Origin of the sequence: uncultured Ellagibacter sp. (assembly GCF_934617235.1) — a bacterium.
In the GTDB taxonomy this organism is placed as follows: domain Bacteria; phylum Actinomycetota; class Coriobacteriia; order Coriobacteriales; family Eggerthellaceae; genus Ellagibacter.
This window is the reverse complement of sequence record NZ_CAKTTZ010000004.1, coordinates 1-57,671: the sequence shown is the minus strand read 5'-3', so window position 1 is coordinate 57,671 and position 57,671 is coordinate 1. Positions and strand designations below refer to the sequence as shown.

Genomic DNA, 57,671 nt, shown 5'->3' with positions numbered 1-57,671 from the left:
CTCGCCCGAGGAGTACGGCTACAGCTTCACCGACGTTCCGCCCGATGAGTTCTTCACGGTGCCGCTGAGCTGGGCGAGCAAGACGGGAATCGTTCAGGGCTACGGTGACGGCACGTTCCGCCCGTACCAAAGCGTCACGCGCGAAGAGCTCTGCAAGATGCTCGCGAATTTCGCCAGGATCCATGCGGGCATTTCCACGACGACTCACGGCTACCTGTTTGCGCAGATGCCCGACAATTACGAAGTGAGCGAATGGGCGCGAAACGAGGTCGCATGGTGCCTGAACAACCAGATCATCACCGGTGTGGAGATGTATTGGGGCGGTTCGGTTGTGCGTCTCATCAAGCCGCAGGACACTGCCGATCGCTCGATGTTCGCGAAGATGGTCTCCGTGCTTGATCGCGACGTGCTCAACGAGATGGCGGTTCCGCGCTTCGGGCAGGGTGCCTATATCGCTGGCGTGAATATTCCCACCGGCTGGTTTGCCCTTGATAGCGCTGACGGTTACTATCCCGGCTACATCGAGGTGTACCACGCGGGCGCGGACGTGGACGACGCACCGCTTTACGCCGCGTATTTCGGCTATCGCGGGTATATGAAGCTTGAGCCGGGTATGAAGGTTGGTATCACTGGTGCCGTTGCCGTGCCTTATCACCGCAGCTCGCCGGCGAGTGAGATCAGTGGTTGGGGCATGTACGATGTCGGCTACGATCTTGCCTCAGGAACGTATGACATCATCCCGATGGCCGATGCGACCTCGGGTCCGGCGAAATACGGAGTGGCGACCCTTCCGAGCGAGCTTCTCGCGCCCGAGAGCACGGCCGTGAAAACGTTCACTCAGAAGGTAACGGTTACCCTGAATTACGGGCAGTTGATTTATCTGGAGAACGCTCTGCTGGTCGCCAAACCTTAGGCGATGTGGCGAATGAGGGCGGGGCATGTCGTATAATACGGGGCATGTCACATTGCTTTCGAAAACTGCTTATCATCGCGAACCCCGTTGCCCAAAACGGTGAAGGCAAGGCGTGCGCTTATCGGGCGCGCGCCTTGTTTGCGTCAGCGTTAGGGGAAGACGCCTTCGCGCTTGAGTTCACCGAGCGTCCTGGTCAGGCGAGCGATATCGCCGCCCGTGCCGCGTTGCGCGGGTTCGACTGCGTTTGCGCGCTCGGCGGTGACGGTATCGCGAACGAGGTCGCCTGCGGGCTCATGGAGATTCCGGCAAGCGAGCGGCCCGCATTCGCGCTTCTGCCCGTCGGCTCGGGCAACGACTATGCGCGCACGCTCGGTATGTCCACCGATCTTTCCATGGCGGTCCTGCAGTTGTGCGACGGCGAACTGCGCGCGCATGACGTGGGGAAATGCAACGATCGGTGGTTCCTGGAGACGCTATCGTTCGGCTTGGATGCGGCGATTGCGCTCGATACCGTCGAGCGTCGTGCACGAACGGGCAAGACCGGCACGATGCTTTATCTGCAATCGGGCATCGATCAGCTGCTCCATCATATGGATCTGCGTCGTTATACCGCTTCGTTCGACGGTGGCGAACCTGTCTGCGGCGAGTCGTATCTTTTCGCGGTCCAAATCGGGCCGACTTACGGCGGCGGATTCCGCATCTGCCCCGACGCCGCCCCCGACGACGGTCTGTTCGACATCTGCATCGCACACCCGCCGCTGACGAGGCTTTCCGGCACCTTCATCTTCCTTATGGCGAAAGATGCCCATCATACGCGCTTCAAGCAGATCGAGTTCCAGCGCGCATCCTCGATCGACCTTCGCTTCGACGCGCCGCTTCCCGTGCAGATCGATGGGGAGGCGCTTGTGGCCGATTCGTACCATATCTCGATTGTCCCTCGCGCTCTGCGCGTTGTCGTCCCTGCTCAGGCTAGGAACGTGCGCTCATGACGAATCGCTCGGCGAACCGCGGGAACGCTGCGCGGGCGAAGGGTCATGGGTCGCCGCGCGCGAAGGGGCAAGCGCAGCCGCGTCCGAAGGGGCGGGAGCGTGCGAACGAGGATGCGAAGAAGCGTGCGGAGGGTCGTGCGCGTGCGGCTGAAGATGCGAAGGAGCAGGCGAAGGAGCAGGCGCACGCCTATCGTGCACGGTTTCTTCCCGTAAGTCGCGATGACATGCGCGAGCGCGGTTGGGACGAGTGCGACTTCGTGTACGTGTCGGGCGATGCGTACGTTGACCACTCGTCGTTCGGCGCGGCTATCATCTGCCGCCTTCTCGAGGCGAACCACTACAAAGTCGGCATCATCGCCCAGCCCGATTGGCGCGATCCGGAAAGCATCGCTGCGCTCGGGCGCCCGCGACTGGGGTTCCTCGTGAGCTCGGGGAACATGGACTCCATGGTGAATCACTATACGGTCGCCAAAAAGCGCCGCCATTCGGATGCCTTTTCCCCAGGGGGTGAGGGCGGGCTGCGTCCCGACCACGCGGTTGTGGTGTACTCGAACCTGATCAGACGCGTGTTCAAGGACGTTCCCATCATCATCGGAGGCATCGAGGCGAGCCTGCGCCGCTTTGCCCACTACGATTACTGGTCCGATTCCCTGAAGCGGTCGATTCTGCTCGATTCGAACGCCGATCTCGTGTCGTATGGGATGGGGGAGCACTCCATCGTGGAGATTGCCGACGCGTTGAATTCGGGGCTTTCGGTAAGCGACCTAACCTTTATCGACGGCACGGTGTTTCGCACGCGCTCGCTTGAGCATGTCTACGACTACGAGCTGCTTCCCGCTTACAGCGCGATGCGCGCCAACCCGCGCGCCTATGCGGAAAGCTTCGCCGTGCAGTATGCCAACAGCGACCACGTGACGGGAAAACGCCTGGTCGAACCTTATGGCGAGCATGAGTTCGTCGTACAGAACCCGCCAGCCGCCCCGCTTTCGACCGCCGAGCTCGATGCGGTCTACCGCCTGCCGTTCGTCCGCGCCGCGCATCCCGACTACGATGCCGCGGGCGGGGTTCCCGCTATCAAGGAAGTGAAGTTCTCGCTTGCGAGCAACCGCGGGTGCTTCGGCGAATGCGCCTTCTGCGCGCTCACGTTCCATCAGGGGCGCGTCGTGCAGGTGCGCAGCCGTGCCTCGCTTGTCGCGGAGGCCGAGGAGATGACGCGCGACGCCGACTTCAAAGGCTATATCCACGATGTTGGCGGTCCGACGGCGAACTTTCGCGCGCCCGCTTGCCGCAAGCAGATGGACCATGGCGCTTGCCAGGGGAGGCGCTGCTTAGCTCCCGAACCATGTCGGAAGCTCATTGCCGACCATTCCGACTACATTCGCCTCTTGCGCGAGCTGCGCGAGGTTCCCGGCGTAAAGAAGGTGTTCGTTCGCTCGGGCATCCGCTTCGACTACGTGATGCTCGACGAGAAGCATGGGCGGGAATTCGTGCGCGAGCTGGCCGAACATCACGTGAGCGGACAGCTTCGCGTTGCGCCCGAGCATGTCTCTCGCGGCGTCCTGTCGTGCATGGGCAAGCCCTCCCACGAGATATACGAGCGCTTCGTTTCGCTGTTCGAAGAGGAGAACGCCCGCGCGGGCAAGAAACAGTTCATCGTTCCCTACCTTATGTCCTCGCATCCGGGATCGACCATGAAAGAGGCCGTTGAACTGGCCGAATTCGTGCGGGACATGGGCTTTAACCCCGAGCAGGTGTCGGATTTCTACCCGACGCCCGGAAGCCTTGCCACGGTGATGTACTTCACGGGGCTCGACCCGCGCACGATGGAACCGGTCTACGTACCGAAGAATCCGCACGAGAAGGCATTGCAGCGCGCGCTCATCCAATACCGCGACCCGAAGAATCGCGACCTGGTGCGCGAGGCCTTGCGCCGCGCTGGCCGGGAGGACCTCATCGGCTTCGACGCGAAATGCCTCGTGCGTCCGGAGGGATCCCGCGGTGTGCCATCGAAGGGGAAGAGTGCGTCAATGGGGAAAGGCACGCCGAAGGGGAACCCCCACGCAGAGGGCACTTCGGGCAACGTGTTTGGTCGCAAGGGGAAGTCGTCTCGCTCGAACAGCGGGAAGGACAGGCCAGCCCGCCCGACTGGCGGTAAGGATGAGGCCCGCCGCTCGCCTCGTGGCACGAGCGGGAATTCCCATCCAGGCGGTGGCAAGAGCGAGGTTCCCCATTCGCCCACCGACAGGGGTAATCGGAAGGAATCCCCTGGTAGGAGGCAACGTGGCAGAGGGTCGAAGAGGAAAGAGTAGGTTCGCATATGCAGGAAGAGAAGGCGCGCTCCTTTGACGTCGTGGTCGTCGGCGCCGGTGTGGCGGGCTGCACGGCGGCTCGCGAGCTCGCGCGCTATGACCTGTCCGTCTGCGTGTTGGAGGCAGGAAACGACGTCGCCTGCGGTGCGACCCGCGCGAATTCCGCTATCGTGCATGCGGGCTTCGATCCCGTGCCCGGTACGCTCAAGGCGCACTTCAACGCTTCGGGTTCGAAGGCATACCCGCAGTGGTGCGACGAGCTCGGCGTGCAATTCCGCCGCAACGGCTCGATGGTGCTCGCTTTTGATGACGAGGGTCGATTAAAGCTCGAGGAGCTTGTCCGTCGTGCCGATGCGAATGGCATCGAGGGCGTGCATATCGTGTCGGGGAATCAGGCGCGCGAGATGGAGCCGAACGTGTCGCCCGAGGTCACTTGCGCGCTTGTGGCGCCGACGGGCGGCATCGTCGATCCGTACGGCTTCGCCTTTGCGGCGGCTGAGAACGCGTGCGACAACGGCGTCGCCTTCCTTTTCAATCATCGCGTGGAGCGCATCGCACGCGTGGACGGCGGCTTCAGCCTCGAGGCCGCGGGGGAGCGTTTCTTCGCGCGCGCAGTCGTGAACGCGGCGGGGCTTTTCGCCGACGAGCTGAACAACATGATTTCGGGGAATCGCTTTTCCATCACGCCGCGTCGGGGCGAGTACTATCTCTACGACACGGAATACGCTGGCACGTTCGAGCACACGATGTTCCAGGTGCCGGGGCCGCTCGGCAAAGGGGTGCTCGTCACGCCGACAATCCACGGCAACATGCTTATCGGCCCGAACTCGGTTTCCCAGGACTCCAAGACCGACCTCTCGACGACGCAGGCAGGGCTTGCCGATATCGTCGAGCGTGCCCGCCGCACTTGGCCTGCGGCTTCTCCGCGTGGCGCCATCACGAACTTTGCGGGTTTGCGCGCAGCGGGCGAGTCGGGCGATTTCGTCATCGGCGAGGTAGTGGATGCCCTCGGCTTCTTCAACATCGCTTGCTTTGAGTCGCCTGGTTTGACCTCGGCTCCTGCGGTGGCATCTTATGTCGCTTCAGAGGTCGCGGCTCGCCTGGGTGCGGGTGGCAATCCGTCGTTCAATCCGCGTCGTGCGCCGCAGCTTCCCTTCACGGCGATGACCGATGAGCAGCGCGAATGTGCCATCGCGAGCGATCCAGCGTTCGGGCATGTGGTCTGCCGTTGCTGCGAGGTGACCGAGGCGGAAGTAGTTCGCGCGCTGCACGGTCCCCTTCCCGCGCTCTCGCTCGATGCGATCAAGTGGCGCACGGGGGCTACGATGGGGCGCTGCCACGGTGGCTTTTGCTCGCCGGAGCTTGTGCGCATCATGTCGCGTGAGCTGGGCTGTCCGCCCGAGAAGATCGACAAGCGGCTTGCGGGGTCGAAGATGATAGCGTCCGCACGTGCCGATTACGTCGAGCTTGCGCGTGAGGGCGAGAGCCCCGCCAAAGGTGAGGCTCCTGAGGAAGCTTGTGCGCGGCATGCGATATCGAGCGGCTCCTCGGCGGCAACAGGCGTGAAGCGAGAGGAGACGAACGCGCTTCATGGGGAAGCGGGCGCCTGGCATGCGGCGTCGGGCGCGCGGCGGAGCGAGCCGGGCGCACCCACCCGTATCGAAGGCAGCTTCGACGTGGTCGTCATCGGTGGTGGTGCTGCGGGTATGGCGGCTGCCGTGAGCGCGCGGCGTGCGGGTGCGGCTCGCGTGGCCATGGTCGATCGCGAGGAGCGCCCGGGCGGCGTGCTCAAGCAGTGCGTGCACAACGGGTTCGGCTTGCATCGCATGAAGGCCGAGCTCACCGGCCCTGAATATGCCGCAATGGAGGAGCAATCTGTCACAGATGCAGGTGTGACCTGCGAATACGGTGTGTCGGTGCTGCGTATTGACGACGATGGCGCAGGAAAACTCGTCGTTGGCACACGCTTTGGTGCCGAACTATTTTTCCATGCGAAGGCTGTGATCTTGGCGACGGGAAGCCGTGAGCGGGGGCTGGGCGCACTCGGTATTGCGGGCGCGCGTCCTTCGGGGGTCTATACGGCAGGCTGCGCGCAGAATTTCATGAATCTGCAGGGGCTTGTCCCTGGGTCGACTGCGGTGGTGCTTGGCTCGGGCGACATCGGGCTCATCATGGCGCGCCGCATGACCCTGTCGGGCATCAACGTGCTCGGCGTGTACGAGATCATGCCGTTCTCCTCGGGGCTGCGCCGCAACATCGTGCAATGTCTCGACGATTTCGGCATTCCGCTGCACCTGTCGCGCACGGTGGTTCGGCTTGAAGGCGAGACGCGCCTGAATGCTGTTGTTGTGGCGGACGTCGATCCTGCGACGCGTCGTCCCATCGAGGGGACCGAGGAGCGCATTCCCTGCGACACGCTGGTGCTTTCGTGCGGACTCATCCCCGAAAACGAGGTTGCGAAAACGGCGGGGGTGGTACTTTCCCCGATGACGGGAGGCGCTGTTGTCGACGAGCGCTTGGCGACGAGCGTGCCCGGCATCTTCGCCTGCGGAAATGCCCTCCACGTGCACGATTTGGCGGACTTCGCATCCGAAGAAGGCGAGCGGGCAGGAGCCTCTGCGGCCGCCTTCGCGATGGCTGCTGCGAGAGCGGTGTGCGCGGCGGACGCTGCGGCGGGCGAGAGCGAGCCGCCCATCGAAGTGGTTGCCGGGGAAGGCGTGCGCTATGTCGTGCCGCAGGTGATTTCCCGCGATGCGCAAGGGCTCGTGACGCTCTCCTTTCGTGTGTCCGAGGTCATCGAGGGCGTGCGGTTCGAGGTCCGCTCGCGCGATGACGCGGGTGCGTGCGAGGTGATTGCGCGAGCGCGTGATATGGTGGCAGTTCCTGCCGAGATGCGGCGCATGAAGGTCGATGCCGAGAGTCTTGTCGGGTGCTCGCGCATCGAGGTTACGGCAGTAAGCGGACTTGCCGCACGCCAGGCTCTCGTTGCGGAAGGGGGCGCGCGATGAGCAGGAGGATTGTCTGCATCCAGTGCCCGATGGGGTGCGTCATGAACGTCGGGTTCGCCGAGAACGGCGAGGTCACAAGTGTCGAGGGCAACTCGTGCGGCCGCGGGAAGAAGTATGCCCAGGCCGAGGCGAACAACCCGGTCCGAACGGTGTGCGGCACCGTATGCGCTGCGGGATGCCTGGAACCGGTGAGTTATCGGACGAGTGCGCCGGTGCCCAAGGCGCTCGTGTGCGATGTTGCCCGCGAGGCGGCGGGGCTTTCCCTTCGAGCCCCTATCGCTATGGGGGATGTCATCTGCGAGAACGTCTGCGGCACGGGGATTTCTCTCGTCGCGACGAAAACGGTGGGGTAGGGCTGTCGTGCCGTCCTCGTTCCACCACCGTTCCACCACCGTTCCGACATGAGCGACGCGTTGTGGGCATTTCCCATCCGTGCAGTGTTTCTGCAAAACGGGCGGGCCTTCGGCTCAATCGTATACAATCAGTAGGTTGTATATCAGCGGCCGCGGCGCCGTTAAACCCGAGCGAGGGCACGCATGGATTTGCACATAGCGAAGCGCACTGCGCCTCTGTTGATTATGGATATCATTGCCACGTACGTGGCCTATTGGCTGGCATCGCTTCTGACCAACGTGTACGACGAAGTGTTCACCAGCAACGAGATTTTCTTCATCTTGGGAATCCTCGCCGTGGTGAACATCGCGATCATGGGCGCGTTTCGCCTGTACAACAACTTATGGGAGTATGCAAGCGTCGACGAGGCGCTGCAGATTGTGCTTTCCGTAGTGATATCGACCCTGGTGGGCGCTGTGTTTTTGTGGGTCATCAACGTTCGGCTTCCCATTCGCGTGTTCATCGGTGCGTCGATTCTGCTCGTGTTCCTTATGGGCGGTTACCGTCTGCTGTGGCGCATCAAAAGGCGCAAGAAGCGTGCGTTTTCCGGCGATAACGTCGATCGTCCGCGGACGCTCGTCGTCGGCGCGGGGGAAACTGGTTCGCTCACTATCAACCGCATGTCTACGAAGGACCCGAACATGCCGGGCATTCCTATCGTCGCGACCGACGACGACCCGGCCAAGCGGGGCATGCGCATCCACGGCGTGAAAGTGGAGGGTTCGACCGACGACATCGAGGAGCTCGTGAGGAAATACGACATCCAGCAGATCGTCGTTGCCATCCCCTCGTCGACCCCTGCCGAGCGCAAGCGCATCTATAAGGTGTGCACGAAGACCGAATGCGTGCTCAAGACGCTGCCCAACATCCGCGATTTGCGCATCGACGAGCTGGGCGATGTGGCCCTGCGCGACGTCGACGTGACCGACCTGTTGGGCCGCGAGGAAATCCAGCTCGATATGCGCATCGCGTACGCGTATGTGGCGGGCGAGACGGTGCTCGTCACGGGTGGCGGCGGATCGATTGGCAGCGAGCTCTGCCGTCAGCTGGCGAAAGTCGCTCCGCACCGCATTGTCATCTTCGACATTTGCGAGAACGACGCCTACATGCTTCGCCAGGAGCTGCTGCGTTCTTACGACGACATCGACGTCGACATCGAGATCGGCAGCATCTGCAACGACGCGCGCGTGAACGAGGTGTTCGAGAAGTACCATCCGGCCGTGGTGTTCCATGCGGCTGCCCACAAGCACGTGCCGCTCATGGAGGTGTGCCCGCGCGAGGCTATCGAGAACAACGTCTTCGGCACCTTGAACGTGGTGCGCGCGGCAGACGCCTTCGGCGTGGAGCATTTCACGTTCATCTCGACCGATAAGGCCGTGAACCCCACTTCGGTCATGGGTGCCACCAAGCGCATGGGTGAGATGATCATGCAGTACTACGCCCGCACGTCGAAGACCGTGTTCGCGGCGGTGCGCTTTGGCAACGTGCTCGGGAGCAACGGTAGCGTGATTCCCCTGTTCAAGAAGCAGATTGCGGAAGGCGGCCCCGTGACGGTGACGCATCCTGATATCGAGCGCTTCTTCATGACCATTCCCGAGGCGGTGCAGCTTGTCATCCAGGCGGGCGGCATGGCGAAGGGCGGCGAAATCTTCGTGCTCGACATGGGCGAGCCAGTGAAGATTGCGGACTTGGCGAAGAATCTCATCCGCCTTTCGGGCGCGCACGTCGGCATCGTCTACACCGGTCTGCGCGACGGCGAGAAGATGTACGAAGAGCTGCTGATGGACGAGGAGAACACGCTTCCCACGTCCAACCATTCGATTATGATCTCGCAGGGCCAGGAAATCAGCCACGAGCAAGTGGCCCAGAAGCTTGGGGAACTTCGCGAGGCGATTCGCGACACCGACGAGCACGCGATCAAGATTCTCGAAGAGGCTGTGCCGACCTATCATTTCACGAAGAATCGCTAGCGCACGACTTCGGTTATGTCGGGCCGCCGATTTTGGCACCTTAACCCCTGGTTGATACCCAGGGGCTTCGCATCGTGATGCCGATATGACGAATGTGGGCTTGCCGCCTACTCGTTTGCTTCGCGGGCGCGGTGCTTCTTGAAGTAGTTGGTGGTTGCGAAGAACGTGTTCGCGACGCCCGTGTTCTTTAGGTTGTAGAATCCCTGCCCCATAAGCCCGCGCACATAGGCGAGCTTGTCGATGTGCGGGCATTCCAGGCCGCGGAGGTCGGCGAACAGGCGCTTGCAGCCAGGGGATATCTCGGGGTCGGAAAACACCAGTTCAGCATCCATGCGCTCGAACATGTGGGTCGCCGCCTCGCGCACGCCCTCGCCGTCGAGCCCGACGACTTCCAGGATGCCCGAGAGGTACGTGAAGCCGCGGCTGTTGTGCGCGCGCAGGATGCGCTCGTCGGTCACGCCGAGCTTCTCGAGGATGTCCATCATGTCATTCCAGCGCTCGAGCGGCAGAAGCGTGCTGCGCTTTGCGAACGCTTCGGACTTCTCCGGCGTCTCCTCGCGATAACAGTAGTATTCCTTATCGGTGTAGAGGATGCGGTCGGTCTGGCAAAGCGTCTCGATGAGGAACGGGTTGTCTGCCCAGCCCGCGCCGGGAATCTCGCGGAAGCGAATGCCCTTGTCAACCAGGTATTGCTTGCGATAGATCGCCGACCAGATGGATGGGTGGTGGCACAGCAGATGCGCCGCGTCCTTGATGGCGAACGGCTGGGCGGGCGGGTTGATGCGCCCGTGGTAGCTGCAGTTCATCTTGCGCTGCTTGGGCGTGTCGGGCATCCAGATGCGCCAGTAGCCCGACTTCACGATGTCGATCGGCTCGGGGTACATGCGCGCGAGCGCGAGCAGGTCGGAATACATGCCGCTCTCGATCCAGTCGTCGGGTTCGAGGATGGAAATCCACTCACCGTGCGACTCGTCGAGCCCGCGGTTGCAGGTGGCGCCGTAGCCTTGGTTGTGCTTGTCGATCACCACGATGCGTTCGTCGCGCGCGGCATGGGCGCGCATGATGTCAAGCGAGTTGTCGGTGGAGCCGTCATTCAGACAGATAATTTCCAGGTTCTTGTACGTTTGCCCCTCGACGCTCTCGAGCGCCTGATCGAGGTAGGGTCCTGCGTTGTAGATGGGGATGATGACGGAAACCAGCGGTGCGAACTGCGAAGATGACATGATGCTCCTATTCGTTTTCCTGCGTATCCGCGGACGCAGCGTCGGCGGATGTGGCGTCCGCGCGCTCAGTCTTGGTTGGCTGCGCGTCCTCGGCACTCGTATTCGCAAGCCCTGCGTCCACGAGCGCTTCCTGCACAGCCTTCCCAAGCATCTCCTTGTCGAGGCGCCCAAACTGCGAGGAATCGCCCAAGAAGGTGAGGTGCTTCACGCTGCCGCCCTTCTTCTTGATGTAGCTTATGGCGTGCGCGACGCTGTCGAGGTTTTGCGGGTCTTCCAGAAGGAAGGCGGAATCGGTCTTGGCGGCCCAGGCGCCGGCGGCGAACGCGTCGGCAGGGTTCCACACCGAGCTCACGATAAGGTTGCCGATCGTAAGCCGCGCGCCTTCGACCTGGCCCGAAGTGATGAGGTCGTTGATCTTCTCGTTGGCGTCGTAGGGGTTCTTGCCGATGAGGCGCTCGCTTTTCACGCCGTGCTCGGCGCAGGTGGCGAGGAACGTGTCGGGGATATGCTTGTCGACGCCCAGCACAATCAGGTCGGTGAAGTCGCCGCCCTGGATCGACGCTGCCGTGGCGTCGTCGATCACGCCGAGCTCGCGAATGTAGAATACGGGGATATGCTGGTTGAACAGCAGCGGCGAAAGCGTGATCAGGTCACCCAAGCAGTCGTGGTGCGCGATGATTGTGAGCTTGCTCCAGCCGGGCACGCCGTCTTCCTCCGCCACGCGCTTCCCGAAGTCGAAGATGAGGCGCGCAAGCTCGACCGACTCGTTGCAGTCGATTCGGCAGATTGCACACCCGTCGCCCGCAGCGTCGGCCGCCTGCTCGGCCACTTCGGAAGAGAGCACGTCCTCGCCGCCCAAGACGACGATGCGGCGCGGCGCGAGGCTCGCGATTTCCTGCGCGACCACGTCGGGCAGCGACTCGTTCTTCGAGAGCAGCACCGGCGCATCGAGCATGCCGGAGAGCCCTTGCGCGGACATGCACGGCAGGCTGAAGTCTCCCGAGGCCAGGATGATGCTGCCACCCTGCGCGAACTTGCACTTCTCCGCGATTTTCACGGCGGTGCCGTAGCGGTTCTCGCCGGCGACGGAGCTCACGAGCTCCTCGGGCACGCGGGTGGGGGAGTTCAGCATGCTGAACACGGCGGCCTCCGATTCGGCCGAGCCCACATGTCCGCCGAGCACGCGGTAGGTGCGGCACACGTCGGCGGCCGAGCCCATCATGCGGGTGTGGCCCTTCTCGATCCAGATGGCCTTGTTGCACAAACGCTCGATCTGGTCGTTGTTGTGCGACACGATGAGCACGGTGACGTCGTGCTCCTTGATGAGCTGCGTGATACGGCGCTCGCATTTCTGCTGGAACATGAAGTCGCCGACCGAGAGCACCTCGTCGACGATGAGGATTTCGGGCACGATGACCGTGGCGATGGCGAACGCGATGCGCGCGACCATGCCCGACGAGTAGTTCTTCATCGGCATGTCGAGGAACTTCTCGACCTCCGCGAAGTCGACGATCTCGTCGAAATGCTGCTGGATGAACTTCTTCGAATAGCCCAGAAGCGCGCCGTTCAAGAAGATGTTCTCTCGCGCGGTGAGCTCCATGTCGAAGCCGGCGCCGAGCTCGATCAAAGGCGCGATGCTGCCGTTGATGGTGCAGGTGCCCTCGGTGGGCTCGAGCACGCCGGCGATGATCTTGAGCATGGTGGACTTGCCCGAGCCGTTCGTGCCCAGGATGCCGAACACGTCGCCCTTGCGAACGGTGAACGACACGCCGTCGAGCGCTCGGAACTCCTTGAACATAAGCTCGCGCTTTGCAAGGGCGATGGCGTATTCCTTCAAGCTGTTGAGCTGCTGGGATGCCATGTTGAAGACCATGGACACGCGGTCCACGTCGACCATGGCGGGCCGGTCGTCGACTGCGGCGGCAAGCTCGCGCTCGATGTCGCCGAGCGGGGTTGTGTTGATGTTCTCGGGCATAGGTTCCGCCTAAACGTAGAGGATGAACTTCTTCTCGGTCGCCTTGAACACGGCGAAGCCGATGGCGAAGGTGATCGCGGCCATGCCGAGGCAGATGAGGTTCTCGGTGAGGCCGGGCACCGTGTTGTACATCGCGATGTCGCGGAAATAGCACACGTAGTGGTACATCGGGTTGAACGCCTCGGCAGCCTGCATCCAGTCGGGCAGAAGGCCTACCGGGTAGAACAACGGCGTGGCGTAGGTCCATGCGGTGATGACGACGCCCCACAGGTGGCACACGTCGCGGAAGAACACGGCGAGCGAGGAGAGCAGCATGCCGAGCCCCGCGCAGAAGAGCAGCATGAACACGAGCAGGATGGGCATCGCGAGCAGGTTCACCGTCGGCGGGATGCGGAAGAAGAGCATGACGATGACGACCGCGATGAGCGAGATGGCGAAGTTCACGAGCGTGAAGAGCACCTTCTCCAGTGGGAAGATCATCTTCGACACGCGTACCTTCTTGATGAGCGGCGCCGATTCGAGGATGGAGCCCATGGCGGACGACGTCGAGTCGGCCATGAGCGAGAAGAGCACGTTGCCCAGGATGAGGTACATGGGGAAGTTCTGCACGTCGTCGCCGAACTTGAGCACGTTCGTGAACACGGCGGCGAGCACGCACATCATGAGCAGGGGGTTTAGGACCGACCAGAGAACGCCCAGGACGCTTCGGCGGTATTTGAGCTTGAAGTCCTTCGACACAAGCGATGTGATGGTGAACCAATTCCGCTTGAGCGTGGCCTTGGTCGATGCGGTTTGAGCCATAGGGTCCTCAACGGTCGGGTGCATTGCGCGCGCCGAGGGTCGGGCCCTTGGCGCAACTCATCATTTTATAGCGCTTTGGACGGGGTCTTCCGCATGCGCATGAAAAGCCCAGATTGCCCGCGCGAGCGGTCGCGCGAAAGCTTGCGGCGGCGGGGCGGGGCTGCAGGCGAGATGCCGCGCGCGGGGCCGTGCGGGCGCAGGGGCGTGCGAGCGGTCGCGGGCCCTCCGTTGTGCCGATGCCGTGTGCGATGTGTCCGCAGCGCGCGTGCTCGCGTATACTCAAGGAGAAGGTGAGCGAAATGCCGCCTTCCCTTACGATACGCACAAGATTCGGAGTATAAACATGGCTATCTTGCGACATCGGAGTATCTGCGCCTTGAGCGCCCTTATCCTCGCGGCAGTTTGCGCGCTATGCGTTGTTTCGCCTGGTTGCGCGCTTGCGGCTGAGGTTGACGCACAGACAGACGACGCCAACAGCTGGCGTTTCACGGACGGGCAGCTTTTGACGGTGCCCGGCTTGGACGACATCTCGCTTCTCTCGAGCGAAAGCTACGCCGAGTTCGACGCGAGGCTTACCCCTAACGGCTATGCCACAGTGAACCGCCAGACCGGCTCGCAGCGCCTCATCCCCGGCGCCCTCGCCAAGGGCATCGACGTGAGCGAGTGGAACCGCACGATTGATTGGGAAGCTGCGAAAAACGACGGCGTGAAATTCGCCATCATCCGTGTGGGCTACGGCAACGACCTTACCAACCAGGACGATAAGTACTGGCTGCGCAACGTCTCCGAGTGCGAGCGGCTGGGCATTCCGTACGGCGTCTACATCTACTCCTACGCCAAGAACGCCGACATGGCAAGAAGCGAGGCCGACCACGTCCTTCGCCTGATTGCGGGGCATGACCTAAGCTATCCGGTGTACTTCGACATGGAAGACAACTCCCAGCTCAATGCCACGGGCGGCGACCCGACCGAGCTGGCGAAGATCGCGAGTGCGTTCAGCGAGAAGATTGAGGCTGCAGGCTACGACGTGGGAATCTACGCGAACCGGAACTGGTTCACGAACTATCTGACCGATCCCGTGTTCGACAACTGGGTTCGCTGGGTTGCGGAATACGGCGTCTCGCAATGCCAGTACGGCGGCGAGTACGGCATGTGGCAGCTTTCGAGCGGTGGCCGCGTGAAAGGCATCGACTATCCCGCCGATGACGAGGGCGGACGCGTCGACGTGAACCTCATGTACCGTGTGGGCTACTCCAGCGACGTGGCTGCCGACGATTGGTTTGTCGAAAGCGGCGCCTTCGACTACGTGGTCATCCGCGAAATCATGGGGAATTATTCGGGCACGAACCTTTTTGGCCCCTACGATACGATCACGCGAGCCCAGGTGGCGACCATTCTGTGGCGTCTGGCGGGAAGCCCCGCTTCGAGCATCTCGCAGCCTTTCAGCGATGCGGACCCGAGCGAGTACTACTATAAGGCGCTTTGCTGGGCGAAGGAGATCGGCGTCTCGACGGGCTACAGCGGCACCGATTTCTTCGGCCCGAACGACCCGGTGACGCGGGAGCAGCTGGCAACGCTGTTCGCCCGCTATGCGAGCGTGGTTGACGGGCGCGATACGTCGAGCGATTGCACGGCCATGAACTCGAAGAACGGCGCGGACGAGGTGAGCGACTATGCGCGCGAAGCAATGGGATGGGCGGTGGACACGGGTCTCATCACCGGCGTGAACGGCACCGACCTTGAGCCCGGCGGCACCGCATGGCGCGCCTCGATGGCCGAGATGGTGAAGCGCTACTCGAGCCTCTAATTTGCCCGCCGCGATCTTTTTGCAGGCGTGCGTTTTCTCCGAGGAGCGCGCTCTCTCGCGGCGTACCGCGTTGTCGGGCTCGTCTTGATACGTTGATTGTGCATGGGAGGCGTCGCGTCGTGCGGCGCCTTTCCCGAAGGAAGGTGCTTCGGATATGGAAAAAACCTACTGCAAAATCGCGCTCGTCGCCCGCATGGGAGCGGGCGTTGCAACCCCCGCGTTTTGCGCGAAGAGGGCGTTTGAAAAGCAGGGGCACACGGTGTTCCTCTTCACGCCGAACATGTGGCCCGAGGTTTTCGACGAGGCCGGCACTTTCGATGCTGCGATGCTTTCCCGCTTTTTCGAGGTGCAGCGTCCCGATTGCCTGATGCTCGCCGAGGGCATGGGTGCGCGCGGGCTCGACGCTGCCGCTTCGCGCGGCGTCGCCGTGGGCATGCTTGCCGCTGCGCGATCCGAGGCCGAGGCGAGCGTGGCGAAGTCGAGCGGCGCGCCTTTCGACTTCGCGATAACGATTTCCGGGCGCTCGCTGCGTCTGGAGGAGCTCGACGGGTTCGACGGCGTCGTGGGGGCGTGCGCTCCCGCTGTCGATGCCGCCTACGCCTCGACGCCGATTGCGAACCTGGTTGCCTTCGGACCTGGCATTATGTGCTTGCAGGATGCGACATCCGCTCGCGTCGCCTTCTTCGATGAGCTAGTCGCAGACGAGCGCTTTAAGGGAGCCGTCCGCTGCTTCGGCGCCGGGTGGCCTGAGCGCTTCGCGTCCGACCCGACGTTTACCCACATCGCCTACTCCGCGCGTTCGAGTGCGGCGTGCGTGGTGTTCGGGGACCTGGGTGCGGGCTCGCAGAATGCGAACGCCCCAGCCGACGCCCGGGACGTGAAGTCCCCGGCGGATGCGCTGCTGACGGACGAGGCGCTTGTGCTCGTCCATGCCGATGGGGTGAAGCTTGCGTGCGTGGGCGAGGGCCTTTCCCCATGGCGCGCGGAGCGGATGGACATTTGCGAGAAGGATGTTACCGCGGCGCGCGAGGCGCTCATCGCGGCGGTTGCGGAGCAGCATTCGGGCGATGTCGCGTTCGAGAGCCGTCGCCTTCCCGTCGATTCGCAAGGCCCCTTCCTTGATGGGTCGCTGCTTGCCGCCCTCGAGAGCGTGCGCGAGCAGCTTGCCGAGCGGGGGCTTATGGCCGGTCTTCCCGCGCCGCGCACGATCGTCTCGGTCCTCGGCTACGTGGGCATGGGCAACTTTGGCGACGAGTACATCCTGGCAACGGTCGATAGGCGCCTGCGGGAGCTGGTCTGCGGTTGCTCCATCGTTGCTGTCGGGGAAAACCCGCTGCATACCCTGCGCGAGCGCGGCATCTACTCCATCACGCTTCAGGACAAGCGCGTCCTCGACCGGGTGCTCGCCGCGTCCTCGGCGGCTCTCGTGATCGCAGGTCTCCTCTTCGACCAGGGAATTCGCTGGTCAATCGGGAAGGCGGAGCTTGCCTCGTCAATGCCGCACACCGACATCGCTGGTATCGCCGCTTACGTGGAGCTTGCCTACATGAACGATGCGCGCCCGGTGCTCTACGGCATCGGCGCGGGACCGCTCGACGTGGCGGACGGCCGCTCGCTTGTGCGCCTCATGGGACGTCTGGGCGCGCTGTTCCTCACGCGCGATGCGGCGACCGCCGAGCTCATCCGCTCGTGCCGGGTGCGCAACGAGCAGGTGATAGCGCTTGCCGATTGCGCGTTTTTGGGAAGCGCTTCCGACACTTCGTTCGTCGACGAATGGTTCGCATCCGAAGGAATCGACCCCGTATCGCGCAGGGTCGTGGCGGTTTCGCTGCGCGAGTACGAGAACGCGCCCGCCGATTTTGCCGAACGGGTGGCCGCCGCGATTGCGAGGGTTCAGGCGGCTCATCGCGACGTGGTCTTTGCAGCGTGCATTCTCGACTCGAGCGACCGCGCGCTCGCCGAGCGCATCGGGGCGCTTCTTCCCGCTCAGGCGGCGCTCCGCATCTTCGATGCGGGGGAGCGCATAGAGCCGGTGGCGGACTTCCTCTCGCGCTGTTCGGCCGGCCTCTCGATGCGCTACCATGCGTCCCTTCTGCTTGGATCGTTCTGCAAACCCTGCGTTGGCCTGGGATATCTTCCCAAGGTGGTGTCGCTTTACGAGGATTTGGGGCAGGCGGACACGCTGCTTTCCATGAACGCGGATACCTCAGATATCATCGCGGCTTTGGAATCCGTCCTCGCTTTCGACGCCCAGCGCGCGTTCGCGCTGACGAATCGCGTGTCCGAGCTGCGCAAGAAGAGCGGCGAATCGGAGAGCATCCTGCTCGATGCCATCGCCTCGATCGCGCCGGCAAAGCGCGGGGAGATTCCCGAGGAACTCTTCTTGAATCGTGTGGCGAACGATATCGCCGAGAAGGATCGCCTCCGGGCGCAAATCGCGCAGGAGCGGAGAAGCGTCGAGGAGGCACGTGCCCGCTGCGCTGAGATGGAACGCGAGCGCGATGCGGCGCGCGGCGAGGTGGAGGAGTATGAGCACTCGTATTCCTACCGCGTGGGATCGACGCTGCTCACCCTGCCTCGCAAACTTCGCGAGGCGCTGTCGAAGGGCGCGAAAGGGCCGAAGGAGTCGTAGCCGCGCGTCCGTCGACGCGCGCAGGCTGGGAAAGCTGGGCGCGAAGGTTGAGCCGCCCCGCGGGCTTGCGTTCGGGAAGAGGCGATATCGGGCGGACGCTGAATAGCTTTCTCAGCAAAGGAACGCCGCTAAAGATTGCAAAACTCCTCCAGGACGCGAAGGCGCGGGACGATGTCTTCCTGCAGATCGTCTGCCAAATAGGGGAGAAACTCCTGCGAAGGACCAAGCGACTCGCTGCCTGCTTCGCGAATTGCGGCTTCGGCATTATCGACAATCGGCGCGACGATTGACCTCAAGTAGCTTGAAGTGATGCCTAAGCTGCTCGCAAGGAGATCGAAGCTGCTCGGCTTCACGTCTCTAATGTCTCGTGCGCCGCCGACAGCCATAGCCAACTCTTTGCTGAATCTATCGAAGAACGATGTACTGACCAGGTCGTAAGCTGGAGATAGGCGACGTATTGGCCCCCTTTTCCCAACCTGGTACATAATCGAAATGTTTTTCAGGTGCGCGTCGCAGTTCCCGATAAGGTAGTTAAAGCATACAGCTTTTGCAAACTGAGAAAGATCCTCGGTTGGCTTTGCGTCATAAGAGCGAATCCATTGCGCTATCGAAGCGATAGAGCCATTCGGGAGCTCGACATATTTCGAAGCTGACGTCATTCCGAATGCCTGCGCGAAGTCCTCTTGATGGATTCGCTCAACGCGGAGTCCCTCTTCGTCAATCGTTACCACCCTATCGAATCGCTCGACAGCCAGTACGGGCTTACCGAAGTCAAGCAGCGTAACCTCCGGAACCTTAATGCCGCATTTTTTCGCCGCCCGCATGCAGAGAAATTCGAGGCTGACAAGCTTTTCGATGGAGCCTGTTTTGAGGATATGGGTGCTCGCTGCGAGTCCTCGCGGTTTAAGCCATCCCTGCGACATGGGGCTGTCGGGCATATGCGCCAGCCCTATCTTGCTTTGCGCACCGGCCAGAGAAAGCCGCGACCCGACATTTTCTCTTGACATATCTGGAATAGAGCGGAAAAAACGGAATAGCTGTTCGTTGCTCACTTCTTCGTAGCTGTTCTTGGCGCTTGCGATTTGAGGGATGGAATCGCCGTCGTCTTCTATGATCACGTCGCCGATGCAGTCGCGGCCGCATTGCGCGAGGATTGCGAGGTAATCTGTTTCCCGAACGTGCAGCTCTGCCGCAAGTGCCTCTCGTGCATTTCCTTCGGCGAGCAATCCCTCGAAATAGGGGCGGAATTGGTCTTCGCTGTAAACATCGGTCGAAAGAGGGAGCGATTGAGATAGGGGAATCGCTGCGTTATCGTCAGCATATTTATTAAGGTACCTGAAAATAGACCCGTCGGTATTATTCCTCTCTATTGTGCCTACGCGAACCACAGTCCCTTTGCGATAAAGTGAAACTCGAAGGTTACTCATCGTCTCTTCTTTCTGCGAGAAGGTCTAATCCGAGCGTTGCAAGAACGTTGAGGGTTTTGCCAAGCTCCGCGGTCTGTTTCCCGTTTTCGAGGTTCGAGAGAAATGTTATGCCTACGCCGCTCAATCCTGCTAGTTGGGTTTGGGTGAGCCCCTGGGCTTTTCTTTCATGCATGATGAGCTTCCCGAGTTCTTTTGCGCTGCCGATATTGATCACGATATCACTCCCTTTACGCGAACGCATAAATAATAGCACATTGTTCTTCTATTTACGCGTTCGCGTAAATTACAGGGCATCTGCTCACAACTTATGCGAACGCATAAATGCACCAACATTTGAAGAATCTGTGAGTGCGGAATGTTGCAACGCATTGCGTGGTTGGTTGGTGCGAGATTCGTATTCTGGTAAGTCAATCATTCGCATTTTGGTATGCAAATCATTCACCTTTTCGGTAATTCAGCTGTGGATCTAGCTATCCCATTCGCGCATTGGTCGCTTAGCTCCCTTGGAGTCTCGCCTTGCTTCGCCCGCGCGAGTGGAATAGTCGAACAGGCGTTTGTCCCGGCTCGCCCCCTAAGCGGCCGACTCGCGCTCGGGAAGGGGCGATATCGGGCGGACGCTGAATAGCTTTTTCAACAAAGGAACGCGCAAGGAGACGAATACGCCAAGGAGCGGCCACAATACGTTGAGCACGAGGATGAGAATGCTCACGGCGGTATGGGGAAAGCCGAAGGGCTCGAGCCAGCTGTAAAGCATGAGATTCGGGAAGCAGAAATCAGAAATCGCGTGGAAGCACATGACGATGAGGGTTGTTTGCCCAAAGAAATTCAAGAACCGAGACACGGTGCGAAGCCGTTGCTCGGCGACCTTGCAGGCGAGGACGACGAGATAAGACGCCGCAATCGAGGTGGCGATGCTCAGAAGCCCGTGAGAGAGGAAGCAGACGACGATATTGATAGAAACCCCAAAGTAGACGGACGCTATCCAGAGCAGAATTAAGGCGACAATCAAAGCGAGAGGCGGTTTCTTGTCAAGGATTCCGTGCTTTCGCGCAAGGAATCCAAGGTACATGAAAAATGAGGCCATCGCGTCCGGCTGGATGGAAAAGGGAAGCCAAGTCGCTTTTGCGCTCGCCCATCCTGCGGCTGCTATGAGGCATACGGTGAGCAGCGGATACTTGGTTTTGAGTGCGAGGCGGGTAAAACCCGTCGAGAAGAAGAGAGCCCAGAGAAACCACAGCAGGCCGATTTGGCGAATCGCGAAAGGATCGCTATGGGGCGCCCCCGAGCCATACAATAAGGCACCGAGCATGCTCTTCGCATTATTCAGGGCATCGATTTCCGGCCAGACAAAGTGATTGACGACGGTGGCGACTATAAGGAGAACGACTCCTGTGACGTAATAGGGCACGAGCAGCTGTCGGGCTTTCTGTTTCATGAAAGGGAGAAAGCTCACTTTGGTGGAGAGGAAATACCCGCTTAAGAGGAAGAAAAGCGGGACGTGGAAGGTGAACACGAAGCGCTCTGCGCTTGCGATTCCGAAGTGCCCTGCAATGATGCAGAGCATGGCGAATCCCTTGGCGATATCGATATAGCAGATACGTTGTTTTGTGGGTTTGCTCTGGCCTTCGGCGGGCGAAGGAGAACTCGACGCGGTTGCCCCAGACAATGTCGCATTCCTTTCGTAGCGTTCGAATCCTTACTATGATATCGAAACGAGAGATGCATTGCCATGAGGAGGAGGCTATCGAATCTTCTTCCCGCGGCGAAACGGCGAAATGGCGATCGAGGGTCGTATCTATAACGCGAATCAGCCGAGATGCGCCCATTGCGTGGTACCCTTATGCAGTTATTGCATTGCGAAAGGACGAAGTATGTCGGAGATCTCGGCGGGGAGCGCTCCCGCGGTTTCGGTTATCATCCCCGTGTATAATTGCGCGGCCTATTTACCCGAATGCCTCGACAGCGTCATCGCTCAGACGGAATCGTCGTGGGAGATTATCTGCGTCGACGATGGGTCGACCGATGATTCGGTCTCGGTCCTGCGCGAGTACGAGCGACGCCTTGCTGGTAAGATGCGCGTTGTCGAGCAAGAGAATGCGGGCTGCGCGCGCGCTCGCAACCGCGCGATTCCCTTGGCGCGGGGAAGCTATCTCATGTTCTTGGATGCCGACGACTTCTTGGCACCGCGCTGCTTCGAGCTGACGCTCGATGCGGCCCGCCGCACGAATGCTCAGATCGTGGTGTGGGACCTCTGGTTTTACAACAACCAGCGCAAACGCCGGCAGCATCCGCCGCTCGGCATTCTCCATTTCGCTCCGTTCGACTTCGACGGCCAGGCGTTTTCGTGGAAACGCAGTCCCGACGACTTCCTCATGAGCTTTCAGACGTGGGCCTGGAACAAGCTGTTTCTCGCCTCGTTCGTGCGCGAGGGGGGCTATCGCTTCGCGGAAGACATCCAGCGATCGGAGGACATCGCGTTCGTGTACCCCGCGCTTGTGGACGCCGAGCGCATCGCGACGGTGGGCGAGCGGCTCATCAACTATCGCGTGATGCGCGCTGACTCCGCCATGGCCACGAAGGATCGCCATGCGTTCGATTTCGTGCGCGCCATCCATTCCTTCCGAAGCTACCTGCTAGAAACGGGGCGCCTCGAGGCGCTCTCGCGCAGCTATGCCACCTGGGCGATGTCGAGTATTTTGTACAACTTGAACACGCTCGCGTCCTATCCCGCCTTTTGCGAGGTGTACCGCTATCTGGCCGACCGCGGCTTTTCCGACTTGAGTCTTGCCGACCTGGGCGAACACGACTTCCTCGACCCGATATACTTTGCCCGCATGCGCGAGATTTCAGAATGCAATCCAGCAGCGTACCTGTTCGGCCGAGCGCGCTCGCTCGATGCGGCTCGGGAAGATGCGCTTGCCGTCCTCGACGAGGTGAGCGCCGCGCGTGACGAGGCCCTCGCCGAGCGCGATGCTGCGTGCGCACGCGAAGCGGTCGTGCGCGCCGACCTCGATCGGGTCGTATCCGAGTTCGACGCGGTCATGGGCGCGGCAGAGCAACGCGTCGGCCAGGCGATATGCCGCCTTCCCCGCGCGATTCAGCGCAAGGTGGGCGCGTCGAAGCGCTAGGACACCGTGTGCTTCTTTCGAAGGCTGCCCCGCATCGTCGCTGCGATACAGTATCATTCAGAGCAAAACGCTGCGGGCGTGTGCCTGCATCCGAGAAGCTAACCGAAGGCGCTACATGGATAATCCAAAGGTTTCTATCATTGTCCCCGTCTACAACGTCGAAAGCTACCTCGCGCAATGCCTGGATAGCCTGATTGAGCAGACGCTTTCCAATATCGAGATTCTCTGTTTGGACGACGGCTCGACCGACAGCTCGCCGGAGCTTCTCGACGCCTACGCTGCGAAAGACGCTCGCATCCGCGCGCTCCATCGCGAGAACTGCGGCGTTGCCGAGACGCGCAACGTGGGCGTCGGGCTTGCGCGCGGCGAGTACATCCTGTTCGTCGACTCCGACGACTACATCGCGCAAAGGTCCTGCGAGGTCCTCGTCGCCACCGCCGAGCGGGAAGGCGCCGACATCGTCGTCTTCGGCGGCAAGACGTTCCCCACGCTCCCGTGGGCGGATGATTCCTTCGCGTGGCGCGACAACGTGTATCATTCCGGGGTCGATGCCCTGCTCTATGAGCGCGGAAGCATCCCCCTCATGTGCAACAAGATGTACCGCACCGACTTCTTACGCGGCAACGGGCTTCTTCTCAACCCCGACCTCTCGCTTGGGGAAGATCACGCCTTCCAGTTCATCACCTTCCCGCTTGCGAAAACGGTCGCCTTCAGCAAGGAGATGCTCTACTTCTACCGCGTGCGTCGCGATTCGGCGGTGGGCGCGACCTGCTCAGATGGCGCCAAGCAGCTCTTCCTCCACTTTGACGTGGTGAAATACGCGCTCACCACATGGAAGGAGCGCGGGACGTTGGTGGAGTTCGGGCGCGAGGGCATCTCGTGGGCCGTGTCGTTTTTGTTCACGTCGGCGAAGATGACCTACTACAACGACCGCGTCCGCTTTGCCGAGCTTTTCTCGGCATTCCTCGACGAGGTGCTCGAAGGCCGCCCGCTCGATTCGCTCGGGCTTGACGATGGCGTGCGCGGACGTTTGGCCTACCTCGTGTCGCCCCAGGTGGAAACTGATGCTCCTTCGATAAGCATCCTTATAGAATGCGCCGACGAGGCCGACGACGCCAAAGCCGCGCTCGATGCGATCGAGTTCCAGGACGAGCAGTCCTTCGAGGTACTGTTCTTTCCGCCCGCCGATGCGAACAGCCGCTATGCCCAGCTCGTGGCCGACTTCACGGAGAACGATTGCCGCGCGCGCGTTCTTCCCTCCCGCGACGTCGCTTCTGCGCTCGCGAGCGCGCGGGGCACCTACCTCGTCCGCTCCTATGCGAACGTCGTCTACGACCCGCAAGCCTTCGACCAGCTGCTTCAGCTTGCAGGGGAACGCGAGGGGCGCACGGTCGTCGGCGAGCGTGAGCCTTATGACATTGCGGTGTTCACTGATTCCGCCGGCATGCTCGGCGTGCGCGACCTGTTCGACTTCTACGAGCCCAGCACCACCGAGGCAATCGTGCCCGAAGGGGTGCATCCCGCTTCCGATTTTTCCTCTCAGCTGTTCTCGTTTTCGAGCATCGCGTCGGCAAACAAGGCATTCAACAGGGAATTCTTGTTGCAATGCGCGAAAGAGGCGAAGTGCTTTACCTGGTTGGGCCTCCAATGCGCGGCCTTCTCGCAAGCGACCAAGATTGTCGTGACCAAGCGCCCCCTCGCAACGCTTTGCTGCCTGCCTTTCGCGTCGACGGGGCTTGTCGGCGCGCGCGCCATGCTCGACGATGTGTTCTCCGGCTTCGAAGAGGCGCGGACGAACTTCGCGGGCGATGACGAGGCAACGTGCGGGCTCGATGCCGCGGCGGCGCGCCATCTGATCCTCATGGTCGACCTTATCCGCAACCCGATTGCTCGTCGCTACTGTTTCGAGGATGCCCGCGAGCGCGGAGGCGAGGCTATAGCGCGCGCCCTTGCTGGGTCGCAGCTCACTGAAACCGAGCGCGCCGCCTGCAAAGCGCTGCTCGGAGAAACCTACGACGCGTACACCGGATGCCGCGACACGCTCGTCTTGAATGACGTTATCATGAAAAATGAGGAAAACCTGCTTGCGGTAGGAGGCCAGGCTCAGCACATCAACCAGCTCAACTCCGATATCGAGAAGTTCTACCACTCGATAAGCTACCGAACGGGTCGCGCGGTCACTGCGCCTGCCCGTGCGGCGGCGAACCTCGCAAAGCGCGTTCTCCACGCGGCACGCCGCGGATAGTTTGGAAAGGAAATCATGTTCAGCAACAAAACCTCCGATACGCCCAAGGTCTCGATCGTCGTTCCCGTCTACAACGTCGAGAAGTACCTGCGCGAATGCCTCGACAGCCTGCTCGCGCAGAAGCTGAAGGACATCGAGATCATCGTCGTGAACGACGGCTCAACCGACTCGTCGGCAGACATCGCCGCAGAATATGCCGCCCGCGATTCCCGCGTGCGCCTCATCTCGAAGGAAAACGAGGGCTACGGCAAGACGATGAACCGCGGCTTCTCCGAGGCGCGCGGTGAGTACGTGGGCATCGTGGAATCCGACGACTTCGCCGACCCCCGCATGTTCAAGGACATGTACAAGTTCGCGAAGAAACACGACCTCGACCTGGTGAAGGCGAACTACTACGAGCACAGCGATGCGGGCGACGTCTTCCAGGAACCGTTCGCCGGGTTTGCGTACAAGACCGTCTTCGATCCCCGCGTTGACCAGCGCGCGCTCACCGTGCTGCCCATCATCTGGTCGGCGCTTTACCGCCGCGAGATGATCGAGCGCGAGGGCATCCGCTTCAACGGGACGCCCGGCGCGTCGTATCAGGACACCTCGTTCGTTTTCCAGGTGTGGGCGAGCGCCCGCCGCGCGGCGATCCTCCCGAAGGGCTATCTGCACTATCGCGTCGACAACGCGAACTCCTCGGTGAAGTCGTCGGCGAAGGTGTTCGCCGTGTGCGACGAGTACGAGCTCTCGCGCGAGTTTTTGGCGAAGGACCCCGAGAAGCAGCGCGCGTTCGGCGCGATCGTCAACCTGCTGAAGCTTGGCACGTATCGCTGGAACTTCAATCGTCTGACAGATGAATCCCGCCGCGCGTTCGCCGAGCGCATGCGCGAGGAATATCTGCGGGCCCGCGAGGAGGGCACGCTCGAGCGCGACATGTTCGCGCCGGCCGATTGGGAGATGCTCAATCTGATGATGGACGACTTCGACGCTTTCATGGCGCGTTTCGAATCGGGAATGTAGGCGGGTCCGGGCGCATCGGCGCTTGAGGCTCTCCGTCGACAGGAAAGGGGAGAGAATGCAGGGACCGAAGTTGAAGGGACCGAAGCGGTTGCTCTCGGTGCTGCTCGCAGCGTCGCTTTCGGTCTGGTGCGTGCCCGCGGGTGCGTTCGCGCAAGAGACGGCTGGCGCGTCCGATGGTTCGGCGGTCGCAGGCGCGCCCTCGGCGGATGCCACGATAGGAGGCTCTTCTGCCGCGGATGGCGCGGGAACATCCCAGGCCCCAACGCCTGCGCAGCCTGATGGTGCCAGCGGCGCTTCTTCTGCTGCGCCTGAAGCCGCTGCACCCGCCGCCGCGCAACCTGCCGCCGCAGGTGAGGGCAGCGCTGCAAGTGAAGGGGAAACCGCAGGTGAAGAATCCTTCGAGGGCGTGTACGTGATCTCTGCTGCCGCGAATTCGAAGGCGGTGCTCTCCACGGCCGGCTCGCAGTTCTACTCGGGTGCGAACGTCGAGCTCGCCTCCGCGAACGGCACGCTCTTCCAGAGGTGGCGCATCGAAGCGGTGGGCGAGGGTTACTACACGATTACCTCGGTTGCGACCGGCAAGGTGCTCGATGTGGCCAACGGCGGGCGCACTCCCGGCACGAACGTGTGGCAGTGCACGCCCTTCGGCAACGATGCCCAGAAGTGGAAGATTGCGCGCGCGGCGGACGGCTCGGTGACGCTCGTCTCCAAGCTCTCGGGGCTTGCACTCGACATCGCCGACGGGCTTGCGGTTGCAGGCACAAACATCCAGACCTACACGGTCAACGGCGCTCCCGCGCAGCGTTTCGCGCTCACGCCCGTTTCCGACCCTGCCCCCGAGGCCCTGCTCGCCGCGGGCGTCTACGAGATCTGTGCCGCGGGCGACACTTCCTATGCGCTCGACGTGGCCGATGCGTCGCTTGTCTCCGGCGCCGACGTTCGCCTGTGGTCCAGCAACCACTCGCAGGCCCAAAAGTGGTACATCGAGCCCGACTCCGAGGGCTACTACACGATCACCTCGATGGGCTCGGGGCTCGTGCTCGACGTTTCCAACGGCGGGCTCACTCCCGGCACGAACGTGTGGCAATGCACGCCGTTTGGCAACAGCATGCAGAAGTGGCGCCTCGTCGACAACGGCAACGGCTCCTTCTCGCTTATCTCGAAGGGCAACGTGCTCGCGCTCGACATCGCCGACGGAATCTGCGCCGCGGGCACGGATGTGCGCACGTGGACTCCGAACGGGGCCATCGCCCAATCGTTCGTCTTCAGCCCGTGCGAGCGCACGTACGCCGACGGCACCTACGAGCTTGCGCTTTCGAACGACAAGGGTACCGACCTCGACGTGTTCGACGCATCGACCGAATCGGGCGCCAACGTGCAGGTTCATACGAACAATGGCGGCTATGCGCAGAAGTGGCACGTGACGACCCGCGATGACGGCTACTGCACGATCGAGTCGCTGTGCTCGGGCAAGGTGCTTGCTATCGAGGGCGGAAGCGCTGCTGCGGGCGCGAACGTCTGCCAGCAGACCGCCGACGGGGCCGATTCCCAGCTGTGGAAGCTCGTGCCGCTCGGAAACGGCGCGTACTGCATCGCCTCGAAGAGCGGCGAGTTCGCGCTCTCCCTTTCGGGGAAGAACGTTGTGCTTGGCCCGAGCGCGGACGCATCGTCGTTCATCCTGAAGAAAACCCCGATCATCATCGACGGTTTCTACACCATCGGCGCATACACCAATCCGTCGGTGAAGCTCGACGTGCAAGATGCCTCCCGCACAAGCGGCGCGAACGTGCAGCTACATACCGAGAACGGCTCGAACGCGCAGGTGGTGAAGATCTCGACGAACGCCGACGGATCCTGCACGATCACGTTCCCCTTCTCGCGCAAGGTGCTCGATGTGGCCAATGGTGGGCGCACCCCTGGCACGAACGTGTGGCAGTGCACGCCGTTCGGCAACGACGCACAGAAATGGTACCCGAAGTATGCGGGCGACCAGTCGTTTAGCTTCGTGTGCAAGGGCAATGGCCTCGCGCTCGACATTGCCGACGGCATTGCGGAAAGCGGTACGAACGTGCAGGTTTATACGCGCAACAACTCCATCGCGCAGCGCTTCGTGCTGACTCCCACGACCTACGTCCCCGATGACTTCTCGGATCTTCTCGCGCATTTCTCGACCGTTTCCACCAACACGTTCAATGGGTGGTACAACATGTCGCGTGCGCTTTCCAACTTCGACGGCATGGTCGTGTGGCCGGGCGAGACGGTGTCGTTCTTCGACACGTGCGGGCCGTGCGGCGCGGCCGAGGGCTACCTCATCGCTGGCGTCGTAGGCGGCTCTGGTTACGGTGGCGGCATCTGCCAGGCGTCCACCACGCTCTACGGCGCGGTGGTGCGCGCCGGCCTCACCATCGTGGAGCGTCAGAACCACACGACGCCTTCCACATATGTGCCCATCGGGCAAGACGCGATGGTGAACTGGGGCTCTTCCGACTTTCGCTTCCGCAACGACTGGGATTTCCCTGTGAAGATCGTTGTCGACAACTACGATCGCACGCTCAACTGCGACATCTGGGGCATCCAGCCCGACTGGTACGACTACATCGATGTCTCTTCCTGGTGGACGGGTTCGCACTCCGCCGCCGCGCAGCGCGAGTATTACAAAGACGGCGTGATCGTGGCCACAAGCGCCCTGCCGAATTCCTGGTACTGGTAGTTCCTGATATACCTCACTTGATTAAGGGCTCGCTTCATAAAGCGGGCCCTTTTGTCGTCAAATCATGGAAACGTGCAAATCGTAGTATCTTGAAAACTTAGAAACGTGCATAAGGAAGTCAAGGAAAGTCAAAGAAATCAACAGTGCTTAAAGCTACTCAAAGATGCTCAAAGAAGAAGCGTTTGCTCGAAGCGGGTGTTATCGACGAGCCTGTGGCGGGCAAATTCGTGTTCGCATTGCCCGGGGCGGCGAAGTATCTGCAAGAGAAACGATAGTATAATGGCCTAGTTTGGCATGAGGGCGTCCGAGGCGGCGCCCTTGTCGGTTTGCTTTTGTGATTTCGCAACGCGCTGCGCGACGCTTGGGAAGGTAAGGTATGTGGGGTTTGTTTTTCGCCGCTGCATTTGCGGGGGCGCTTTTCTTGTTCGTTCCGGGTGCGCTCGTGCTTGTCGGTCTCCGCATGCACGTGGCGTCGGCTATCGCCTTCGCGCCGCTTCTGGGCATTCCGGCGACGATCGCCCTTTGTTTGGCGTACGCCGCCCTGGGCATCGACACTAACTGGGCGACGATCTTCTTCCCCCAGCTCGCGGTGGGCCTCATCATCTGCATCGTCGGTCGCCTTCGCGCGCGCGATCTGCCCCGCCGCCGCTTCGGCGAGCGCAGTCGCGAGGCGTGCCGCTTCGACCTGTGCGCGCTCGCGCTCTACCTTTTGGTGGGCATCGTCGTGTCGGTGGGCATGTTCACTTCGTTTTTGGGCGACCCCTCGAACTACATGCAGGAATACGACAACGTGAGCCACTTAGGCTCGATCCGCTGCTTCGTTGAGACGGGGAACTGGTCTCCTTTCAGCACGTCGCTCTATGCGGGCGCGGCCGACGCGGCGATCAACCCGCTTCCCGGCGGCGGCTTCTACCCGACGGCCTGGTACAACGTCGCGGCCTTCATGGTGAGCCTTCTCGGCATTCCCATTCCGCTTTCGGAAAATGCCGCGAACTTCGTGTTCGTGGCGTTGGCTCTGCCTGCGAGCATGTTCGCGTTCATGCGCATCGTCTTCCAGGAGCGTCGCGACATCGTGTGCTGGGGCGCCGCTTGCGCGCCCATGTTCTCGGCCTTCCCCTGGATGCTGCTCGCCTGGGGCCCGCTGTTCCCGAACACGTCTGCCTACTGCCTGCTGCCGCTCGTGGCGGCGCTGTTCGTGGCGATCTTGCGCACGGGCATCTCGCGCCGTGAGCGCATCTGCGCGGGGGTGCTGTTCGTCGTCGGCGTCATCGCGTTGGCGCTCGCGCAGCCGAACGCCGTGTTCGTCGTGGCCGTGTGGCTCATTCCCTTCTGCATCTACCGGGCGGCGATCGCGGCCGACCTTCTCCGTCGCGAGGGAGCGGCGAAATGGCGGCTGCGCATCCTGTTCGCGGCGGTCGCGGCCGTTCTTATCTGCGTCATCTGGTGGGTGGTATACCATCTGCCCTTCCTGAGCGCGGTGGTGGAACACTCGTGGGGTGCCGCGCAGTACCCGCTTGAGGCGGTGCTCCATACGCTCATGCTCGGGTTCATGGACGACGGCGTGCAGCTCGTGCTCATGGTGTTCGTGTTCGTGGGCATGTTCTGGACGTTTAAAGAGCGCCGTTGGCTGTGGCTTTCCGCCTCGTACGTGCTCGCGTGCGGGATGTTCATCGTCGGCGTGTCGACCTCCGGCCGCCTGCAGCATCTGCTGACCGGCTTTTGGTACACCGACTACTACCGCGTGGCGGCGATGGCTGCCATCTTCGGTATCCCCCTCGCGGCGATGGGCATAGCGCTCGTTGCGCGCACGATTGCGCGGCTTCTTTCCCGCTCGCGCGATAAGACGCCCGTGTGGGCGACCTCCATCGCGTGCGCTCTTTGCGCGTTTGTGCTGGTGTGGGGAACGTTTTTCCTCGATGACCCGCGCACCGACATCGACCCGTCGAGCGAGGTTCCCAACATGGGCCGCGGGGCGATGACGCTGGTTTGGCAGCGGCTTTCGTGGCAGAACAACGTGGACTACATCTACACGACCGCGGAAAAGGAGTTCGTCGCCGAGGTCGAGCAGGTGCTTCCCGAAGGCGCCGTCGTCATCAACAACCCCAACGATGGCAGCTGCTTCTGCTACGTGGTCGACGGCATGCGCACGTACTACCGCTACCTGCGCACCTATGGCGTGAGCAGCGAGACTGCGGACAGCGCGCTCATCCGTAGCCGCCTCGATAGCATCTCCTACGACGATCGGGTGAAAGAAGCCGTCGAAAACGTCGGGGCTGAGTACCTGCTTTTGCTTGACCAGGGAAGATGGTACAACCCCTCCGATCCCGACAGCAACTTCTTCTTCACCTACGATGACAACAGCCTGTGGTGCGGCATCGATTACGTGCGCGACTCCACGCCCGGGTTCGAGGTGGTGCTCGCGCGCGACGACATGCGCCTGTACCGCATCACCGCGATCGACGAATAGGGGGAAAACGAGCGCTTGAAGGCGCTCGGGCGCGAGGCTCCGTGCCTGCGGGGAAGCAGGATCGCAGGGCTGCCGAGTTCGAGGGGCCTTGTCGCGCGTGGGCGCGAATCCTTCTAGGAACCTTACTTCTCGTTCGCCTTGCGGCATGCGGCGAGCGCTCGCTCGGCGGTACGCTTCCAGCTGTATTCCGCCCGTACGCGCCTCGCGACGCTTGCTCCCTGCTCGGCGAGCCGCTGCGGGTTGCGCGCTGCCTCGCGCAGCGCGGCCTCGACCGTCTCGGTGCGCGCATCGGGAATGATGGTGCCGAAGCGCTCGTCGCTTACGAGCTCGTCGGTGCCGCCGACGGGGGTGACGATTGCGGGGGTGGCGCACGCCGCAGCCTCGAGCAGGGTTGTGGCGAAGCCTTCCGACCGGGAGGGCAGCGCCATCGCGTCGGCCTGCGACATGAGCGCCGCCAGATCCTGCCTTTCCAGCCGCCCTACCAGATGAACGCTTCCGCATCCGATTCGCTCGATGTCGCTCTGCTTGGGACCCGCGCCCGCGATGATAAGATGCACGGCACGCCCGCCCGCATCCGGGTGCTCGGCGATCGCCGCCGTGGCCTGGGCAAGCTCAACCACGCCTTTTTCGGGAACGAGGCGCCCCGCGAAGGCAACCACGAGGGCGTCTGCGGGAATGCCCAGCTCGGCGCGGAAGTCTCGCGCGCTCGCCTGCGCCGCATACGCATCGGCATCGATCGAGTTGGGAAGCTCGCCTGCCGACTCGACCCCGAAATGCCCGAGCCATGCGCTCGCCTTCTTCGACACGGCGTACGCAACGAACGGGTAGCGCAGATCGCGCTTCGTGAGCGCATGCTCGACCGCCTGCACCGCGGGGTCGACAAGGGCGCTGCCCATCGTAAGGTGCGCCGACCCGTGCTCGATGAGCAGCGGCACCACGCCGGTGCGCGCCGCGAAGTCGAGCGCGCGCTCGGTCAGCGTGTAGAAGCGCGTGTTCGCTATCACGTAATCGAAGTGCTCGTCTTCAAGATGCGTCCACAACCGCTTCGCTTCCTCGTCATTCTTCACGAGGGGAAACCGACCTCCCAAAAGCGGCTTGCACGGGAAGCGCACGACGTTCACGCCGTCCTCGCGCTCGCGCGCGGCGAGGCCGTGGGTATTGCAGGTTGCAACCGTCACCTCGGCTCCCATCTCGTATAATGCGCGCGCAAGGCTTTCGGTGTAGGTTTCCACGCCTCCCATGCTCGGCCGGTAAAGCGCCGAGAACAGACAGATGCGCAAGCCTTGCGCCGTGCGATTTTCAGTGGTGGTCGCCACAATTTCCTCCTGAAGGCTCTCTCTTCGTTCGCCCTTATTATAGGTTGAGTGCGTGGACGATATCGAAAAGAGGTAAAATAAAGAATCGTGTGTCAAATTTCAAGCAGCTCATCGCGCTCGCTCGAGGGGCTGCACGGTATCAGGTTGGAAGGTTATGAACAAACGAGTGCTCGCCGTTATACCTGCGTATAACGAAGAGGAGAACATCGTATCGACGATCGAGGATTTGCGGAAGAACGCGCCCGACGTCGATTACGTCATCGTGAACGACGGCTCGAAGGACGGCACCGCCGCCATCTGCCGCGAGCGGGGTTATCATCTGATCTCGCTGCCGGTGAACCTCGGTCTTGCCGGGGCGTTCCAGACCGGCATGAAGTACGCGTACGCGCACGGCTACGATTACGCTATCCAGTTCGACGCCGACGGTCAGCATTCCGCAGCCTACATCGACGACATGGTCGAGGTCGCGGAGGAGACCGGCGCGAACGTGGTCGTGGGGTCGCGCTTCGCCGACTGCAAGAAGCCCTTCTCAGCGCGCATGGCGGGCTCGGCGCTCATCACGGCGATGATCTTCGTGACCACGCGCAAGCGCATCCAGGATCCCACCTCGGGCATGCGCCTGTTCGACTCGAAGATGATCCCGCTGTTCGCCAACGAGCTCGACTTCGGCCCCGAGCCTGACACCATCTCGCTTCTCATGCGCCATGGCTACAAGGTGGAGGAGATGCAGGTGGAGATGCGCGAGCGCACCGCTGGCGAGAGCTACCTCAACTTCACGAAATCGGTGTCCTACATGCTGCGCATCAGCCTGTCCATTCTCATCGTGCAATGGTTCAGGAGGAGAAAGTAAATGACCCTCTTATTCAGAATCACGCTCATCGTCTGTGCGCTGCTCGTCTTCATCTACGTCCTGCGCAAGATCCGCCACTCCGAGCTGAAGATCGCCGACAGCACGTTCTGGTTCATCTTCGCGCTCGTCATCCTGCTTTTGGCGGTGTTCCCGCACATCGCGTTCTTCTTCTCGAACATCTTCGGCATCGAATCGCCGTCGAACTGCGTGTTCCTCGCCATCATCGCCATCCTGCTCGTGCGCGAGTTCTTCACCACCGTCGAGCTCTCGCAGTTGCGCAACAAGGTTGCGGCGCTCGCGCAGGCCGAGGCGCTTGCCGAGCTGGACGCTATCGAGAACACGGATGCGGAAGCGGGCGCGGGCGCGAACGTTGGCGCTGGCGCGGCCGAGAACGCCACCGCGAGCACCCCCGCAAGCGCCACCACGAGCACCCCCGCGAGCGAAGGCGCAGGTGAAAACTAGCATGGAGCGCCTCTCCGTCGACGACATGAAGGCGATTGAGCTCGATATCATGGACGAGATCGACCGCGTATGCGCCGCCCATGGCGTGGAGTACTTCTTGGGCTACGGTACGCTTCTCGGCGCCGTGCGCCACGGGGGCTTCATCCCGTGGGATGACGACATGGACATCGTCATGATGCGCGACCAATACGAGCTGCTCATGGAGCACTTCAACGAATGGCGCACCTCCGAGCGCTTCAAGCTTGTGTCCTATCGCGACGAGTCGTCGATTTACCAGTTCGCGAAGATCGTCGACACGACCACGGTCATCTACGAGAACTTCGTGGGGAAGAAGGCCGCCACGGGCGTGTGGGTGGACATCTTCCCCTTGGAAAACTACGATCCTGCATGTGCGGGCCTTTTGAAGAAGCACTCCCGCGTGGGGCTCTGGCGCAGCTTCGCCGTCGCCGACCCGACGGTGGGTTCGAGCGCCATTGTTCGTCTCGCGAAGAAGATCGTGTGCCCGTTTGCGAAACATGCCGACCTCTACAAGCTCGCGGCGAAGCTCGACGGCATCGCGCGCGAGATGAACGCGCCCGACGCCGACCGCGTCATCGATATCCTCGGCGAGGGAAACCTGGACAAGACCTACCCGAAATCCCTGTTCAAGCCTGTGCGTATGAAGTTCGAGGGTCGCGAGTACACTGCCCCCGCCGGGGCTGAGGAAGTCCTCTCCATCGAATACGGTGACTGGCGCACGCCGCCCGCCGAGTCCGATCGCGCCGTGCACGTCATGGAAGCCTATCGCCTATGAGCGACGCGAAAACGCCTCGGGAGGCCGCGCCTCAGGCCGATGACGTGCTCGAAGCGGACATGAAGGCGGAAGGCGAGGTACCCGAGAAGCTTTCCGTGAAGGCGAACATGATCTGGAACTCCATCGGTTCCATGACCTATCTCGCCTGCCAGTGGTTCACCGCCATCTTCGTGGTGCGCCTGTCGTCGGGCTATGACGATGCGGGTCTGCTCTCGCTCGCTATGTCGGTTGTGGGCATCTTCGGCACCTTCGCCAACTACAAGATGGGAACCTACCAAATCTCCGACATCCGCCGCGAAAACACGGTGGGCGAGTACATGGGATTCCGCTGCTTCACGCTTGCGGGCGCGTTCGTTGCCTGCATGATATACGCGGCGCTCACCTGCGCTCCCGAGGCGCTCATCACGGTGGCGCTCTTCTACGCTTTCAAGGGCGTGGGGCTTGTGATCGACATCCTCCACGGGGTCGACCAGATCAACCGCCGCATGGACTACATCGGCAAGTCGTTCATCTTGCAGGGCGTATCAACCCTCGTGGCGTTCGTGGTGGTCTACTGGGCGACGCGCAACCTCGATGCGGCGATCGTCGCTATGCTCGTCGCCGCGGCGGTCGTGCTCTTCGCCTTCGACCTGCCGCATTGCCAGCGCTTCGAGCGCGTGCGCATCTCGCTTTCCCGCAAGAAGGCGCTCTTCTTCTTGAAGACCTCGCTTCCCGCCGTGATCGCTTCGGTGGCGGCGAGCGCCATCTTCGCGATTCCCAAGCAGTACCTGGCGCTCACGGTGGGCTCGGCGGCACTCGGCATTTACTCCTCGGTCGCTGCGCCGGCACTCGTCATCCAGATGGGCGCGCAGTATCTCTATGGGCCGCTGCTCGACATCTTCCCGAAGCTGTTCTTCGAGGGGGACACGCGCGGCTTCGTGGCGCTTTTGGGGAAGACGGTCGCGGGCATCGTGGGCGTTACGGTTGCCTGCGCGATCGTGCTCGAGTTCATCGGTGCCTGGGCGCTTGCGCTTTTGTTCGGCGAGAGCATTGTGCCCTATGTCTACCTGCTGCAACCGATTATCCTCTCCACTGCCGCTACTGCGTTTCTCTGGTTCTTCGGCGACCTGCTGATCACGCTGCGCCATTTCTGGGCGAATTTCGTGGGCAACGTCGTCGCGTTTCTCGCCGTCATCCCGCTCACGTTTTTGTGCGTGGATACGTGGGACATGAACGGCGTGAGCTTCGCTGGCGCGGGCGCATGCCTTGCCGGCGTGGCAATTCTGCTGTTCTTTCTGGTGAAAGTTGTGAAGAAGGGCCCCGACCACATTATCGGGTCTGCGGGGGATGTTGCGAAGGACAGTGCGGGCGATGCTAAGGAGGCTTGCTGATGCGCGTGCTGCAGGTGATCGGCGTGATGGATCGCGGCGGGGCGGAAACCATGGTGATGAACCTGTACCGCGCGATGGACCGCGAGCGCATCCAGTTCGATTTTCTCGTGCATGAGCAGCGCGAAGGCGACTACGACGCCGAAATCGAGCGGCTCGGCGGGCGCTTCTTCCGCGTGCCGCGCTTCACGGGGTTGAATGGGGCTGCTTATCGGCGCTGTGTTCGAGCGCTGTTCTCCGAGCACCCCGAGTGGCGCGTGGTGCATGGACATATCGGCTCGTGTGCGCCTGTCTACCTTTCGGAGGCGAAGCGCACGGGTGCCTTCGCGATTGCCCACAGCCATGCGCAGAATTACCAGAAAGGCCTGGCGGGACTTGCCTTCAACGTTGCCGCGCATCCCGTGCGCCGTGTCGCCGACTACTTCATGGCGTGTTCGAGGGAGGCGGGGCTCGATCGCTTCGGGGGCGCGATTGTGGAAGGCGAGCACTTCGCCATTGTGCCAAACGGCATCGATATGGCGCGCTACGCGTGCGACGAGGTCTCGCACGAGCAAGCGAAAGCCGAAATGGGACTTTCAGGCCGGCCTGTCGTGTGCCATACGGGCCGCCTGATTCCCGTGAAGAACCACGAGTTCCTCCTGCAGGTGTTTGCCCAGGTGAAATATGAGCTTCCCGACGCGGTTCTCCTGTGCGCTGGACGCGGCGAGCTCGAGGGAGCCTTGAAAGAGCGTGCTCGTGAGCTGGGACTCGAAGGCGCGGTGCGCTTCCTCGGGGTGATCGACGACGTGCCGCATCTCCTGCGCGCGGCGGATGTGTTCGTGTTCCCCTCCGTGAACGAGGGGCTGGCGCTTTCCGTGGTCGAGGCGCAGGCATCGGGGCTTCCGACCATCGCTTCGACAGGTGTGCCCGAGCTTGCCGTGGTGAGCGACCGCGCGCGCCGCATGCCGCTTTCTGCAGGTACTGACGCGTGGGCTGGCGAGTGCGTGCGGATGCTTGCGGAGGCGGCGGAATCGGATCGCAGTGACGCGTGCGATCAGGTTCGCGCGCACGGGTTCGACATCGCCGACACCTCAGCGCGCCTTGCGGCGTTCTACGAGGCCGCGGCGGCGGGGTCTCGTCCGCAATGGTAGGTTGTAGGGATTATTCGGGCAGGTAGGACAGAGAACGCTATGCAATATGAAGACAAGGACTTAAGGAAGCTCCAGCTGCTCGAGCTGCGCATCTTGAAGGAAATCGACCGCGTTTGCCGCGAGCTGGACATCACGTACTTCCTCGATTCGGGATCGGTGCTCGGGGCGCTTCGCCATGGGGGCTTCATTCCGTGGGACGACGACATCGATCTGGGCATGCCGCGCGCGGATTACGACCGCTTTGTGGTCGAGGCACCAGCGCTTTTGGGGGAGGAATACGTCGTGTCGACCCCCGAGACGAACCCGCATCAGGCGGCGCTGTTTGGCAAGGTGTGGCTGCGCGGCACGCGCTTCGCGACGGAGGAGACTATTGAGGCAGGGTTTGACCAGGGAATTTTCGTTGACCTGCTGCCCTATGACGCCCTTTCTTCCGACGCGGCGACGGCGGCGAAGCAGCGACGCGACTGCCGCTTCTGGCAAAGCGTCTCGTATCTTTCCCATGCGAAGAGCATCGTCGTGCCCCACAAGGGTGCGCTCGGCGCAATCGAGCGCATGGCTTGCAGCGCGGCCCATCTCGTTGCGCGCGGCCTGTATCCCCACGAGAAGGTCACGGCGCGCTTCAATAAGGCTGCTACCTGCGGAAACGACCCCGCGCTTGCCTCGGATGATCTTGTCGTCATGGCGTATGCGACCTACGAGCCCTACGCGCGCTCAATGATGCTTCCGACCTCGACCGTCACCTTCGAGGGATGTGAGTTCCCCGCGCCCGCCGACCCCGAGGCCTTCCTGCACCAGCTCTACGGCGAGTGGCGCGAGCTTCCCCCGGTTGAGGCACGCCGCAACCATGCGCCCGTCGAGCTCGATTTCGGGCCGTACGCCTAAGCTTTTGACCTGCATTTGTTCAATTCTTGATTGAATCTTTACAAAACTGAACGTATTCCATTAGAATCATTCCTCGAATTACTAACTGGGGAGTATTCTAATGACATTGACGAAAAGCACGTTCAAGGTGCTCAACGCGCTGCGCGACGAAGCCGTCCATACGCAGCGCCACATCGCGACGGCAACCGGCCTGTCGCTTGGGACGGTGAACACGGCGTATCGCACGCTCGTTGACGAGGGCCTTGCTGACAACTTCTACGTGACCGGCGCGGGGTATGAGGCGCTTTCGCCCTATAAGGTCGACAACGCCATCATCATGGCGGCAGGCCTTTCCTCGCGGTTTGCGCCGCTTTCCTACGAGAAGCCCAAAGGCGTGCTCACGGTGCGCGGCGAGGTCCTCATCGAGCGGCAGATCCGCCAGCTTCAGGAGGCGGGCATCACCGACATCACCGTTGTCGTGGGCTACATGAAGGAAGCCTTCTTCTACCTCGAGGACAAGTTCGGCGTGACCATCCGCGTGAATGCGGATTACTCCGTGCGCAACAACAACTCCACCCTCATGCTCGTGCGCGAGAAGTTGGGGAACACCTACGTCTGCTCGTCGGACGACTATTTCACCGAGAACGTCTTCGAGCCGTATGTGTTCGAGGCATACTATCCTGGCGTGTTCTTCGCGGGCGAAACGAACGAGTATCTGCTCGATACCGCACGTGACGGGCGCATCACCGGTGTGACCGTCGGCGGCCGCGACAAGTACGGCATGCTCGGGCACGTCTATTTCGACCGCGCGTTCTCCGAGACGTTCGTGCGCATTCTCGTTGACGAGTACGACCTGCCCGAAACCGCCGGAAAGCTGTGGGAGGACATCTATCGCGCGCACCTCGATGAGCTGCGCATGGTCATGCGACCCTACGAGCCGGGCGTGATCTATGAGTTCGATTCCATCGCGGACTTGAAGGAATTCGACCATGACTTTATCGAGAACGTCGATTCCGCGATTCTCGACAACATCTGCCGCGTGCTCGAATGCTCGCGCGGCGATGTCGAGGGCATCGTGCCCATCAAGGAGGGGCTTACGAACCTGTCGTTCCGCTTCGAGGTGCGCGGTGTGCCGTACGTGTATCGCCATCCGGGCGTGGGCACCGATGAGATCATCAACCGCGCAAGCGAGGCGTTTTCGCAGGGTATCGCGAAGAAGCTCGGCATCGACGACACTTTCATCTACGAAGACCCCGCCGAGGGCTGGAAGATTTCCCGCTTCATCGAGGGTTGCGTTCCCTTTGACTACCACAACGAGGACCACGTCAAGCGAGCGATGGAGCTTGGCCGCCGCCTGCACAACAGCGGCGAGAAAAGCGAGTGGTCCTTCGACGTGTACCGCGACGCGGTGGGAATCGTGGAACTTCTCGGCCGGAAGAGCTACCCGTCGTTCCCCGATCGCGAGGAGCTCGGACGCAAGGCCGGGGTGCTCGATGCGTTCGTGCGCTCGGACCGCGTCGAGCCGTGCCTGTGCCACAACGACTTCTACAGCCCGAACTTTCTCGTGCGCGGCGACGAGATGCATCTTATCGATTGGGAGTATTCGGCGATGTCGGATTATGCCTCCGATCTGGGAACATTCATTTGCTGTTCCGATTATTCGCTCGATGAGGCCCGCCATGCGATCGAGCTTTACTTCGGGCGGACCCCGACCGATGCCGAGATGCGCCACTGCTTGGCGTATGTCGCCCTTGCTGCGTATTACTGGTTCGTTTGGGCGCTCTACAAGGAATCGACGGGCGACCCGGTGGGAGAGTGGCTCTATCTGTGGTATCGCACGGCGAAGAAGTATTCGGCGCTAGCGCTCGATCTTTATGGATCGGCGCCTGAGCAGGTCGCTTAAGGCGCATCCGCATTTTGTTGAAGTTGCCCGCCGACTGGGCGACGTTTGCGATTGATTGGAAGGAAGCTCGTGGAACTTATCGGAACCATTGTGGTCTACATCATCATGGCGTGCGCAATCGCCGGATGCTTGGCGAGTGTCATCAAGCCCGAAAGCGAGCTTGGGCAGCAGTTCGTCGCCGGCATCGACTCGATTGGCCCGATTTTCTTGCCGGTTGCGGGCATCATGGCGTCGGCGCCGTATCTCACTGCATTCGTGAGCACGGTTTTCGGCCCAGCGTATTCTGCTGTCGGCGCAGACCCTGCGATGGCGGCGACCACGTTTATCGCCGTCGACATGGGTGGTTATCAGCTTGCCGACGCGCTCGCTGAGACGCGCGAAAGCTGGATCATGGCCATGGTCACGGGCTATATGGCGGGTGCGACCATCGTGTTCTCCATCCCTGTGGCGCTGAAGATGCTCGAGAAGCGCGACCGCAAGTACCTGGCGCTTGGCGTGATGAGCGGCCTTCTCGCCATCCCCATCGGCGTGCTTGTGTCCTCGGCCATCATTGCGGTATCGCATCCGATGGTGCGCGAGATCGTTTCCACCAACGCCGACGCCACTTATCAGCTGGCGCTCTCGTGGGGGCAGATTGGCGTGAACCTCATCCCGCTTATCATCATCTGCGTGGCACTTGCGGCGGGACTCAAGTTCAAGCCCGACGCCATGATCAAGGGATTCATCGTGTTCGGCCGCGTGATGGAAAGCGCGCTTAAGATCGTGTTCGTGCTCGTGGTGGTGGAGTACTTCACGGGCGTGTGGTCGACGCTTTTCGGAAGCTTTGGGTTCGACCCGATCATCGCCGACGAAGAGGATATCTTCCGTGCCCTCGAGGTGTCGGGCGCCATCGGCATGATGCTCTGCGGCGCATTCCCAATGGTGTACCTCATCAGGCGTTACTTGGCGAAGCCGCTCGCGAAGATCGGCGGTGCGGTGGGCCTGTCCTCCGATGCGACGGCGGGTCTGCTCGCGGGTTCGGCCAACGTGCTCGCGCTTTTCTCGATGGTGAAGGACCTGCGCGCGAAGGACAAGGTCATCTGCATGGCGTTCGCCGTGTGCTGCGCGTTCCTCTTCGGCGACCACCTGTCGTTTACGGCGAACTTCCAGCCGAACCTGATCGTGGTGGTGCTTGCGGGTAAGCTTGCTGCCGGCATCTGCGCGATCGTGTTCGCGAACCTGCTCGCCGTGAAGAAGGCCGAGCAGCTCGAGCGTGAAGCGGGCGAAGACGTGCTTTATGACGAGAAGCGCGCGATGGAGCCTGCCGAGTAACGCAAGGAAAGGGCGGCGTCTCGTTCGGGAGCCACCTTCGATGATTAGTAACCTACTAAGTCTGGGGAGAACAAGTGGGTATGGAGCAAGAACCGGGCATGTTGCCCGCGGGCGCGTATGCGCATATTTCATCGGTGCTGGGAGTTCAGCGCGATGAGATTACCGACATCTGGCCGCTCAAGCAGGGCCTGACAAACGAGTCGTGGCATTTCACTACGTCGGAAGGCGAATACGTCTATCGTCAGCCGGGCGTGGGCACCGAAGACCTCATCGATCGCAAAGCCGAGGCCGAGGCGCTGAAGCTCGCGCGATCGATCGGGCTTGACGGCACGTTCATTCACGAAGACGTCGAGCAGGGATGGAAGCTCTCTCGCTTTCTCGTGGATTGCCGCGAGCTCGATGCGCGCGATGCCGAGCAGGTCGCTTGTGCGATGCGCATGGCTCGCACACTCCACGAGAGCGGCGCGCGCTTGAGCCGTACGTTCGATTTCTACGAGGAGGGGCAGCGCTACGACGCGCTCCTTCGCGAGCTGGGGCCGATCGTGGTGCCCGGCTATGACGAGCTTGCCGCGAAGGCCGCCCGCGTCGCCGCCTTCGCGCATGCCGACGGCGCGCCGGTCTGCCTCACGCACAACGACTTCTTCAACTTGAATATCCTCATCGACCGCTCCGATCGCATGCACCTGATCGACTGGGAATATGCCGGCATGTCTGATTACGCGCACGATTTCGGCACTTTCACCGTGTGCTGTCAGCTTTCCAACTCCGAGGCCGACGCGGCGCTTGCAGCTTACTTCGGGCGCATTCCCACGTTTGCCGAGCGGTGTCACAACTTCGCGTTCGTGGCGCTTGCTGGATGGTGCTGGTATTTGTGGTCGCTCTACAAGGAGGCTGTCGGCGGAAGCGCGGGCGAGTGGAAGGAAATCTATCTCAGCTATGCGCTGCGCTATTTCGACCGCGTGATCTCGGGTTATGAAGGAATCGCTCAAAAAGAGGAGAGGGACATCGCATGAGGTTCGGTATCGCAAGTGGTTTTCTGTGGGGTTTGGACACCGTCATCCTGGGAATAGCCCTCACGATGGGGGCGTTCATCGGCACGCCGGAGGCCATCGCCTTTGCCGCCATTGCGAGCGCCTTCATGCACGATGCGGCATGCGCCATCTGGCTTTTTCTCTACATGGGAGTGCGCCGTCGCCTGCGCGACACGCTTCGGGCCTTAAAGACTCGCAGCGGCAAGGTGGTCATGCTCGGTGCGCTTCTGGGCGGACCTTTGGGCATGACGGGCTACCTGATCGCCATCAACAACATCGGCGCAGGCTATACCGCGATTATCTCCGCATTCTATCCAGCGTTTGGCACGTTCATGGCGTTTATCCTGTTGAAGGAGCGCATGAGGCCGCGTCAACTCGTCGCGCTCGCCTGTGCGCTCGCGGGCGTCATGGTGATGGGTTATGCCACTTCGGGCGATTCGACGGTCGGGAATGCGGCGCTCGGCTTGGGCGGCGCGATTGTGTGCGTCGTCGGATGGGGCAGCGAGGCGGTGCTGTGCGCTTGGGGCATGCGCGACGACGCGGTCGACAACGAGACGGCGCTCCAGATTCGCGAGACGACTTCCGCCCTCGTGTATGCCGTGGTGGTGCTGCCTGCGTTTGGCGCCTGGGCGTTCACGGCGAGCGCGCTGCCGTCGATTTCCACGGCTGTCGTGGTGCTTTCCGGCCTTGCGGGCGCGGCGTCGTACCTGTTCTACTACAAGGGTATCGCGACCATCGGTGCGGCGCGGTGCATGGCGCTCAACATCACGTATTCTGCCTGGGCTGTTGTGTTCGGGCTCGTGCTTTTGGGGAGTGTACCGACCGTCGTGCAGATCGTGTGCTGCCTGGTCATCATGGCGGGGACGGTGCTTGCGGCATGCGACTGGGACGAGCTTTTCGGTCACAAGAAGACCCCTCTGCCCGAGGACGCCTCGTAGGGAGAGGCGCGGCTGCGCGACCGGGGGGCGTGCTGCCTTCGGGAGCGCGAGGTCGTGCGGCAAGGCGCGCGGGGCCTTCGGGGGCGCGAGGTCACGCGGCCGGTTCATGCTGCCTTCGCTATCTAGCTGTCCGCCACGGCAGTTGCCACCGCTTTCTGCTCGTATGTGCAACTTGCCTGTTTCCCGTTCATGGCTAGCTACGCCTTGTCTCTGAACGCGTGGTATGAATAGGGCAGTCGTTTCATGGGGCTCCTTGAAGAGGAGGGCTTTTCCCGTCGATTTAGAGCTTCGTTCGAGCCCGAAAGGCCTGACGGCTTCGGATCTTGCCTCGATATCTCGCTTTTTCCTCAAAGCCGTTCGCGCATAATCGCACCCCCATTTCCCGAACTTAAAATGGAGGTGCGGGTTATCCTCGGGGCGCCCGCCTCGCAACGCGCCTTCTTTGTAAGTCGCCCGCCTCGCAACGCGCCCACTTCGCTATGTGCTCATCCCGCGTCGAACGCGCTTCTGTCGTTGCCCGTGCCGCCGATAGAGCCGTCAGCGGTAGTTGATTGATGCACTCACTCAAGCCTGCGAGCTTGCCCCGATGGCGAATCGGCAGTACAGCCCACAGGCTTCCCCCTCCTATTTTCCCGAAATCGACTTGTCGTGGACAAAAAAGGTCGATATGTGAGTCGTCGTAGCTCCCCGAGCGCACCTCTCGCGCGGCGCAGCGGAGAAAGCCCAGGTTGCAAGCTGACCAGCCTGCGAGGCGAATGCCATAAGGCCCATCCAGACTCGCATATCGACGAATTTTGTCCACGAACCTCGATTCTTAAGAAGAAGGCCTCGCGGGCGGGGGAGCCCCTTCTCGAGGGCTTTCCGTGCGCAATGATGCGCAATTGGGTATCATATCCGCTGTAGGATTATTTCTCCGTCCGCAGCTTCATGTAACTGGCAGCTTTGCGTCGCTCGCCTTTGCATGCTGTAGCTTTACCAACAAGGAGGCTTCTCTTGCAGAGCATGCCCACTGCCCAGGAATGGTGCGATTTCTACTTGAGCACCGACAAAAACGCCGATAAAACCCTTGATGAGCTCAGAGTTCGCTGGAACGAGATGGCACCGCGCTACGCCCACAAGAACTTGCGCAGCGGGTATCTGGCTCAGCTCACCGAGCTGCTCGCGCTTGAGCCGGGCGAGAGCATCCTCGACATGGGATGCGGCCCCGGCGTGCTTAGCGTCCCGCTGGCGAAAAAGGGCCACGATGTGGTGGCCGTCGACTTCTCGGATGGCATGTTGGGTGAGCTGCGTGAGGCTGTGGCGGCGGCTGGCGTCGAGGACCGCTTCTCCATTTTCCGTCGCGCGTGGCAGGAGAGCTGGGAGGGGATTCCCCAGGCGGATGTGGCGATCTCGTCGCGATCCCTTACGACCCATGACATCCAAGACGCCGTCGCCAAGCTCGAATCCAAGGCGAAAAGCCGTGTTGTGATCACCACGGCTTGCGGCGAGGTTTCGTGGATCGATGCTCGTGTGCAGCGCGCCTTGGGCCGTGAGATCACGCCGCCCCAGCTTGCGAGGGACTTTGCGGTGCTGCTGAACTACCTGCTGGGAAGCGGGCGCCTCCCTGAGATTCGTTATATCGAGGTGCCGCGCGTGCCGCAATCGGACAGCGCCGACGAGCTTAAGGCGTTTCTCGCCAAGGCGGCGGATGTGAAGCCTGAAGAGCGTCCCCTGCTCGACGCATTCTTCGACGAGCATGTGAAAGAACGCCCTGGCGGCGGGGTCATGCTTGACTATACCCAGGAAACGCGCTGGGCTGTCCTTTGCTGGAAGCCGCTCTAAACGCGTCTCTCGCGTGTCAACGTAAGATTGCCGTGCGCGGCTTCGTGCGGCGGAGTGCGTACCGTATAATGTTTTCCATGTAATGAACGTAGGCGAAAGGTGAGTGCATGGCAGACAAGAACGACAAGGGTTACGGCGTTCCCGCAGCTCCCGCTGTGCCTGCCTCTCCGGCAAAGCCTGCTGCCCCTGCTTCTCCCGCTGGACGGCCGGGGAAGTCTGCAGATAGCGATTCGGCTTGCGTTCGGGAAGCTTCTGCAAAAGAGCGCATCGAGGCGCGTCGCCGTGATCTAGCGAGGAAGCTTGCCGCCACGGCGGGGACGGGCGCCCCTGCAGCTCGCGAGGGTTCTCCCTCGGTGGCGAGTCGTGCGCGTGAGGATACTTCCCCGCAGGTGAGAGAATCGGCGTCGCGCTCTGCTTCTCCTGCTTCTTCCTCAGGGGCGGGAAGGCGTCCTGCAGCGGCGCCCTTCTTGGACGAGCATCCCCATCCGCAGGGGGTTTCCGATCGCTTGCGCCAAACCATCGCCCATACGACGTCGGCGCGGCCGAAAGACGCGTTCGGGAAGGGAATGAAAAAGCCCCAAGCGACGGCGAGGGTGGAAGGCAAAAAGCCTGCTGCCTCCGAAAATGCCCCCAAGAAGAAGTCTTGCCTCGGCTCCATTTTCGGCATCATCATCGCCCTTATCTTGCTCTCCCAAATTGGGGGATGCGTGGCGTCTTGCGTGGGGGATGTCTTCGATTCGCTCGACGGCGAGGACTCGAGCTGGTTTGAGGAGTCGGGTTCGGAACGACAGGGCGACTCCTCCGACCTCACGTACAGCTTCTCTTCCGATGCCGCTGATGAGGCTGCGGCGCTTGCGTGCGCACGCGATGCCTTGGCGTCGCTCGACTCGAGGGAGCGAATCGTCGAGCACCTTTCGCAAGGAATCAACAAGGAATACGCCAATAAGTTCGGTTTTTCTGCCGACGATGCGGGCGTCGACACGAAGGAACTTGCGCGTTGGCTCATCGATGGGGTGTCGTTCACGATCGATGACAGCGACGTTTTCGTCTACACTGATGGTACGGCCGACGTGTTCGCTGACTGCACGAACATCCCTGTATATGGTTATGTCTCGGCAGTAGACGATGCGGCGAGGTCGCTCGGCAAGAGATCGGGCACTCCTACAAAGCAGCAGGTCGCTGCAGCGACGGAATCGGCGAAGGAGCATGCGGCTTCCGGTTCCGCCTTCATCATGTTCTCGCTTGTCAAAACCGATGTCGGCTGGACGCTCGACGAGGACGCTTTCATGGAAGATACTGCCGACCACCTGTTCGGATTGTAGGGAGCTTGCGATGAAGGTTCCAAACGAGGTTGCCATTAAAGCACAGGGGCTCAGGGTTGGCAATGGCGTGCGTGTTCCTGCCATTGTGTTCGCTTGCCGAACCTGCGGACGTGTACTTGTGCCGGGTGAGGGCTCGCGCACGTGTCCCGACTGCGGAAGCCACGATATCGAAACCCGGGTCGATCCTTCGCGCAGCGTCGTCGTCAGACGTGCCTGTTGAGGCTAGGTGACTCCGCCGGTCTGGCGGGAATGCGGCAAGAAACTTCACGATTTCCTTTAATTGGTACATATGTTCGTGTATACTGAGTCCATGAATACGAACGAACATATTCCTTATGATGTAGTGCTGCTCCCAACGTATGCTGAGGCGCTTTCTTATCGAAAACGGGTTGCTGCCGAGGGCGGTCCTCGGGCGCTTTTCGGGGTGACAGTCACCACGTTTAGCGCCTGGATTGCGGACTGGTGGGAACTCTTCGGAGACGGACGGGTTCTCGCGAGTGCGCTCGAAGTGGAGGCGCTTTCTGCGGCGCTGTGCTCGAAGCATCCAGACGATGCACAGTATGCCCATGTGGTGGCCACGTGCCTTCAGAAGGGCGCGGGCATCCCCTCTTTCGACGGGGCGTGTTCGCTTGCAAAGCGCGATGAAGACTGCGGGCTATCTTTGGCCCAGAGCCGCGCACTGCGCCTGTGCGCCGAGGTTCGTGATGAGCTGCGCGATCTTGGGCGCGCTTTGAAAGGGGAAGTGCTCTTTCTGCTTCCAGGCGTTCTGCCGCAGCGGCCGCTGCGCGTGCTCGTTGAAAACGCAGCGCCCTTGACTGAGCAGGAACGTGCCTTTTTTGATGCTTGTCCGTTTATCGATTGCGAGATTCACGAAGCACCTGGTGGGGAAGGCGTGCGGTGTGTGGCTGACGGCATTTCCGTCCGCTTCGCCTTCCCTTCTGGTCGCTATGCGGAACCAGCGATTCTGCGGGATGCCCTTTGCGCGAAGGGGCATTCGGGGGCGATTGTCGCTTGCAAGGATCCCCTTTCCCTGTTCGAGAAGCTCGCTTCTGTCCTTGCGGAAGCGGGGCTTTCGTGTGCGGCGCGCGCCAGCGTCCCCTTCGCTCGAACTGATTTCGGAGCTGCAATGCTCGCGCTCAGGAGTTTTCTCACGTCGGAGGCCTGGCTGTCGAGCGATCTCACCGATTTTCTCCTCTCGCCTTTTTCGGGGCTGTCCATAGAAGGTGCCTATTCGGTTGATGCCCAGGTTCGCGGCAATCGGCTCCTTGACCGAGAGACCATTGTGTCGGTGCTGCGCGAAAGAAGCCGCTTGTTCGAGGCGATGGAGGATATCGCGACTGATCGTGATGCCGATATTCTGCTTGGCGAACTCGAGGACGCGGTGCGCTCGATGATCCATAGGCCCGAGGCCTGGCGCCGCGAGCAGCTTGCGGCGATGTCGGCTTTGCGCGATGCTGCTGCTGCGGCTCGTCTTGCCGACCTTGATATGCAGGGGCTCATAGCCCTTCTTGGTCGTTCGAGTGTCGATGCTTCCCGCTCGCTAGGCGTCGCTGCTGATGAAGAATCCTGCGGCAGTAACCTTTCTGTCCTGCCTGCTGACATCGTGTTCATCGATTATAGCCGTGCGGCTGCTTTTCCTCCCGCATCCTGCGGGCTCGCCGTCGCGTGCGACCTTACGAGCGCCGCTTTTCCCGCTTCGGATTCCGACAATGCCGCTTCGACCCTTCTTGCCAAACTGGGCATCCATCAGGCCGACGATGCTCTCTCGCGCATGCGCCGCTCGTTTGTCGCCCTGTCATCGGCGCCTCGCGAAACATTCCTTATCGTACGTTGCTTGAACGATGAAGATGCGGACCCGACATACCCCGCTGCCGTTCTCGAGGAATTCGTCGACTGCTATCGGGAAGACCCGTCTGCGACCGACGACATCAAGAACGCTTTCATGCTGCCTGCTTGCTTGCAGGAGGGAATCATCGAGCGTGGGGAGGAATCCCTTGTGGAGAACGCCGTCTTGACGGATGGGGATTTGCCGCATGAGACGGTTAAGCTTCCTGCACCAGGTGAGGTATCGGCTGCGAAGCGTTCGCTTGTCGTGCTGCCTCGCGTGGTGAAAGGCCGGGTGATCGACGAGCCGTGCCTGTCGCCTTCGCAGATTGAAAGCTATCTGGAATGTCCCTATAAGTGGTTCGCCCAGCGTCGCCTTCGCCTTGAAGGCCTCGACGAAGGCTTCGGTGCGCTGCAGATGGGGGATTTCGCCCACGGTGTGCTCAAGAGCTTCTACGCACATTTCCAAGATGAGGTTGCCCCCAAGGTGACGTTCGAGACGCTCGAGCCTGCGCGCGCTATCATGCGCGACATACTCGCGAGGCACGAGTCGCGTCAAGTCGAATTGAAGCCTACCGACAACCGTCTTGTTCCCACGACGGAGCTTGAGCGGCGCGAGATGGAATCCCTCAAACGAAAGCTGCTCGATTATCTCGATTATGAGGCTGCGCTTCTGCCGACATTCCATCCTACCTATCTTGAATACGGTATCGCGGAAGGTGATGCGGTTGAATACGCAGGCCATATGCTTGTAGGAACAGCGGATCGTATCGATATTGACGATGCCGGCCGTGCCGTGGTGCTCGACTACAAGGCATCCATCTCTCCCGAGCACGAGCTCGCTGTAAGGGAAGAGGGAAGGCTTGGCAAGGTGCAGGCGCTTATCTATGCGCAGGTGGTCCGCCGAACGCTCGGGCTGAATCCCGTCGGCGCGCTCTATGTGCGCTATGGAAAAAGATGTGCAGTTACCGGCGCTTACGACGCAGCCGCACTCGAGGCGCCCCATTTGCCTTTCATGCGCCACGAAAAATGCGAAGTGGTTCCCGAAAACGGCCAGTCGTTTGCCGACCTGCTCGACCAAACCGAGGAGGAGGTTGCTCGAGGCGTCGAGCGCATGCTTTCAGGCGATGTGCGCCCGAATCCCGCAAGCCCTCACGCATGCGCATGGTGCCCGGTGATCTCATGCGCGGAAAGAAGGGCATAGGCTATGGCTCTCACTCCCGAACAGCAAAAATGTGTCGACACGCTCGTTGGTCCTGTGGCGGTGTCCGCTGGCGCGGGCAGCGGCAAAACATTCACGCTCACCCAGCGAATCGTCCATGCGCTCGAATGCGGGTACGTTTCCAGCATCGATGAGGTGCTCGCTATCACGTTCACTTCGAAGGCGGCGGGCGAGATTAAATCGCGCGTAAAGGGTGCTCTCAAGGCTTGCGGCCGTTCCGATCAGGCGCTTTTAGTCGATTCTGCCTGGATTTCCACCATTCATGGCGCATGTTCCCGCATGTTGCGCGCCCATGCACTTGACTTGGGAATCAATCCCGATTTCGCAGTAGCGGACGAATCTTCCGCAAACGATATGCTCGATGCATCTCTTGAGGAGGTGCTCGGCTCTGAGGATGACCTGACTTCGCCCGGCGACTACGATGCGCTCTTCGAGGAATACTCGGCTCGGCAAAACGGACCGACTTCTGCTGCAAGCATTGAGGGCATGGTTCGCGAACTCGTCATCGCAGCGCAGGCGAGCCCCGAAGGCATGGCATCTATCGTCCTCACGCCTCCTGCGGCATCGCCCTATAAGCTCATGGCGCGCATGTCCTCTTTGGCGGGAGACATCATGGCAATGTGCGAGGCGCAAAAGCCGGGGAAGCGCCGAGATGCCTTCCTCGAGAACACGGCAGATGCGCTCGAGGAACTTGAAGCGGCGCAGCGAGAAGGCAGAGAAATCTCCCCTGAGCAGCTTTTGCCGCTGTTTAACGCTTTCCCTGTTCCCACCTGCGCATTTGGTACGCCGGAATACAAGGAGCTCGCCACTGAGACGGCGCAAGCGTATTTCTCCCTCATGATGGAGGCGCGACTTGCCGTTGCCGAACCGCGCATGCGCGAGGTGGTCGATCTTGCGAGCCGCGTATTCGATGCTTACCGTCGACGTAAGCGCGAAGCGGGAATGCTCGACAATGACGATTTGCTCACCATGGCATCGCGCATGTTCAGCGAGCACCCAGATGTCGCGGCAGAGTACGCCGACCGATTCAAGATGATCATGGTTGACGAATTCCAGGACACCGATCAACTCCAAGTGGACATGATCAAACGAATGGCGGGTGCGAACTTCGAGCGGCTGTGCACGGTCGGCGATGCGCAGCAAAGCATCTATCGCTTCCGCGGGGCGGACGTTTCGGTCTACGACCGGCATCTTGCTTCGGTGGCGGAAAACAACGAATCGGGTCTCATCACGCTCGACGATAACTTCAGAAGCCATGTCGATGTGCTCGCGTTCGCCGATTGCGTGTTCAGCCAGCCAACCGTCTTCGGGCGCTCCTTCATGTCGCTTTCTGCATCACGCGACCCCGAGCGCGTTGAGCATCCCTACAAGGGATCCGATCCACGCATCGAAGTGCAGTTCACCACTTATCCTCGCGGTGTTCCCTCAGATACTGCGCGCGCGACGGTGGCTCGAAGGATTGCGGAGCGCTTTGCGAAGCTTGTTTCCGAGGGCCATTCGGCTGGTGATATGGTGGTGCTGCTTGGTGGGATGCGCTGTGCCAACATTTACGCCGACGCTATACGCGAACAGGGTCTTTCGTGCGTTGTTTCGGGAGGGTCCATCTTCGGGCAAGCGCCAGAAGTGGGTCTTGCGGTGCGACTTGCCGAAGTGATCGCCAATCCCAAAAACACTGAAGCTCTCTTCGAAGTGCTCTCTAGCGAGATGTTCTCGCTCACCGCCGATGATTTTATCGATTTGTCGACGGGCTTCGACGAGGTTCATGGCATCTCTCGTCGTCGCTCGCTTGATTCTGGTCTGAAGGTATATGCGGCAGCCGAAGAGGGGACCACTCTTGCGCCTGGCCTTCAAGCGGCGGTGCAAACGCTTCAAAAGGCGGCCGCCAATGTGCGTGTGCGCCCTTTGTCCGAAATCATGGAGGGCGTCCTCGTTGATTCCGGTTGGCTTCGGCGCCTTGAGGATGAAGGGGCAGAAGGATTAGCGCGCGCAGCGAACGTTTACAAGGCATGTCGTCTTGCTCGCGATATCGAGCGTAAAGGTGGCTTCGGGCCTGCTCAAACAGCGGTTGAATTACGCTCGCAAATCGAGATTGCGAAAAAGGCGCCAGGCTCGCTTTCTGCAAAATCGGGTGAGTTTGTGCGCATCATGACGATTCATGCAAGCAAGGGCCTGGAATTCCCTATTGTCGCTGTGGCGGAAATCCGCTCTGACGAGGCTCGGTCCTCGCGTTTGGCGCGAACCTCCCTTAAGGGGAAGACCTACATCTCGCTCGATGCGGGCGCTTCGGTAGCTCGCTACCAGGAGAAGTCTTCGCAGCTCATCGCGAAGAGCATGTCGGTGAACCCCTTCGAGGGGGCCGAAGACGACGAATTTTTCCAACAGCTGATAGAGAACCCCCAAGACCACAATCCAGTCGATGTTCGTTGTGCAATCCAGCGCCATGAACATCTTGGCGAAACCGAGGAAACGCGCCGGTTGCTCTATGTTGCTCTTACCCGTGCAAAAGAGGCGGTCATTTGCGCTATCGCGGGAAGACCGACGAAAGACGATCCGACGGGTCTCGCAAAGAGCGTCTGGGGAAGCGTCGAGTCTGCTCTCTGCGGCTTTGACGGTGCTTTCGAAACAGGCGTAACCCTTCTTGATTTCGGGGGAGAATCGCCTGCTCGTGTAGAGCGAATCGACTTGACGCTCGATGATGAAGCCGATGGAGCTCAAGATGGAGAAGGGGCTTTTGAACAGGGAGAAGGGAAGTCGCATGCGGACGCTTCCGAATCCGCATGTCGGGTTGTCGATATTCCCGAAGTTTCGCCCGCAAGCGAACTTGCGGCACAGCCGTGGCCCTCGTCGCGTGCAGGGGTGTTCAGTTACTCGTCGATCGCCCATAGCGGTCCCACTGTCGACGACACCGATTCATCCGCTGAGGAAGAGGACGTACTTCAAGATAGCGATTTCTCTCATGCGCTAGACAGCATGGATGCAGACGATGCGGCATGGAACGCGATTCGCGCTTCGCTTTCGGGGGATGCCGACAAGGCGACCGATTTAGGCACTGCATTCCATAGGCTAGCCCAGCAGGCGGTATGCGCGCGCGATGCTGGTGGTACGCTCGCCTGTCCGGATAAAACGCATGTCGAAGCGCTTGCACGCCATTGCGGGCTATCTCAGCTTCAGCGTTTGCGTCTTTCCGAAGCGCTTTCTCGGTGGTTTGAAAGCGACATCGCGGCACATGTCGCTTCGTTTCCTCGACTTCGGGCGGAGGTCCCCTTCTTTGTGCGTGTCGGGAACAGCGATGATGCGCCGTTCATGGAAGGCGAAATCGACCTTCTTGCTGACGGGGAAGACAGTCGCACGGCATTTGTCGTGGATTACAAAACAGGTGATTCGCCAGGGGAAACGCCGTTACAACTCCAGGAAAAGCATCGACTCCAGGCGCTCTGCTATGCCTATGCGTTGCTCATGCAGGGCTATGAATGCACACAGTTCGCATTTGTGCGCGTGGAACAGCCTGACGATACCAAAGAAGGTCAGCCGCAGCAGGTGAACTACACCTTTACCGCAGCTGACCTTCCGGCAATCGAAGGAGAAATACTTGCGCGCTATGCGAGCAGCTTCTCCGCGTAAGCGATCTTCACGCAGCACACGAACACGCTGAGCGCCTCGCGAAGTTCGTAGAGCGGGGGAAGCGTGGGCGCGATGCGAATGTTGCTGTCATAGGGGTCGTGCTTGTATGGCCACGTAGCACCAGCGTCCGTCATCGTGACGCCAGCGTCTTTCGCGAGCTGGACGATGCGCTTTGCGCAACCTTCTGGCGCATCGAAGGATACAAAGTATCCTCCACGGGGTGTCGTCCACGAGCATCCGCCGACCTCGGATAGCCCCATGGTAAGTTCGTTTTCGACGAGTGTAAACTTCGGACGGAGAATGTCTGCGTGCTTCTCCATATGAGCGGCGATGCCGTCAGCGTTCTTCAGGAACTTCACGTGGCGCAGTTGGTTGAGTTTGTCGTAGCTGATGACAGTTGTAGCCATGCGCTTTTTAATCTCGGCGATGTTGTCGGGGCTCGCGGCGATCGCCGAGATGCCAGCACCAGGGAGCGTCACCTTTGAGGTGGACGCGAACTTGAAGTAACGATCGGGGTTGCCCGCTTCGCGACATGCCTCACCAATATCGAGCAATTGGTCCTGGTCAGCCTTGAACGGGTTCAAATGGTGAACACTGTAGGCGTTGTCCCAAAAAATGCGGAAATCGTCGGCGGCGCAGGGCATCGCGGCCAATCTGCGGACAACTTCTTTGGAATAGGTGACGCCACCTGGGTTCGAGTACTTGGGAACGCACCAAATGCCCTTCACAGAATCGTCTTCGGCGACGAGTCGCTCGACTTCGTCCATGTCGGGCCCATTCTCGTCCATTTTTACGGGAATCATTTCGATACCGAAAGATTCTGTGATGCCGAAGTGGCGATCGTAGCCTGGAACAGGGCAAATCCATTTGATGCCAGGGTATTGGGCCCAAGGCTTGCTTCCGAGGGTGCCGAAGTCGAGGCATCGCGCGACGGCATTGCCCATAAGCGTCAGGCTCGAGTTTCCGCCGACGATCACGTTTTCCGGCACATCATCGAGCATCGTTGCCATCAGGCGCTTTGCTTCAGGGAGACCGTCGAGCACACCGTAGTTGCGGCAGTCGGTTCCATCTTCGGCGATACAGTCCTCGGCGCTCGCGATGCAGGAGAGCAAGGGGATACTCAGATCGAGCTGCTCGGTGCTCGGCTTGCCGCGTGCCATATTAAGCGCAAGCCCCTTTGCCTTGAACTGCGCATATTCCTCGTTCAATCGATTGAGCTCGCGTTCAAGCTCCGAGCGGTCCATCTGTTCGAATGCAGTCATTTCACATCCTTTGCCGTATGCGGCGAGGCGTGGCCCCACCGCGATTCTGTCTGCCCTCGATAATACGTTTGCATACCCCTTGGGACAAGTTTCAATCGAAATAAATCCTTGGCTTCCTCGCGTAACGCGCATTTTTCAAGAGCGACGACGCCTGTAAATTTTGTCATTATCGCCGCTAATAAAGACGCCTCGCGTGTCGCCGTTTCGCGAATCGTTTACACCGCAGCCGAAATATCACTTTAGTCGGGAAAAGTATGCCCTATAATCCGACTATTCGACTATTGGAGAGGGATGAAAATGGTTACAGGTGATTTTTGGGTACTGCTCGCGATGCTTTTGTACTTCATCGTGGTCGTACTCGTCGGCTTCGTCTATGCGAAGAAGTCGAACGCGTCGAGTGAGGCATATTTCCTCGGCGGTCGCGGGCTCGGTCCGTGGCTCACGGCACTTTCGGCAGAGGCTTCGGATATGTCGGGCTGGCTGCTCATGGGCCTTCCCGGTGTCGCGTATTTCACGGGCGCGTCGGATGCCATGTGGACGGCGATTGGCCTCGCGATCGGCACGTATCTCAACTGGAAGTTCGTTGCGAAGCGTTTGCGCAAGTACTCCGAAGTGGCGAACAACTCGATCACCGTTCCCGATTTCTTCTCGAACCGCTTCCACGACAACAAGCATATCCTCATGACGATCGCCGCGATCATTACGCTCGTGTTCTTTTCGATTTACACGGGAAGCTGCTTCGTGACCTGCGGCAAGCTGTTCTCGACGCTCTTCGGGCTCGATTATGCGACGATGATGGTGCTCGGTGCCATCATCGTGTTCCTCTATACCTTCGTCGGCGGATATCTTTCCGTTTGCACGACCGACCTCATCCAGGGCACGCTCATGTTCTTCGCGCTTGCCACGGTGTTCGTCGGCAGCGTCGCGCAGGCGGGCGGCGTCGAGAACACAGTCGCTTTCCTGCAGGATATCCCCGGCTTTCTCTCGGGTACTCAAATTGCAAGCCCGATTCTCGACGCGGCTGGTAACCAAGTTGTCGAGAACGGGGCGCCGCTGTTCGGCGCGGCAGGGGAGTACGGTCTTGTCACCATCGTGTCGGGTCTCGCCTGGGGTCTCGGATATTTCGGCATGCCCCAGGTGCTCGTGCGCTTCATGAGCGTACGCCACTCCGATGAGATCAAGAAGTCCCGTATCATCGCGATGATCTGGCTTGTCGTGTCGCTCTCGAGCGCGGTGTGCATCGGCCTTATCGGCCGTGCCGTCATCCCGACGGAATTTCTCACTCAGTCCGCGGCAGAAAACGTCTTCGTTGTGCTCTCGCGCATGATCTTGCCGTCGTTTGCTTGCGGTCTTGTCGTTTCGGGCATCTTCGCTGCGGCGATGAGCTCTTCGTCTTCCTATCTGCTCATTTCAGGTTCCGCGGTTGCTACGAACATCTTCAAGGGCCTGATTAAGCGCGACGCGACCGATCGCCAGGTCATGATCGTCGCGCGCTTCACCTTGGCCGCCGTGCTCCTGTTCGGCATCTTCATCGCGATGGATTCCAACTCGTCCATCTTCAGCGTCGTCTCTTACGCATGGGCGGGCTTCGGCGCGTCGTTTGGCCCTCTCGTATTGTTCTCCCTGTACTGGAAACGCACCACGCTGCAGGGCGGCATCGCTGGCATGCTCGTCGGCGCGGCGTCGGTCTTCGCGTGGCATAACCTGGTGAAGCCCCTCGGCGGCTGGTTCGGCGTCTATGAGCTTTTGCCAGCGTTCGTGTTCGCCTGCATCGCCATTGTCGTGGTCTCGCTGCTCACGAAGAAGCCTTCCGAGGAAATCGAGAAGGAGTTCGACACCTACATGGATCTTGATGTGTAGCGCCTGTTAAAAACCCATTACGCGAAGCGGCCCCTGCGATGAGCAGCGGGCCGCTTCTTTTTTGAGATAGCGAAGCCCCGAAGTCCAGCGAGCGATAAATCCGCTTCCCTCTAAGGGAGGGAAAAGGCGGGCGGGACGGCAGGTGACCAGTGCTGAAGGCGGTTCGACGGTCGTTTCTTGTGCGTCTGCGCGGCCAAGGCATCTTAACTGTCCACCAAAAAAGAGCGCCCCCGTTTCTCGTTTAAAGAAACGGGGGCGAGTACGCATGCTAAATGCTGAGCGGGAACTTAGAACCTCAACGCATGGGTGAATCCCGACCATGAAAGGGCATCCGTGTCGCGCACGTAGGCTCCAAACGTGGGGGCATGCACGTAATGCGATCCGCCATAGCTTACCGCAATACCAACGTGGCCGCTACGCCAAAGGACATCGCCCGGGCGTGCTTCAGAGACAGGGCCGCGCCAGGAGGCACAGTTATATAGCGACTCGCTTTGGTGCGGAAGGGAGATACCAATTTGCAGGTATGCCCAGCGAACGAGCCCGGAGCAGTCAAAGGCGTTCGGGCCTTCCGCGCCCCACACGTACGGGCAACCGATACGCGACATAGCGTAATCGACGACCGAACCATACGAGGGGATATCCGCCCCGTTGCCAGAGTATCCGCTGTTGCTAGAGCCGCCGCTGCTTGAACCGCCGCCAGAGCTCGAGCCGCCTCCGGAACCGTTGTTTCGATTTGCTGCGGCAGCCGCTTCTGCAGCAGCCGCAGCAGCCGCAGCAGCCTGCTCTTGTTCGAGCAGCTCTTTCGCTTCGGCATCAAGCGAGTTGACAAGCTCGGTAGCCTGGTCGACCTTCGCCTGTACTTCTTGCTGAATCTGCGCAGCTTCTGCGGCCTTATCGGCTGCGATTTGCTCTTGGCGTGCGTACTCGTCCTTCGAGGCCTGCAGCTCCTCGCGTAATTGCTTAGAGCTGTCAACCATGTCGGAGTCGTTGTTGTTCATCTGCGTGAGCAGATCCCAGTTTGACGTGAACTCGTCGAAAGAGGAGGCACCCAGCACAAAGTCGAGGAAGCTCGCCGATCCCGTGCGGTACATGCTGCGTGCACGCGTAGAAAGCTTCCCTTGCAACTCCTGAATCTGCGCGTTCGTGTCGTCGATTTTGACTTGCTCCGCCGCCATGGCGTCCTGAGCAGCCTGTTGTTCGTCCAGCGCGCCATAATAATTGTCTGAAGCCGTTTCCAAGTCAGCCTGCAGGCTGATCAACTGGTTGCGAACGGCATCGGCTTCGGCTTGCTTTTCTGCAGCCGTGGCGCCGAATGCGATATTCGGAGCGGCCATCGTGACAGCACCAACTGCTGCCGCTGTACCGATAAACGCTCGCCTTGAGAGTGTGTTTGTATGCTCGCTCACTGAGGAACCTCCTTGGTTGAGCATGCTGATTATCGTTTGGCAAAAGCGTCTTTATAATAACACGTAGGGGAAAACCTCGCAGGCGAGGGAGGAGTCACTTCATAACACCAGGTCAGCAATGGGGAAAATCTGCATGCCTTGTGAATTGCGAAGGAATAGTGGATAGATACGCCCGGTGGCGTGTAAGGTATTGACAGCCTTTTGTGGGTACCGTAATATTCTCTTGCTCGCTGCGCCGAGGACGGCAAAAAGCGAGCGGCAGCTTGATAAATACACATGAATTAAGCGTCGATCATGGGCGTGTGCCCGAGTGGTTAAAGGGGACGGGCTGTAAACCCGTTGACTCTGTCTACCTAGGTTCGAATCCTA

General features: G+C 60.9%; 37 protein-coding genes (1 of these 37 running past the window's edge). 28 read left to right on the top strand and 9 right to left on the bottom strand.

The features are described from left to right. The 6 genes from Q0G85_RS01575 to Q0G85_RS01550 all read left to right on the top strand — a co-directional run. Positions 1-913 carry the 3' portion of an S-layer homology domain-containing protein gene (locus tag Q0G85_RS01575; RefSeq protein WP_297154102.1) on the top strand. It extends 326 nt beyond the left edge of the window, so the window shows 913 of its 1,239 coding nt (coding positions 327-1,239); its start codon lies off the left edge, out of view; its stop codon occupies positions 911-913. Between the two features lie 44 nt (positions 914-957). After that, on the top strand, positions 958-1,902 hold the full coding sequence (locus Q0G85_RS01570) for a diacylglycerol kinase family protein (RefSeq protein ID WP_297154100.1): 945 nt from the start codon (positions 958-960) through the stop codon (positions 1,900-1,902). Further along, complete coding sequence (locus tag Q0G85_RS01565) at positions 1,899-4,211, top strand: YgiQ family radical SAM protein (RefSeq protein ID WP_297154098.1); 2,313 nt, start codon at positions 1,899-1,901, stop codon at positions 4,209-4,211. The genes Q0G85_RS01570 and Q0G85_RS01565 overlap by 4 nt, the downstream gene beginning before the upstream one ends. 8 nt (positions 4,212-4,219) lie before the next feature. Then, complete coding sequence (locus tag Q0G85_RS01560) at positions 4,220-7,219, top strand: FAD-dependent oxidoreductase (protein ID WP_297154096.1); 3,000 nt, start codon at positions 4,220-4,222, stop codon at positions 7,217-7,219. Further along, positions 7,216-7,572, top strand: coding sequence for a DUF1667 domain-containing protein (locus Q0G85_RS01555; protein WP_297154094.1), 357 nt, complete (start codon positions 7,216-7,218; stop codon positions 7,570-7,572). The genes Q0G85_RS01560 and Q0G85_RS01555 overlap by 4 nt, the downstream gene beginning before the upstream one ends. A gap of 225 nt (positions 7,573-7,797) precedes the next feature. After that, complete coding sequence (locus Q0G85_RS01550) at positions 7,798-9,582, top strand: nucleoside-diphosphate sugar epimerase/dehydratase (protein WP_297154092.1); 1,785 nt, start codon at positions 7,798-7,800, stop codon at positions 9,580-9,582. A 107-nt stretch (positions 9,583-9,689) separates the two neighbouring features. Here the strand turns inward: Q0G85_RS01550 and Q0G85_RS01545 are convergent, their stop codons facing one another. The 3 genes from Q0G85_RS01545 to Q0G85_RS01535 are packed head-to-tail and all read right to left on the bottom strand — an operon-like array spanning position 9,690 to position 13,581. Then, complete coding sequence (locus Q0G85_RS01545; protein WP_297154090.1) at positions 9,690-10,805, bottom strand: glycosyltransferase; 1,116 nt, start codon at positions 10,803-10,805, stop codon at positions 9,690-9,692. A gap of 7 nt (positions 10,806-10,812) precedes the next feature. After that, complete coding sequence (locus Q0G85_RS01540; protein WP_297154088.1) at positions 10,813-12,780, bottom strand: ATP-binding cassette domain-containing protein; 1,968 nt, start codon at positions 12,778-12,780, stop codon at positions 10,813-10,815. Between the two features lie 9 nt (positions 12,781-12,789). Further along, positions 12,790-13,581, bottom strand: a complete 792-nt coding sequence (locus tag Q0G85_RS01535) for an ABC transporter permease (protein WP_158050069.1) — start codon at positions 13,579-13,581, stop codon at positions 12,790-12,792. 343 nt (positions 13,582-13,924) lie between these two features. Here Q0G85_RS01535 and Q0G85_RS01530 point away from each other — a divergent pair, with 343 nt between their 5' ends. Both Q0G85_RS01530 and Q0G85_RS01525 read left to right on the top strand, forming a co-directional pair. Further along, positions 13,925-15,388, top strand: a complete 1,464-nt coding sequence (locus Q0G85_RS01530; protein ID WP_297154086.1) for a GH25 family lysozyme — start codon at positions 13,925-13,927, stop codon at positions 15,386-15,388. A 154-nt stretch (positions 15,389-15,542) separates the two neighbouring features. After that, entirely contained in the window at positions 15,543-18,020 is a 2,478-nt protein-coding gene (locus Q0G85_RS01525; RefSeq protein WP_297154084.1) for a polysaccharide pyruvyl transferase family protein, read from the top strand. A gap of 128 nt (positions 18,021-18,148) precedes the next feature. On the opposite strand, the gene Q0G85_RS01520 is transcribed toward Q0G85_RS01525, so the two are convergent. The 3 genes from Q0G85_RS01520 to Q0G85_RS01510 all read right to left on the bottom strand — a co-directional run bounded on the left by Q0G85_RS01520 (position 18,149) and on the right by Q0G85_RS01510 (position 21,113). Then, positions 18,149-19,447, bottom strand: coding sequence for a type II toxin-antitoxin system HipA family toxin (locus Q0G85_RS01520; protein WP_297154081.1), 1,299 nt, complete (start codon positions 19,445-19,447; stop codon positions 18,149-18,151). Next, the gene (locus tag Q0G85_RS01515; protein ID WP_297154079.1) at positions 19,440-19,661 is read right to left on the bottom strand and encodes a type II toxin-antitoxin system Y4mF family antitoxin; all 222 of its coding nucleotides are present in this window, start codon (positions 19,659-19,661) and stop codon (positions 19,440-19,442) included. The genes Q0G85_RS01520 and Q0G85_RS01515 overlap by 8 nt, the downstream gene beginning before the upstream one ends. 357 nt (positions 19,662-20,018) lie before the next feature. Beyond that, the gene (locus tag Q0G85_RS01510) at positions 20,019-21,113 is read right to left on the bottom strand and encodes an acyltransferase family protein (protein ID WP_297154077.1); all 1,095 of its coding nucleotides are present in this window, start codon (positions 21,111-21,113) and stop codon (positions 20,019-20,021) included. 205 nt (positions 21,114-21,318) lie between these two features. Here Q0G85_RS01510 and Q0G85_RS01505 point away from each other — a divergent pair, with 205 nt between their 5' ends. The 5 genes from Q0G85_RS01505 (at position 21,319) to Q0G85_RS01485 (ending at position 31,002) form a co-directional block, all read left to right on the top strand. Beyond that, positions 21,319-22,575 carry a glycosyltransferase gene (locus Q0G85_RS01505; protein ID WP_297154074.1) on the top strand — a complete coding sequence of 419 codons (1,257 nt, stop codon included), beginning with the start codon at positions 21,319-21,321 and terminating at the stop codon, positions 22,573-22,575. Positions 22,576-22,690: 115 nt separating this feature from the next. After that, positions 22,691-24,820, top strand: coding sequence for a glycosyltransferase family 2 protein (locus Q0G85_RS01500; RefSeq protein WP_297154073.1), 2,130 nt, complete (start codon positions 22,691-22,693; stop codon positions 24,818-24,820). Between the two features lie 15 nt (positions 24,821-24,835). Continuing rightward, positions 24,836-25,825 carry a glycosyltransferase gene (locus Q0G85_RS01495; RefSeq protein ID WP_297154071.1) on the top strand — a complete coding sequence of 330 codons (990 nt, stop codon included), beginning with the start codon at positions 24,836-24,838 and terminating at the stop codon, positions 25,823-25,825. A gap of 55 nt (positions 25,826-25,880) precedes the next feature. Then, positions 25,881-28,535 (top strand): RICIN domain-containing protein, encoded by a 2,655-nt coding sequence (locus Q0G85_RS01490; RefSeq protein WP_297154069.1) that lies wholly within the window; start codon positions 25,881-25,883, stop codon positions 28,533-28,535. Positions 28,536-28,911: 376 nt separating this feature from the next. Next, entirely contained in the window at positions 28,912-31,002 is a 2,091-nt protein-coding gene (locus tag Q0G85_RS01485; protein WP_297154067.1) for a DUF6541 family protein, read from the top strand. A 122-nt stretch (positions 31,003-31,124) separates the two neighbouring features. Here Q0G85_RS01485 and Q0G85_RS01480 read toward each other — a convergent pair whose 3' ends face one another. Continuing rightward, positions 31,125-32,318: a glycosyltransferase family 4 protein gene (locus Q0G85_RS01480; RefSeq protein ID WP_297154065.1), complete on the bottom strand. Its 1,194-nt coding sequence runs from the start codon at positions 32,316-32,318 to the stop codon at positions 31,125-31,127. A gap of 154 nt (positions 32,319-32,472) precedes the next feature. Between Q0G85_RS01480 and Q0G85_RS01475 the strand changes: the two genes are divergently transcribed. From Q0G85_RS01475 to Q0G85_RS01410, 14 genes are all read left to right on the top strand, one after another. Continuing rightward, entirely contained in the window at positions 32,473-33,168 is a 696-nt protein-coding gene (locus Q0G85_RS01475; RefSeq protein WP_296061865.1) for a glycosyltransferase family 2 protein, read from the top strand. Further along, positions 33,169-33,630: a DUF2304 domain-containing protein gene (locus Q0G85_RS01470; RefSeq protein WP_297154063.1), complete on the top strand. Its 462-nt coding sequence runs from the start codon at positions 33,169-33,171 to the stop codon at positions 33,628-33,630. Then, the gene (locus Q0G85_RS01465; protein ID WP_297154061.1) at positions 33,620-34,423 is read left to right on the top strand and encodes a phosphorylcholine transferase LicD; all 804 of its coding nucleotides are present in this window, start codon (positions 33,620-33,622) and stop codon (positions 34,421-34,423) included. Before Q0G85_RS01470 ends, Q0G85_RS01465 begins: the two co-directional genes overlap by 11 nt. Further along, positions 34,420-35,793, top strand: a complete 1,374-nt coding sequence (locus Q0G85_RS01460; protein WP_297154059.1) for a lipopolysaccharide biosynthesis protein — start codon at positions 34,420-34,422, stop codon at positions 35,791-35,793. Before Q0G85_RS01465 ends, Q0G85_RS01460 begins: the two co-directional genes overlap by 4 nt. After that, positions 35,793-36,920, top strand: coding sequence for a glycosyltransferase (locus tag Q0G85_RS01455; protein ID WP_297154057.1), 1,128 nt, complete (start codon positions 35,793-35,795; stop codon positions 36,918-36,920). Before Q0G85_RS01460 ends, Q0G85_RS01455 begins: the two co-directional genes overlap by 1 nt. Before the next feature lie 39 nt (positions 36,921-36,959). Further along, positions 36,960-37,802, top strand: a complete 843-nt coding sequence (locus tag Q0G85_RS01450; RefSeq protein WP_297154055.1) for a phosphorylcholine transferase LicD — start codon at positions 36,960-36,962, stop codon at positions 37,800-37,802. Positions 37,803-37,902: 100 nt separating this feature from the next. Beyond that, on the top strand, positions 37,903-39,684 hold the full coding sequence (locus tag Q0G85_RS01445) for a phosphotransferase (protein WP_297154053.1): 1,782 nt from the start codon (positions 37,903-37,905) through the stop codon (positions 39,682-39,684). A 69-nt stretch (positions 39,685-39,753) separates the two neighbouring features. Beyond that, entirely contained in the window at positions 39,754-40,995 is a 1,242-nt protein-coding gene (gene eutH / locus Q0G85_RS01440; RefSeq protein ID WP_297154051.1) for an ethanolamine utilization protein EutH, read from the top strand. A gap of 80 nt (positions 40,996-41,075) precedes the next feature. Next, the gene (locus tag Q0G85_RS01435; protein WP_297154049.1) at positions 41,076-42,008 is read left to right on the top strand and encodes a choline/ethanolamine kinase family protein; all 933 of its coding nucleotides are present in this window, start codon (positions 41,076-41,078) and stop codon (positions 42,006-42,008) included. Continuing rightward, positions 42,005-42,964: a DMT family transporter gene (locus Q0G85_RS01430; RefSeq protein ID WP_297154046.1), complete on the top strand. Its 960-nt coding sequence runs from the start codon at positions 42,005-42,007 to the stop codon at positions 42,962-42,964. The genes Q0G85_RS01435 and Q0G85_RS01430 overlap by 4 nt, the downstream gene beginning before the upstream one ends. Positions 42,965-43,966: 1,002 nt before the next feature. Further along, positions 43,967-44,785, top strand: a complete 819-nt coding sequence (locus tag Q0G85_RS01425) for a class I SAM-dependent methyltransferase (RefSeq protein ID WP_297154145.1) — start codon at positions 43,967-43,969, stop codon at positions 44,783-44,785. Between the two features lie 107 nt (positions 44,786-44,892). Beyond that, positions 44,893-46,107, top strand: coding sequence for a hypothetical protein (locus Q0G85_RS01420; RefSeq protein ID WP_297154044.1), 1,215 nt, complete (start codon positions 44,893-44,895; stop codon positions 46,105-46,107). Positions 46,108-46,396: 289 nt separating this feature from the next. Continuing rightward, positions 46,397-49,135: a PD-(D/E)XK nuclease family protein gene (locus Q0G85_RS01415; RefSeq protein ID WP_297154042.1), complete on the top strand. Its 2,739-nt coding sequence runs from the start codon at positions 46,397-46,399 to the stop codon at positions 49,133-49,135. Positions 49,136-49,138: 3 nt separating this feature from the next. Next, the gene (locus Q0G85_RS01410) at positions 49,139-52,774 is read left to right on the top strand and encodes an exodeoxyribonuclease V subunit beta (RefSeq protein ID WP_297154040.1); all 3,636 of its coding nucleotides are present in this window, start codon (positions 49,139-49,141) and stop codon (positions 52,772-52,774) included. On the opposite strand, the gene Q0G85_RS01405 is transcribed toward Q0G85_RS01410, so the two are convergent. Continuing rightward, entirely contained in the window at positions 52,750-54,036 is a 1,287-nt protein-coding gene (locus Q0G85_RS01405) for an aminotransferase class I/II-fold pyridoxal phosphate-dependent enzyme (protein ID WP_297154038.1), read from the bottom strand. The two genes, Q0G85_RS01410 and Q0G85_RS01405, sit on opposite strands and share 25 nt — an antisense overlap. 297 nt (positions 54,037-54,333) lie before the next feature. On the opposite strand from Q0G85_RS01405, the gene putP reads away from it, so the two are divergent. Then, entirely contained in the window at positions 54,334-55,896 is a 1,563-nt protein-coding gene (gene putP, locus Q0G85_RS01400; protein ID WP_297154035.1) for a sodium/proline symporter PutP, read from the top strand. Between the two features lie 287 nt (positions 55,897-56,183). On the opposite strand, the gene Q0G85_RS01395 is transcribed toward putP, so the two are convergent. After that, a complete protein-coding gene (locus tag Q0G85_RS01395; protein WP_297154033.1) occupies positions 56,184-57,302 on the bottom strand; it encodes a C40 family peptidase in 1,119 nt (372 codons plus the stop codon). Between the last annotated feature and the right edge of the window lie 369 nt (positions 57,303-57,671).

What these genes read in the sequence shown, in the direction of transcription:
- putP (WP_297154035.1), top strand. Translation starts at nt 54,334, where the DNA reads ATGGTTACAGGTGATTTTTGGGTACTGCTCGCGATGCTTTTGTACTTC.
- Q0G85_RS01435 (WP_297154049.1), top strand. Translation starts at nt 41,076, where the DNA reads ATGGAGCAAGAACCGGGCATGTTGCCCGCGGGCGCGTATGCGCATATT.
- Q0G85_RS01485 (WP_297154067.1), top strand. Translation starts at nt 28,912, where the DNA reads ATGTGGGGTTTGTTTTTCGCCGCTGCATTTGCGGGGGCGCTTTTCTTG.
- Q0G85_RS01420 (WP_297154044.1), top strand. Translation starts at nt 44,893, where the DNA reads ATGGCAGACAAGAACGACAAGGGTTACGGCGTTCCCGCAGCTCCCGCT.
- Q0G85_RS01545 (WP_297154090.1), bottom strand. Translation starts at nt 10,805, where the DNA reads ATGTCATCTTCGCAGTTCGCACCGCTGGTTTCCGTCATCATCCCCATC.
- Q0G85_RS01445 (WP_297154053.1), top strand. Translation starts at nt 37,903, where the DNA reads ATGACATTGACGAAAAGCACGTTCAAGGTGCTCAACGCGCTGCGCGAC.
- Q0G85_RS01530 (WP_297154086.1), top strand. Translation starts at nt 13,925, where the DNA reads ATGGCTATCTTGCGACATCGGAGTATCTGCGCCTTGAGCGCCCTTATC.
- Q0G85_RS01505 (WP_297154074.1), top strand. Translation starts at nt 21,319, where the DNA reads ATGTCGGAGATCTCGGCGGGGAGCGCTCCCGCGGTTTCGGTTATCATC.
- Q0G85_RS01460 (WP_297154059.1), top strand. Translation starts at nt 34,420, where the DNA reads ATGAGCGACGCGAAAACGCCTCGGGAGGCCGCGCCTCAGGCCGATGAC.
- Q0G85_RS01500 (WP_297154073.1), top strand. Translation starts at nt 22,691, where the DNA reads ATGGATAATCCAAAGGTTTCTATCATTGTCCCCGTCTACAACGTCGAA.
- Q0G85_RS01525 (WP_297154084.1), top strand. Translation starts at nt 15,543, where the DNA reads ATGGAAAAAACCTACTGCAAAATCGCGCTCGTCGCCCGCATGGGAGCG.
- Q0G85_RS01565 (WP_297154098.1), top strand. Translation starts at nt 1,899, where the DNA reads ATGACGAATCGCTCGGCGAACCGCGGGAACGCTGCGCGGGCGAAGGGT.
- Q0G85_RS01490 (WP_297154069.1), top strand. Translation starts at nt 25,881, where the DNA reads ATGCAGGGACCGAAGTTGAAGGGACCGAAGCGGTTGCTCTCGGTGCTG.
- Q0G85_RS01410 (WP_297154040.1), top strand. Translation starts at nt 49,139, where the DNA reads ATGGCTCTCACTCCCGAACAGCAAAAATGTGTCGACACGCTCGTTGGT.
- Q0G85_RS01540 (WP_297154088.1), bottom strand. Translation starts at nt 12,780, where the DNA reads ATGCCCGAGAACATCAACACAACCCCGCTCGGCGACATCGAGCGCGAG.
- Q0G85_RS01470 (WP_297154063.1), top strand. Translation starts at nt 33,169, where the DNA reads ATGACCCTCTTATTCAGAATCACGCTCATCGTCTGTGCGCTGCTCGTC.
- Q0G85_RS01425 (WP_297154145.1), top strand. Translation starts at nt 43,967, where the DNA reads ATGCCCACTGCCCAGGAATGGTGCGATTTCTACTTGAGCACCGACAAA.
- Q0G85_RS01495 (WP_297154071.1), top strand. Translation starts at nt 24,836, where the DNA reads ATGTTCAGCAACAAAACCTCCGATACGCCCAAGGTCTCGATCGTCGTT.
- Q0G85_RS01535 (WP_158050069.1), bottom strand. Translation starts at nt 13,581, where the DNA reads ATGGCTCAAACCGCATCGACCAAGGCCACGCTCAAGCGGAATTGGTTC.
- Q0G85_RS01415 (WP_297154042.1), top strand. Translation starts at nt 46,397, where the DNA reads ATGTTCGTGTATACTGAGTCCATGAATACGAACGAACATATTCCTTAT.
- Q0G85_RS01550 (WP_297154092.1), top strand. Translation starts at nt 7,798, where the DNA reads ATGGATATCATTGCCACGTACGTGGCCTATTGGCTGGCATCGCTTCTG.
- Q0G85_RS01430 (WP_297154046.1), top strand. Translation starts at nt 42,005, where the DNA reads ATGAGGTTCGGTATCGCAAGTGGTTTTCTGTGGGGTTTGGACACCGTC.
- Q0G85_RS01455 (WP_297154057.1), top strand. Translation starts at nt 35,793, where the DNA reads ATGCGCGTGCTGCAGGTGATCGGCGTGATGGATCGCGGCGGGGCGGAA.
- Q0G85_RS01475 (WP_296061865.1), top strand. Translation starts at nt 32,473, where the DNA reads ATGAACAAACGAGTGCTCGCCGTTATACCTGCGTATAACGAAGAGGAG.
- Q0G85_RS01520 (WP_297154081.1), bottom strand. Translation starts at nt 19,447, where the DNA reads ATGAGTAACCTTCGAGTTTCACTTTATCGCAAAGGGACTGTGGTTCGC.
- Q0G85_RS01560 (WP_297154096.1), top strand. Translation starts at nt 4,220, where the DNA reads ATGCAGGAAGAGAAGGCGCGCTCCTTTGACGTCGTGGTCGTCGGCGCC.
- Q0G85_RS01570 (WP_297154100.1), top strand. Translation starts at nt 958, where the DNA reads ATGTCACATTGCTTTCGAAAACTGCTTATCATCGCGAACCCCGTTGCC.
- Q0G85_RS01450 (WP_297154055.1), top strand. Translation starts at nt 36,960, where the DNA reads ATGCAATATGAAGACAAGGACTTAAGGAAGCTCCAGCTGCTCGAGCTG.
- Q0G85_RS01405 (WP_297154038.1), bottom strand. Translation starts at nt 54,036, where the DNA reads ATGACTGCATTCGAACAGATGGACCGCTCGGAGCTTGAACGCGAGCTC.
- Q0G85_RS01555 (WP_297154094.1), top strand. Translation starts at nt 7,216, where the DNA reads ATGAGCAGGAGGATTGTCTGCATCCAGTGCCCGATGGGGTGCGTCATG.